General features: G+C 41.7%; 58 protein-coding genes and 2 pseudogenes (1 of these 60 running past the window's edge). 37 read left to right on the forward strand and 23 right to left on the reverse strand.

Annotation, left to right across the window (positions count from 1 at the left end):
* Positions 1 to 176: 176 nt before the first annotated feature.
* The 3 genes from ACTNDS_RS07105 to ACTNDS_RS07115 all read left to right on the forward strand — a co-directional run bounded on the left by ACTNDS_RS07105 (position 177) and on the right by ACTNDS_RS07115 (position 1,678).
* Positions 177 to 1,055: an Rpn family recombination-promoting nuclease/putative transposase gene (locus tag ACTNDS_RS07105; protein ID WP_441034667.1), complete on the forward strand. Its 879-nt coding sequence runs from the start codon at positions 177 to 179 to the stop codon at positions 1,053 to 1,055.
* A gap of 51 nt (positions 1,056 to 1,106) precedes the next feature.
* A complete protein-coding gene (locus ACTNDS_RS07110) occupies positions 1,107 to 1,274 on the forward strand; it encodes a hypothetical protein (protein WP_441034669.1) in 168 nt (55 codons plus the stop codon).
* A 212-nt stretch (positions 1,275 to 1,486) separates the two neighbouring features.
* A complete protein-coding gene (locus ACTNDS_RS07115) occupies positions 1,487 to 1,678 on the forward strand; it encodes a hypothetical protein (protein WP_441034670.1) in 192 nt (63 codons plus the stop codon).
* A 795-nt stretch (positions 1,679 to 2,473) separates the two neighbouring features.
* On the opposite strand, the gene ACTNDS_RS07120 is transcribed toward ACTNDS_RS07115, so the two are convergent.
* Entirely contained in the window at positions 2,474 to 2,884 is a 411-nt protein-coding gene (locus ACTNDS_RS07120; protein ID WP_441034672.1) for a hypothetical protein, read from the reverse strand.
* Between the two features lie 276 nt (positions 2,885 to 3,160).
* Between ACTNDS_RS07120 and ACTNDS_RS07125 the strand changes: the two genes are divergently transcribed.
* The 21 genes from ACTNDS_RS07125 to rsfS all read left to right on the forward strand — a co-directional run bounded on the left by ACTNDS_RS07125 (position 3,161) and on the right by rsfS (position 28,391).
* Positions 3,161 to 3,781 (forward strand): GDSL-type esterase/lipase family protein, encoded by a 621-nt coding sequence (locus tag ACTNDS_RS07125; RefSeq protein ID WP_441034674.1) that lies wholly within the window; start codon positions 3,161 to 3,163, stop codon positions 3,779 to 3,781.
* A gap of 194 nt (positions 3,782 to 3,975) precedes the next feature.
* Positions 3,976 to 4,635, forward strand: coding sequence for an amino acid ABC transporter permease (locus ACTNDS_RS07130; protein ID WP_173743922.1), 660 nt, complete (start codon positions 3,976 to 3,978; stop codon positions 4,633 to 4,635).
* Positions 4,616 to 5,293 (forward strand): amino acid ABC transporter permease, encoded by a 678-nt coding sequence (locus tag ACTNDS_RS07135; RefSeq protein ID WP_173743923.1) that lies wholly within the window; start codon positions 4,616 to 4,618, stop codon positions 5,291 to 5,293. Before ACTNDS_RS07130 ends, ACTNDS_RS07135 begins: the two co-directional genes overlap by 20 nt.
* A gap of 19 nt (positions 5,294 to 5,312) precedes the next feature.
* Positions 5,313 to 6,068: an amino acid ABC transporter ATP-binding protein gene (locus ACTNDS_RS07140; protein ID WP_441034677.1), complete on the forward strand. Its 756-nt coding sequence runs from the start codon at positions 5,313 to 5,315 to the stop codon at positions 6,066 to 6,068.
* A 154-nt stretch (positions 6,069 to 6,222) separates the two neighbouring features.
* Complete coding sequence (locus ACTNDS_RS07145) at positions 6,223 to 7,191, forward strand: cysteine ABC transporter substrate-binding protein (protein ID WP_441034679.1); 969 nt, start codon at positions 6,223 to 6,225, stop codon at positions 7,189 to 7,191.
* Between the two features lie 572 nt (positions 7,192 to 7,763).
* Positions 7,764 to 9,509 carry an MATE family efflux transporter gene (locus ACTNDS_RS07150; RefSeq protein ID WP_441034681.1) on the forward strand — a complete coding sequence of 582 codons (1,746 nt, stop codon included), beginning with the start codon at positions 7,764 to 7,766 and terminating at the stop codon, positions 9,507 to 9,509.
* Positions 9,510 to 9,522: 13 nt separating this feature from the next.
* Complete coding sequence (locus ACTNDS_RS07155; RefSeq protein WP_441034683.1) at positions 9,523 to 18,507, forward strand: amino acid adenylation domain-containing protein; 8,985 nt, start codon at positions 9,523 to 9,525, stop codon at positions 18,505 to 18,507.
* A gap of 21 nt (positions 18,508 to 18,528) precedes the next feature.
* Positions 18,529 to 18,831: an STAS domain-containing protein gene (locus tag ACTNDS_RS07160; protein ID WP_173743927.1), complete on the forward strand. Its 303-nt coding sequence runs from the start codon at positions 18,529 to 18,531 to the stop codon at positions 18,829 to 18,831.
* Positions 18,832 to 18,918: 87 nt separating this feature from the next.
* A complete protein-coding gene (locus ACTNDS_RS07165) occupies positions 18,919 to 19,326 on the forward strand; it encodes an ATP-binding protein (RefSeq protein WP_441034685.1) in 408 nt (135 codons plus the stop codon).
* 1 nt (position 19,327) lies between these two features.
* Complete coding sequence (locus tag ACTNDS_RS07170; RefSeq protein ID WP_441034687.1) at positions 19,328 to 19,966, forward strand: 4'-phosphopantetheinyl transferase family protein; 639 nt, start codon at positions 19,328 to 19,330, stop codon at positions 19,964 to 19,966.
* Between the two features lie 196 nt (positions 19,967 to 20,162).
* Complete coding sequence (locus ACTNDS_RS07175; RefSeq protein WP_441034689.1) at positions 20,163 to 22,034, forward strand: TIGR03960 family B12-binding radical SAM protein; 1,872 nt, start codon at positions 20,163 to 20,165, stop codon at positions 22,032 to 22,034.
* Complete coding sequence (locus ACTNDS_RS07180; protein WP_441034690.1) at positions 22,018 to 22,725, forward strand: TIGR03936 family radical SAM-associated protein; 708 nt, start codon at positions 22,018 to 22,020, stop codon at positions 22,723 to 22,725. Before ACTNDS_RS07175 ends, ACTNDS_RS07180 begins: the two co-directional genes overlap by 17 nt.
* Complete coding sequence (locus tag ACTNDS_RS07185) at positions 22,718 to 23,926, forward strand: ribonuclease E/G (RefSeq protein ID WP_441034692.1); 1,209 nt, start codon at positions 22,718 to 22,720, stop codon at positions 23,924 to 23,926. Before ACTNDS_RS07180 ends, ACTNDS_RS07185 begins: the two co-directional genes overlap by 8 nt.
* A 208-nt stretch (positions 23,927 to 24,134) precedes the next feature.
* Entirely contained in the window at positions 24,135 to 24,440 is a 306-nt protein-coding gene (gene rplU, locus ACTNDS_RS07190; RefSeq protein WP_019161701.1) for a 50S ribosomal protein L21, read from the forward strand.
* Between the two features lie 12 nt (positions 24,441 to 24,452).
* Positions 24,453 to 24,773: a ribosomal-processing cysteine protease Prp gene (locus tag ACTNDS_RS07195; protein WP_441034694.1), complete on the forward strand. Its 321-nt coding sequence runs from the start codon at positions 24,453 to 24,455 to the stop codon at positions 24,771 to 24,773.
* A 4-nt stretch (positions 24,774 to 24,777) separates the two neighbouring features.
* On the forward strand, positions 24,778 to 25,065 hold the full coding sequence (gene rpmA / locus ACTNDS_RS07200; RefSeq protein ID WP_008703124.1) for a 50S ribosomal protein L27: 288 nt from the start codon (positions 24,778 to 24,780) through the stop codon (positions 25,063 to 25,065).
* A gap of 75 nt (positions 25,066 to 25,140) precedes the next feature.
* Positions 25,141 to 26,436, forward strand: coding sequence for a GTPase ObgE (obgE, locus tag ACTNDS_RS07205; protein WP_441034697.1), 1,296 nt, complete (start codon positions 25,141 to 25,143; stop codon positions 26,434 to 26,436).
* Between the two features lie 29 nt (positions 26,437 to 26,465).
* Positions 26,466 to 26,762, forward strand: a complete 297-nt coding sequence (yhbY, locus tag ACTNDS_RS07210; protein WP_026076968.1) for a ribosome assembly RNA-binding protein YhbY — start codon at positions 26,466 to 26,468, stop codon at positions 26,760 to 26,762.
* Positions 26,763 to 26,777: 15 nt separating this feature from the next.
* Complete coding sequence (gene nadD, locus ACTNDS_RS07215; protein WP_441034699.1) at positions 26,778 to 27,413, forward strand: nicotinate-nucleotide adenylyltransferase; 636 nt, start codon at positions 26,778 to 26,780, stop codon at positions 27,411 to 27,413.
* Positions 27,414 to 27,420: 7 nt separating this feature from the next.
* Positions 27,421 to 28,032 carry a bis(5'-nucleosyl)-tetraphosphatase (symmetrical) YqeK gene (gene yqeK, locus ACTNDS_RS07220; RefSeq protein WP_173743933.1) on the forward strand — a complete coding sequence of 204 codons (612 nt, stop codon included), beginning with the start codon at positions 27,421 to 27,423 and terminating at the stop codon, positions 28,030 to 28,032.
* Positions 28,032 to 28,391, forward strand: coding sequence for a ribosome silencing factor (gene rsfS, locus ACTNDS_RS07225; protein WP_173743934.1), 360 nt, complete (start codon positions 28,032 to 28,034; stop codon positions 28,389 to 28,391). Before yqeK ends, rsfS begins: the two co-directional genes overlap by 1 nt.
* Before the next feature lie 66 nt (positions 28,392 to 28,457).
* Here rsfS and lexA read toward each other — a convergent pair whose 3' ends face one another.
* Positions 28,458 to 29,078, reverse strand: a complete 621-nt coding sequence (lexA, locus tag ACTNDS_RS07230) for a transcriptional repressor LexA (protein ID WP_019161694.1) — start codon at positions 29,076 to 29,078, stop codon at positions 28,458 to 28,460.
* A gap of 272 nt (positions 29,079 to 29,350) precedes the next feature.
* On the opposite strand from lexA, the gene ACTNDS_RS07235 reads away from it, so the two are divergent.
* From ACTNDS_RS07235 to ACTNDS_RS07290, 12 genes are all read left to right on the forward strand, one after another.
* On the forward strand, positions 29,351 to 30,832 hold the full coding sequence (locus tag ACTNDS_RS07235) for an HlyD family efflux transporter periplasmic adaptor subunit (protein ID WP_441034702.1): 1,482 nt from the start codon (positions 29,351 to 29,353) through the stop codon (positions 30,830 to 30,832).
* A 34-nt stretch (positions 30,833 to 30,866) separates the two neighbouring features.
* On the forward strand, positions 30,867 to 31,568 hold the full coding sequence (locus tag ACTNDS_RS07240) for a YggS family pyridoxal phosphate-dependent enzyme (RefSeq protein ID WP_441034704.1): 702 nt from the start codon (positions 30,867 to 30,869) through the stop codon (positions 31,566 to 31,568).
* Between the two features lie 18 nt (positions 31,569 to 31,586).
* Entirely contained in the window at positions 31,587 to 32,249 is a 663-nt protein-coding gene (locus ACTNDS_RS07245; protein WP_186993886.1) for a cell division protein SepF, read from the forward strand.
* 6 nt (positions 32,250 to 32,255) lie between these two features.
* Positions 32,256 to 33,008 (forward strand): RNA-binding protein, encoded by a 753-nt coding sequence (locus ACTNDS_RS07250; protein WP_441034706.1) that lies wholly within the window; start codon positions 32,256 to 32,258, stop codon positions 33,006 to 33,008.
* A gap of 19 nt (positions 33,009 to 33,027) precedes the next feature.
* The gene (gene aroB / locus ACTNDS_RS07255; protein WP_441034708.1) at positions 33,028 to 34,119 is read left to right on the forward strand and encodes a 3-dehydroquinate synthase; all 1,092 of its coding nucleotides are present in this window, start codon (positions 33,028 to 33,030) and stop codon (positions 34,117 to 34,119) included.
* Positions 34,116 to 34,637, forward strand: coding sequence for a signal peptidase II (gene lspA, locus ACTNDS_RS07260; protein ID WP_441034710.1), 522 nt, complete (start codon positions 34,116 to 34,118; stop codon positions 34,635 to 34,637). The genes aroB and lspA overlap by 4 nt, the downstream gene beginning before the upstream one ends.
* 8 nt (positions 34,638 to 34,645) lie before the next feature.
* Entirely contained in the window at positions 34,646 to 35,560 is a 915-nt protein-coding gene (locus tag ACTNDS_RS07265; protein WP_441034712.1) for an RluA family pseudouridine synthase, read from the forward strand.
* A gap of 70 nt (positions 35,561 to 35,630) precedes the next feature.
* Positions 35,631 to 36,263, forward strand: coding sequence for an AAA family ATPase (locus ACTNDS_RS07270; protein ID WP_433844356.1), 633 nt, complete (start codon positions 35,631 to 35,633; stop codon positions 36,261 to 36,263).
* A 130-nt stretch (positions 36,264 to 36,393) separates the two neighbouring features.
* On the forward strand, positions 36,394 to 37,845 hold the full coding sequence (locus tag ACTNDS_RS07275) for an AI-2E family transporter (protein ID WP_441034714.1): 1,452 nt from the start codon (positions 36,394 to 36,396) through the stop codon (positions 37,843 to 37,845).
* A 50-nt stretch (positions 37,846 to 37,895) separates the two neighbouring features.
* Positions 37,896 to 38,342 carry a D-aminoacyl-tRNA deacylase gene (gene dtd / locus ACTNDS_RS07280; protein ID WP_173743944.1) on the forward strand — a complete coding sequence of 149 codons (447 nt, stop codon included), beginning with the start codon at positions 37,896 to 37,898 and terminating at the stop codon, positions 38,340 to 38,342.
* A gap of 64 nt (positions 38,343 to 38,406) precedes the next feature.
* A complete protein-coding gene (locus ACTNDS_RS07285; protein ID WP_441034717.1) occupies positions 38,407 to 39,957 on the forward strand; it encodes a peptidoglycan DD-metalloendopeptidase family protein in 1,551 nt (516 codons plus the stop codon).
* Between the two features lie 126 nt (positions 39,958 to 40,083).
* Positions 40,084 to 41,163: a tyrosine-type recombinase/integrase gene (locus ACTNDS_RS07290; RefSeq protein ID WP_441034719.1), complete on the forward strand. Its 1,080-nt coding sequence runs from the start codon at positions 40,084 to 40,086 to the stop codon at positions 41,161 to 41,163.
* 51 nt (positions 41,164 to 41,214) lie between these two features.
* On the opposite strand, the gene ACTNDS_RS07295 is transcribed toward ACTNDS_RS07290, so the two are convergent.
* From ACTNDS_RS07295 to ACTNDS_RS07355, 13 genes and pseudogenes are all read right to left on the reverse strand, one after another.
* Entirely contained in the window at positions 41,215 to 41,472 is a 258-nt protein-coding gene (locus tag ACTNDS_RS07295; RefSeq protein WP_173743947.1) for a hypothetical protein, read from the reverse strand.
* Positions 41,473 to 41,592: 120 nt separating this feature from the next.
* Positions 41,593 to 42,012 (reverse strand): twitching motility protein PilT, encoded by a 420-nt coding sequence (locus ACTNDS_RS07300; RefSeq protein ID WP_173743948.1) that lies wholly within the window; start codon positions 42,010 to 42,012, stop codon positions 41,593 to 41,595.
* Between the two features lie 727 nt (positions 42,013 to 42,739).
* Positions 42,740 to 42,898 (reverse strand): rubredoxin, encoded by a 159-nt coding sequence (locus tag ACTNDS_RS07305; protein ID WP_441034722.1) that lies wholly within the window; start codon positions 42,896 to 42,898, stop codon positions 42,740 to 42,742.
* A 93-nt stretch (positions 42,899 to 42,991) separates the two neighbouring features.
* Positions 42,992 to 43,369, reverse strand: a pseudogene (locus tag ACTNDS_RS07310) (desulfoferrodoxin family protein).
* 12 nt (positions 43,370 to 43,381) lie between these two features.
* Positions 43,382 to 43,924, reverse strand: a complete 543-nt coding sequence (gene rbr, locus ACTNDS_RS07315) for a rubrerythrin (RefSeq protein WP_226851432.1) — start codon at positions 43,922 to 43,924, stop codon at positions 43,382 to 43,384.
* Between the two features lie 18 nt (positions 43,925 to 43,942).
* Positions 43,943 to 44,563, reverse strand: a pseudogene (locus ACTNDS_RS07320) (flavin reductase); the annotation flags it as partial.
* Positions 44,556 to 44,963 (reverse strand): Fur family transcriptional regulator, encoded by a 408-nt coding sequence (locus ACTNDS_RS07325; protein WP_441034724.1) that lies wholly within the window; start codon positions 44,961 to 44,963, stop codon positions 44,556 to 44,558. The gene ACTNDS_RS07325 and the pseudogene ACTNDS_RS07320, both read right to left, overlap by 8 nt.
* A gap of 127 nt (positions 44,964 to 45,090) precedes the next feature.
* Positions 45,091 to 45,840 (reverse strand): peroxide stress protein YaaA, encoded by a 750-nt coding sequence (yaaA, locus tag ACTNDS_RS07330; protein ID WP_024854728.1) that lies wholly within the window; start codon positions 45,838 to 45,840, stop codon positions 45,091 to 45,093.
* On the reverse strand, positions 45,840 to 46,295 hold the full coding sequence (gene bcp / locus ACTNDS_RS07335) for a thioredoxin-dependent thiol peroxidase (protein WP_024854727.1): 456 nt from the start codon (positions 46,293 to 46,295) through the stop codon (positions 45,840 to 45,842). Before bcp ends, yaaA begins: the two co-directional genes overlap by 1 nt.
* Positions 46,296 to 46,298: 3 nt before the next feature.
* Entirely contained in the window at positions 46,299 to 46,508 is a 210-nt protein-coding gene (locus ACTNDS_RS07340; RefSeq protein ID WP_441034727.1) for a DUF6219 family protein, read from the reverse strand.
* Positions 46,509 to 46,687: 179 nt separating this feature from the next.
* Positions 46,688 to 46,837 (reverse strand): hypothetical protein, encoded by a 150-nt coding sequence (locus ACTNDS_RS07345; protein ID WP_015524977.1) that lies wholly within the window; start codon positions 46,835 to 46,837, stop codon positions 46,688 to 46,690.
* Position 46,838: 1 nt separating this feature from the next.
* Positions 46,839 to 47,000 (reverse strand): hypothetical protein, encoded by a 162-nt coding sequence (locus ACTNDS_RS07350; RefSeq protein ID WP_441034729.1) that lies wholly within the window; start codon positions 46,998 to 47,000, stop codon positions 46,839 to 46,841.
* A 4-nt stretch (positions 47,001 to 47,004) separates the two neighbouring features.
* Positions 47,005 to 47,217, reverse strand: coding sequence for a sporulation initiation factor Spo0A C-terminal domain-containing protein (locus ACTNDS_RS07355; RefSeq protein WP_029732086.1), 213 nt, complete (start codon positions 47,215 to 47,217; stop codon positions 47,005 to 47,007).
* Positions 47,218 to 47,388: 171 nt separating this feature from the next.
* On the opposite strand from ACTNDS_RS07355, the gene ACTNDS_RS07360 reads away from it, so the two are divergent.
* Positions 47,389 to 48,753 (forward strand): transposase, encoded by a 1,365-nt coding sequence (locus ACTNDS_RS07360; RefSeq protein WP_441034731.1) that lies wholly within the window; start codon positions 47,389 to 47,391, stop codon positions 48,751 to 48,753.
* A 455-nt stretch (positions 48,754 to 49,208) separates the two neighbouring features.
* Here the strand turns inward: ACTNDS_RS07360 and ACTNDS_RS07365 are convergent, their stop codons facing one another.
* The 8 genes in view from ACTNDS_RS07365 to ACTNDS_RS07400 are tightly spaced (at most 58 nt apart) and all read right to left on the reverse strand, a layout consistent with a single transcriptional unit that may run on beyond the window.
* A complete protein-coding gene (locus ACTNDS_RS07365; protein WP_441034733.1) occupies positions 49,209 to 50,375 on the reverse strand; it encodes a D-alanyl-D-alanine carboxypeptidase family protein in 1,167 nt (388 codons plus the stop codon).
* Complete coding sequence (locus ACTNDS_RS07370) at positions 50,372 to 51,532, reverse strand: FtsW/RodA/SpoVE family cell cycle protein (protein WP_441034735.1); 1,161 nt, start codon at positions 51,530 to 51,532, stop codon at positions 50,372 to 50,374. Before ACTNDS_RS07370 ends, ACTNDS_RS07365 begins: the two co-directional genes overlap by 4 nt.
* A 1-nt stretch (position 51,533) precedes the next feature.
* Positions 51,534 to 51,776 carry a cell division topological specificity factor MinE gene (minE, locus tag ACTNDS_RS07375; RefSeq protein ID WP_019161677.1) on the reverse strand — a complete coding sequence of 81 codons (243 nt, stop codon included), beginning with the start codon at positions 51,774 to 51,776 and terminating at the stop codon, positions 51,534 to 51,536.
* Positions 51,777 to 51,800: 24 nt separating this feature from the next.
* On the reverse strand, positions 51,801 to 52,589 hold the full coding sequence (minD, locus tag ACTNDS_RS07380) for a septum site-determining protein MinD (RefSeq protein WP_019161676.1): 789 nt from the start codon (positions 52,587 to 52,589) through the stop codon (positions 51,801 to 51,803).
* A gap of 58 nt (positions 52,590 to 52,647) precedes the next feature.
* A complete protein-coding gene (locus ACTNDS_RS07385) occupies positions 52,648 to 55,545 on the reverse strand; it encodes a penicillin-binding transpeptidase domain-containing protein (protein WP_441034737.1) in 2,898 nt (965 codons plus the stop codon).
* Complete coding sequence (gene mreD / locus ACTNDS_RS07390) at positions 55,530 to 56,057, reverse strand: rod shape-determining protein MreD (RefSeq protein WP_019161674.1); 528 nt, start codon at positions 56,055 to 56,057, stop codon at positions 55,530 to 55,532. Before mreD ends, ACTNDS_RS07385 begins: the two co-directional genes overlap by 16 nt.
* Positions 56,047 to 56,922 carry a rod shape-determining protein MreC gene (mreC, locus tag ACTNDS_RS07395; RefSeq protein WP_173742879.1) on the reverse strand — a complete coding sequence of 292 codons (876 nt, stop codon included), beginning with the start codon at positions 56,920 to 56,922 and terminating at the stop codon, positions 56,047 to 56,049. The genes mreD and mreC overlap by 11 nt, the downstream gene beginning before the upstream one ends.
* Positions 56,923 to 56,939: 17 nt before the next feature.
* Positions 56,940 to 57,671, reverse strand: the 3' portion of a protein-coding gene (locus ACTNDS_RS07400) for a rod shape-determining protein (protein ID WP_441034740.1). Its footprint extends 282 nt past the window's final position; only the last 732 of its 1,014 coding nucleotides appear in the window; the start codon falls outside the window, past its right edge — the gene reads right to left on this strand; its stop codon occupies positions 56,940 to 56,942.

Genomic DNA, 57,671 nt, shown 5'->3' on the forward strand with positions numbered 1-57,671 from the left:
TCTCAGCCCGGAGTAAAGTCCGGCAGCCCAGATGTATATGTAACCAATAAAAAATCAAGATTTTACTGACAACTATCTTGACAATTACCGGATGGTTGAATAAAAAAGCGGAATGTGGTAAAATTAAGACATAATAGGAGTAGTATACACTCCTGTTTGGAATGGGGTGATGGACATTGGGCCAGAAAGATATTGCAGAAAAAATACTTGAGGCTTACAACGACGTTTTCTCTGATATTGTTAATGTACTGCTGTTTAATGGGGATCAAATTCTAAAAGAAAACGAACTTGAAGACCAAGCTCCCAGATCAGCATACAAGGCTGATGGGAAGTACAGAGAGATTGAAAGAGACGTAGCAAAACGTTGGAAAAACAAAAATATACGATTGGCGTGCATTGGACTGGAAAATCAGACAGAGCCAGACGCAGATATGCCGTTACGGATAATGGGATATGATGGTGCTGAGTACCGGGCACAGCTGAATAATGAGAACCAAAGAGAACGGTATCCCGTTATCACATTGGTTTTATATTATGGGTATGATAAACACTGGGATAAGCCACTTTCTTTACTTGAAAGGTTAGATGTCCCGGAAAAGTTTAGGCCGTATGTGAATGACTACAAGGTAAATCTGTTTGAAATTGCATATCTTAGTAGGGAACAGTCTAAGCTGTTTAAGAGTGACTTTCGAGTTGTGGCGGACTACTTCGTACAGATGCAAACAACCGGGACTTATATTGGAAACCCGGAAGAGTTAGTCCATGTTCAGGAAACATTAAGTCTCATGTCAATCATGACAGGGGATCATCGATTTGAAGCTGTACTGTCTGATGATGACGGATCGAAAGGAGTAGTGATTAAAACTATGTGTGATGTTCTTGACAGAATTGAGGAAAAAGGCCGCATGGAAGGCCGTATGGAAGGCCGTATGGAAGAAAAGAAAGAGATTGCAATAAATCTGCATTCTATGAATATGAAGGATACCGATATTGCTAATGTGGTAAAGGTTTCACTTGATGTTGTGAGGAAGTGGCTGGGGATCGCACCGGCTTAAAATCGATTCTCAAACCTGTTTCGCATAGAGACGGAAGGAGGTCGAACCATCGTGTGTAGAGCAATTGAAACCTATGGAGAACAGATGGCATTAAGAAGAGCGATTGAAAATGCGTTAAGTATGATAGCGGATGGCCAGCTGTCATTGGAAAAAATAGCACAGTATTCTGGCCTTCCCCTTGAGAAGGTGAAGGAACTGGCGGATAAGAGAACCGCGTAAACACAGAGCCTGCCAGGTTGCTGAAGACGAGTGGCTTGGTGGGCTTTCTTGTTATATATGGCTTGTGCTTTCTTATCACGCCCTTATCTTGCTCTGTTGCTCTATTTTTTCTCAATGGAGAATATTTCTCTTGCTATGTGCAAAGAATTCATTTATCCTCTGTGGTAAGGCCGCATAAAGCGGTAATAACACATTACGCAAGGAGAATCAAAATGGAAAGACTAAAAAACATACATATTGAAAATTACCCATTTTCAACTCAGGAGTTACCTGTCCTCGCTTTGATCAAGCTGTACCTTAGCCAAACCAATGAACCCATCAAAGCGATTGATACGGCATTAAATTCGAGAGCAGGTTTGGAGTTCTTGATAGAAAAGGCGAAAGCCTCTGTGTTCCGTTATTAGTGGAGTAGGCGGGGAATCATCCCTACTGCTCTTGTGATAACGCGACACAGGGGCTTTTCTTTTTTTTCTGTGCTGCCGGATGCAGCAAAACCCAAACGGTGAATATGGAAGGAGTTTCTTCCTGTTATAACAGGGAGAATTGAAGATACTGCTTTTTCGTTCAGATACAGCCTGTCTTAAACGCAAAACAGAATAACGAGAAGAATTCAAGTCCAGTAGCCTACAGCTCAGATGTAGACTGCTGGGCTTTTTTGCGTTGTGGATGACTATTTTCCGATTTGTTCGCTGATTTCTGGGAATATTCTTGATGCAACATCTTGGACAAATTGCATAAAAAAGGACATGTTTTTAGAATCGGAATTTAGTGGCCTTGTATGGTTAGTCCCTAATCATCTATCAACCGTAAGAAACTACCAATCCACACTCTCCATATCACACCCGTATTCGTCGCTATTCACAACTCCACACCCTCCCAACCTCAAAACTACCACTCTACACAAGAAAAACCACACCAGAAATGGCGGGGAAGTGAAAAAGAGAGTGGCAGCGAGAAGGAAAAAGATGAAAAGGGGTGCGGAACGGCACGGGAGAAGGAGAAAATGAGGTTTAGAGAAGGTTAGAGAGGTGCATCTCGACACCAATCCCTAGGCGCACATAAAAACTACTGTATAAAGCTGAAAAAAATCAGGCTTATATACAGTAGTTTTCTTGTTTTTGATTAAAAGTCTAACTGAACTGCGAAGCAGTATTCGGTTATGCGCAAGTAGGGAAGCGGATGATTTTATCCGCTTGACTTCAGAAGCAGTTTACGGTTACCACGCATTTCGCGATTACTCCGGAGCCATCCAGCGCATGTGCAGTTAAAACTGCAGTTCCGTTGCTGACAGGTGTCAGATGGGATTCACTGAATATAGTGGGCCATCCGATATTTACCAGAACTACAGAATTATCATTACATGTCCATCGGCACGCTTTTGTTGTGGCATTTTCCGGGCTGAATGTAGTCTTGATACAATAATCCTTATTTTTATCATTTATTGTAATAGATGTTTTGCTTAATTTAATGGATTTTAGTTTAACAAATGGTGTGTTTTTATCTTCCGGGATTTCAGGCAGCTCGGAAGTGCCATTGTCATCCTTATAATTTACGGTTACTTTACATTGGGCAGTTACTCCTGAACCATCTAAGGCATAGGCAGTGATCACAGCTGTTCCATTTCCAACGGCTGTGACCTGAGTGCAGTAGGAAGCCAGATTATCATAGCCACTCCCCCCTTTGTATGAAATGAAGGTTTACTGTTATTTTAATCATATTCCCGTGTGCCTGTTTTCGTCAAGTTGTTTCCTGTTTTCTGTTTTGCCGGATGTATTGTAAAAAAATATAAAAAAGGGATTGACAAATAAAAATAAAGATTGTATAGTATCCCTATCAAATAAATATGAAAGCAAGGAAATAGTAATTAGATAAGAAGGTGACAAGACATGAAACAAATCCTATGTTTCGGTGCTTCTAATACATACGGTTTAATCCCGGGAACATCCAATCAGAGATATGGATGGGGCACCCGCTGGACCAGCATTCTGGATGACAGAGTAAGAGAGAAAGGTTACCGTGTAATCGAAGAAGGTCTCTGCGGAAGAACCACAGTATTTGATGATCCATTCCGCACAGAAAGAAGAGGAACAGAAATGCTCCCGGCAATCCTTGAAAGCCACAGACCAGTAGACACCATTGTTCTTATGCTTGGTACCAATGACTGTAAGAGCGTATACAGCGCAACCCCGGAGGTGATCGGACAGGGCATTGAACAGCTTCTTGATCAGATCAAGGCTGTAAATCCGGATACTAAAATATTGCTGGTATCTCCCATCTACCTTGGAGAGAGAATCTGGGAAGAGGATTTTGATCCGGAATTCGATAAGAATTCTATTGAAGTGTCACGGAATCTGCCCCGGGTGTATGAGAAAATTGCCAGAAGAAGAAATGTTTCATACCTTCCGGCTTCGGAATTTGCCCGGCCCGGTGAAGCAGATCAGGAGCATCTGGATGAGTTGGGACATAGCAGACTTGCAAATGCAATTTATGAAAAGCTTGCAGGATGACGCCTGAAATGTTATGATAGTTCACAGATGCGCAGATGTAACGCTTTACCTAAGTCAAGTAATTACCTGTTTCAACCACAAAAAGCAGTAAATTTTAATATTTATCTGACTTATAAAAAGGAATAAGCGGCACCAGCGTTCAAGCCGTTAATTAGGACGGTAAATCATAATAATAGAAGGAGAAGAAAGTAACCATGGATTTTGAGTTTATCCGCGAGCAGACACCTCTTTATGTTGAGGCTGCAAAGCTTACCCTTCACATGGCAGTGATTGGTGTGTTGCTTGCTATTGTGGTTGGACTTATCTGCAGCATGATTAAGTATTTCAGGATTCCTGTACTTCGTCAGATCGTGGAATGTTACATTGAACTGTCCAGAAATACCCCATTGCTGATCCAGCTGTTTTTTCTGTATTTCGGTCTTCCTAAAATAGGGATCGTACTCAGTTCAGAGCAGTGTGCCATCTCCGGACTGGCATTTCTGGGAGGCAGCTACATGGCAGAGGCCTTCAGGAGTGGTCTGGACAATGTTCCACCCATTCAAGTGGAATCTGCATTAAGTCTTGGAATGAGTAAAAGTCAGGTATTTACAAACATTATCCTGCCTCAGGCAGTATCCAATTCCATTCCTGCATTCTGTGCAAATGCAATCTTTCTTATTAAAGAAACTTCTGTATTCAGTGCAGTTGCACTTGCAGACCTGATGTTTGTGACAAAAGACCTGATCGGAATTTATTACAAAACAGATGAAGCTCTGTTTATGTTGGTAATTGCATATCTGATCATACTTTTACCAATTTCACTGATCTGTTCATTTGTAGAAAGGAGAGTCCGCTATGCAGAATATGGGGATTGAGGTTCTTTTTAAAGGAATCAACTCATTAAGACTCTGGCAGGGCTTGTGGGTAACAATAAGGATCGCACTGATTTCTATGGTGCTGTCTGTTATCCTTGGCTTTCTGCTTGGCATGGTAATGAATATTCCAAATAAGATCATTAAATTTATCTGTCGTATTTACCTTGAGATCGTAAGGATCATGCCCCAGCTGGTGCTTTTGTTCCTGGTATATTTCGGAGCAGCCAAGCATCTGGGAATGAATCTTTCCGGGGAAACGGCAGCAGTCATTGTATTTACTTTCTGGGGAACTGCAGAGATGGGCGATCTGGTGCGAAGCGCACTGATCTCCATTCCAAAACATCAGTATGACAGCGGATATGGTCTTGGCCTGAATAAATGGCAGGTGTACCTTTATATTATCCTTCCCCAGACCATCCGGAGACTTCTTCCATCCGCAGTCAATCTTCTTACCAGAATGATTAAGACTACTTCACTGGTAGCTTTGATCGGTGTGGTAGAAGTATTAAAAGTAGGAAAACAGATTATTGATGCATCCAGATATACAAACCCAACAGCAGCCCTCTGGGTATACGGTGCAGTATTCTTTATGTATTTCATCATATGTTTTCCCTTCTCCAGACTCTCCAGAGTTCTGGAAAAGAAGTTTGCAGACTAATAGAAATGAGGATAAATGAATGGGACAGCCGATTTTAGAAGTAGAGCATTTAAAGAAATCATATGTAAATAATGTTCCTATTCTGGATGATGTTTCTTTCTCCATGCAAAAAGGAGAAGTAGTAGTAATTGTAGGACCTTCCGGATGTGGAAAAAGCACCTTCCTGCGATGTATCAACCGCCTGGAAGAGACAGACAGCGGTGTGTTGAAGCTTAATGGTGTAAGCTATGAAAACGAAAAAAAGAATATCAGCAAAGTCAGGGAAAAAATCGGAATGGTTTTTCAGAGCTATGATCTTTTTCCAAATATGACAATCTTAAATAATCTTCTTCTGGCACCTTTGAAAGTGCAGAAAAGAAATAAAGAAGAAATAAAAAAAGAAGCAGAACAGCTTCTGGACAGAGTTGGACTTCTGGATAAGAAAGACAGTTATCCAAGACAGCTGTCCGGTGGTCAGAAGCAGAGAGTTGCTATTGTACGTGCCATGCTGATGCATCCGGAAATTATGCTTCTGGATGAGATTACAGCAGCTCTTGACCCGGAGATGGTAAGGGAAGTACTTCAGGTAGTTCTGGAACTTGCAAAAGCAGGAATGACTATGCTGATCGTAACTCACGAGATGGAATTTGCCAGGTCTGTGGCAGACAGAGTGATCTTTATGGATAAAGGAAATATTGTAGAAGAAAATACTCCGAAACAGTTTTTTGACAATCCACAGACAGACAGAGCAAAGCAGTTCCTGAACAGTTTCCATTATGAAACTGTTAAAAAGTAACAGGTAAAGAACATTGCTCAAATGAGAGCGTGTTTGAAAGGCTGGATCACAACAGGTAATTATAAAAATTATGATATAATTCAAGCGGATATTCGCAATCCGCTTCGCTACTTGCTTGATCCGGTTAAAATTTTAAGACATGGAGGAAAAGGACATGAAGAAAAAATTATTAGCAGTTTTATTAGCAACAGGTGTAGCAGCAACAACACTGCTTGGAGGAAGTATTCTTGTAAGTGCGGCAGATGACGGCGGAAATACTGCGCAGGCCCGTACTCTTGATGAAATCAAAAAAGACGGAAAGATTAAGATCGGTGTATTCAGTGACAAGAACCCATTTGGATATGTAGATGAAAACGGCGAGGTTCAGGGCTACGATGTTTACTTTGGTAAGAGACTTGCAAAAGATCTTCTGGGAAGCGAAGATGATGTAGAATTTACATATGTAGAAGCAGCAAGCCGTGTTGAATATCTGCAGTCTGCAAAGGTTGATGTGATCCTTGCAAACTTCACAGTAACAGATGAAAGAGCAGAAAAGGTAGATTTTGCACTTCCATATATGAAAGTGGCTCTCGGCGTTGTTTCTCCTGATGATGCACTGATCACAGATGTAAAAGATCTGGAAGGTAAGAAGCTGATTGTTGTAAAGGGAACAACAGCAGAAACATACTTCACAGAAAACTATCCGGATATTGAGCTTGTAAAATTTGATGAATATCAGGAAGCATATGATGCCCTTCTTGACGGAAGAGGAGATGCCTTCTCCACAGATAACACAGAGGTACTGGCATGGGCACAGCAGAACAAAGGCTTCTCTGTAGGAATCGAATCCCTGGGTGATATTGATACAATCGCTCCTGCAGTACAGAAAGGAAATACAGACCTTCTGAACGCGATCAATGATGAAATCAAAGCTCTGGCAGACGAACAGTTCTTCCACAAAGACTTTGAAGAAACTCTGAAACCGGTATATGGCGATAACATTAATCCTGAAGACCTTGTTGTGGAAGGTGGCGTTGTAGACAGTGAAGATTCTGCAGCAGAAGATGCAGAAGAAGCGGATACAACAGATACAGATGCAGCATCCGATGATACAAAAGATGCAGAAACTGCAGATGCTGAATAATAGGGATAAGTATAAAATACAATAAAATGGATCATAGTTCCTATTCTCACAAGTATTGAGTTATAAATAAAATGAGACGCACTTTACAGGAGTTTATTCCTGTGGAGTGCGTCTTGTTTTATTATCCTTGAAATAGTCAAGCAGATAAAATTATCTGCTTCGCTACTTACTCATAACCGAATAACTGCTCCGCAGTTTATCAGAAGAAGCTTGCACTCCTCCTGATACAAGCAAGTCTCCTGCTTATTGCTTTTCGCAATTCTTTGCCTATTACACCTACGGCCCCATTGGTTCCATCAAGGAGTTTACCTATGTAGACACAACTCACGTTTACCGTTCCTACGATGGCGGTTCAACCTGGTACGACATTACCCCGTCTCCGTCTTCGTCATCGTCATCAAAACCTTAAATCCATTCCACACCATATCCATCCCCGGGAATCTCCCGGAGATGGATATTTTTTCATCTTAGCCTTCATTAACTTGCTATTTGCCCTGTGAAATGGTAAAATCTAAATATCTTACAGTTTGTGACAAAAATTCAAAAAAACTGAAAACAAAGGGGAGGAAGCGATGGAAGAGAGAAATAACAGACTGTTGAATGCAAAGCTGAATAAGTATATTATTCCGGGGATTATGATGTCTCTGGCACTTCAGCTGGGAAATATCGTAGATACCATATTTGTAAGTAATCTGATCGGGGTGGAAGCAATGTCTGCAGTTACCCTGAGTCTGCCAGTGGAGACAATTGTTCAGCTGACCGGCTACTGCCTGGGTATCGGCGGTTCCATAGCCGTGGGAAACATGCTTGGCAAACGAGACAAGGAGGGCGCGTCAAAGCTATTTTCCGCCACCTTTATCGTAACACTTGTAGTGGGAATCATAATTGCAATCTGTGCCATTCCTGCTGCCGGTCCCATTGCCAGACTTCTGGTATCCGGTGACGGTGTGCTGACCCATTATACCAGAGATTACATTCGTGTAAGCATGCTGGGTGCACCGGTAATCGGTATCGGCCTGATGATGGTCAACTACCTTGGGGTAGAGAATCACCCGGAGCTGGCATCTGCTTATCTGATTGCCGCCAATGTGATCAACCTTGTACTGGACTATATTTTCCTTAGGTACACTCCTATGGGGATCACAGGTGCGTCCTTATCAACTGTACTTGGTTTCCTGTTTGCCATGGGAATTTTCCTGATCTATATCCGTTCTGACAAACGAAATCTCCGTCTGATGAGGCTGAAATTCAGTGAGTTTGGAATCACAAAGGAAGCTATTATTACAGGCGTTCCCATGCTGATTTTTATGGCAGCCAATTTTGTGAAAGCACTTGGTCTGAATACCATTATCATGAATCAGCTGGGCGAGGAAGGTATGGCAGTATTTACTGTCTGCGACAATGTACTGCTGATCGTTGAGATGCTTACAGGGGGAATCATCGGTGTGATCCCAAATGTGGCAGGAATCCTTTTCGGAGAGAAGGACTACGTGGGAATCCGGGTTCTTTGCAAAAAAATGCTGAAATACAGCTACATCCTGCTGGCTGTGATCTTTGTCCTTATTATGCTATTTACCGAAGAGATCACCATTCTGTTCGGAAGCGGTGGTGGAGAGCTGGGCAGCCATATGGTCCAGGCGCTGCGCATCTTTGCTTTATGTGTGATTCCTTACCTGTGGAATAAGTTTATTATCAGCTATTACGAATCCATTGAGGAGACAGCCATTGCAAGCTTTGCCACATTCCTGGAGAATGCAGTGGTAGTTCTGCCTGCAACCCTGGTGGGAATCCTTGTATGGAAACAGATTGACGGCATCGGAATCGACGGAATTGCAGTTGGATTTGTTGCCACTGAGATCATAACTGTAATTGCAACCTATATTTTCAGAAAAATCAAACATAAGAACACAAGCTTTTATATTGTTCCTGACAAAAATCCGGGAATTAATCTGGATTTTTCCATTAAGAGTACCATGGAGGAAGCAGAAACAGTTCATAAGAAGATCATAGAGTTCTGCCAGGAACAGGGAGCTTCCAAAAGCAAGGCAAATCTTGCCGCAGTGTGCGCGGAAGAAATGACTGTAAATATTATCCGATTCGGGGGAAAAACCTCCAACTGGATCGACATTAACCTTTGTCTGGAGGATGATCTCTGCAGACTAAGGATCAGAGATAACGGTGTGAATTTCAATCCTCTGGAATATCAGTATGACAGTGAAGATTTTGACATACATGGGATTGAACTTGTCAAGAAAGTATCAAAATCCATGGACTATATCCGTGCAATTGATATGAATAATACCATAATATCTTTTTAGGAGGTACATGAAAATGAAAAATATGAATGAAAGGAGCAATTTTGTTTTTGAGTTTCGACCGGTAACAGAATTGTTCGAAAAACAGGTGAAGCTTCATCCTGAAAAATGTGCGGTTGTCTCCGGCAAGGAGAGCTTTACCTATGCACAGCTCAATGAACGGGCCAACAGAATTGCCAATTCCCTTGTGGAAAAAGGTGTCAGTCGAGAGATCATCGTAGGTGTGGTCCTTGAGAGATGCTGTGATTTCTATGCAGTGCGACAGGGTATCCTGAAATCCGGAGGAGCCTTTGCAGTTGCTACGCCGGATTATCCGGATGACAGAATCCAGTACATTTTTGAAGACTCAGGAGCTCCTTTTATTATCACAACCAAGGAAATCGCAGAGGAACGAAAGGAACTGTTTGCAAAGCTTCCCTGCACAATACTGCTTCTGGAGGAACTGCTTGAAAATGAGAATACGGACAATCCCCAGGTAAAAATCGGAGAGCATGACCTCTGTTATTGTATCTATACTTCCGGTTCCACAGGCAAACCAAAGGGTGTTCTGATCGAGCATATCAACCTTTCTAACTTTGTAAATCCGGATCCGAAAAATGCAGAAACCTATGGCTATGTAAGCAGAGGAAGTGTGTCTCTTTCTATGGCAGCCATGACCTTTGACGTATCTGTGCTGGAGGAATTTCTGCCTCTGACGAACGGAATGACTGCAGTGATCGCCTCTGATGAAGAAATTCTGAACCCTCTTATGCTGGGCGAACTGATACTCAAAAACAAAGTAGACATTATGACCACAACCCCTACTTATCTGTCCAATATGATCGATCTGCCTCAGCTTGAAAAAGCAGTTTCTCAGATTAAGGTATTTGATGTAGGTGCAGAGGCTTTTCCGCCGGCTCTGTATGACAAGATCCGCAGAGTAAATCCGGATGCCCACATTATGAACGGTTATGGACCTACAGAAACTACTATCAGCTGTACTATGAAGGTGATCACTGACAGTAAAAATATTACCATCGGTGTCCCTAACGGTAATGTTAAGGTCTATATTGTGGACAAGGAGAACCACGTTGTTCCTGACGGCGAGACAGGAGAGCTTGTGATCGCAGGCCTTGGAGTGGGCAGAGGCTATATGAATCTGCCGGAAAAGACAGCTGCTGTCTTTATTGACCTGAACGGAGAGAGAGCCTACAAAACCGGTGACCTTGCAAGGATCAGTCCTGAAGGTGAGATTGAGTTTTTCGGAAGAATGGATAACCAGATCAAGCTTCGCGGACTGAGAATTGAGCTTGGGGAGATTGAAGAGGTAATCAATTCTTATGAGGGAATTATTACCAGCATTACCGTACCTGTGGATAATAAGTATCTCTGCTGTTATTTTATTGCAGACTGTGAGATCAGTCCTGAGGAGCTTTCTGATTATGCTGCAGAATCCCTGGCACATTATATGGTTCCTGAAGTATTTATCCAGCTGGAGAAAATGCCCATAACCCAGAATGGTAAGATTGACAAAAAAGCACTTCCAAAACCGGTTGCCCAGCCAAGGAACCTGAAAGAGCCTGAGACCGTAATGCAGAAGAAGATTTTCCAGATCGTTGCAAAGGTTGTAGAGAATGACTTCTTCGGTATTGACACAAACTTTTATAAGGCAGGCCTGTCTTCCATAAGTGCCATGAAGCTGTGTATTCTCATCTCCGATGAATTCGGAGTTACAGTGAAAACCAGTGACCTCCACGAAAACAATACAGTGGAGAAGCTGGAAAAATATATTATGCTGGCACCTAAGATCAGAACCTATGAAAAAAGAGAGGTTTATCCTCTTACAGGTTCCCAGAAGGGAATTTTTGCAGAGTGTATGAAAAATCCAGAAAGCACTGTATATAATATTCCTTTCCTCTTTGATCTGGAGCCTGCCATTGATGTACAGAAGCTTTCAGATGCCATTACCAGTACAGTAAGTGCACATTCCTATCTGCTCACAAGGGTGTATCTGAATGACAGAGGTGAAATGGTACAGAAGCCTTACAATGAAACCTTTGTACCTGAGGTGATCCAGACCACAAATGAGCAGTTTGAGGAACTGAAGGCTCAGCTTGTGCGCCCCTTTAAGCTTGAAAAGGGATGTCTGCTCAGAGCAGCGATCTATATTACTGAAGACAGGAAATATCTCTTTACAGACTTCCATCATATCCTTGCAGACGGTAACTCCTATGATATTATTTTTGAAGATATCAACCGTGCCTATATGGGTGAGAAGCTGAAAAAGGAATCCTATACTGGCTTTGATGCTGCACTGGATGAAGAGCAGCAAATGAAAGAGGGTAAATATAAGAAGGCTGAGAAATACTATGACAGTATTTTTGAGGGAGTCGAGACAGAATCCCTTCCTCTTCCTGACAGAAACGGTGAGATCCCTGAGAGAGGTTATCTGTCAAAAGAGATGGACACAAGGGAATCTGTGATCCTTTCCGCCTGCGAAAAGCTAGGTGTTACTCCTAATATTTTATTTACAGGTCTGTTCGGCGTTCTCATGACCAGATACTCCAATTCTGATGACAGTCTTTTTGCCACCATCTATAACGGTCGAAATGACTCCAGACTTGAGAATACCGTTTGTATGCTTGTAAAGACCCTGCCTGTTTATTGCTCCTGTGATCCAAAGGCTACCATACAGACCTATATGACAGAGCTTTCCGAACAGCTTCTGTCCTCCATGGCCAATGATATTTTCCCATTCTCTGACATCTGTGCAAAATACGGTTTCAGTTCTGACCTTGTTTTTGCATATCAGGCAGAGCTCAGTGACGATTATCCCATCGGTGATACCATTGCCAGAGGTCATGATCTTTCCCCGGATATGTCTAAAATGCCTTTACTTATCCAGGTGAGAGAGTATGACCACAAATATGTACTGACTGCAGAATACCGCAGCGATAAGTACAGTGAGGAGTTTGTAAAGGGAATTCTGGATGCCTATGAGGCAGCAATGGATTCCATGCTGAAGGCAAAATATATTTCTGAAATTTCCATTTTGTCCGGAAATGCTGCAGATAAAATCGCAGAGTTTAATCACACTGCCCATGAATATGACAGAAGCCAAACCATCTCTGATATGTTTGACGAAATGGTGGAGACCATTCCGGATCATACTGCAGTTGTATTTAAAGACAGAAAATTTACCTATAAAGAACTGGACGAGATCAGCGACAGACTTGGAAAATATATTGTATCCCAGGGCATCGGCACTGAGGATGTTGTATCTATCCTGATCCCACGCTGTGAATATATGGCCATTGCACCTATGGGCGTGATCAAGGCCGGAGCAGCTTATCAGCCTCTGGACCCCACTTACCCCAAGGATCGTCTCATGTACATGCTGGAGGATTCTGCTGCCAAGCTTCTCATCGCAGACAGAGAGCTTTTACATCTGGTGGACGGCTATCAGGGACCTGTGTTATTTACAGATGAGATCCCGGGACTTGCAGACACAGAAGCCAAACTTCAGAAACCGCAGTTACATGACCTGTTTATCCTTCTCTATACCTCAGGTTCCACAGGTGTGCCAAAGGGCTGTATGATTGAATATGGAAATATTACTGCATTCTGCCGCTGGTACAGAAAGTATTATGGTATAGATTCTGATTCCAGGATAGCGGCTTATGCGTCCTTTGGTTTTGATGCTTCTATGATGGATATATACGGAGCCATTACAAACGGTGCACAGCTTCATATTATTCCGGAAGAGATCCGTCTGGATTTCCTTGGACTTCAGAGTTATTTTGATGAGAACGGCATTACCCATTCCTTTATGACCACACAGGTAGGAAGACAATTTGCACTTGAGATGGAATGCAAGAGCCTGAAATACCTTTCCGTAGGAGGAGAGAAGCTTGTTCCCTGTGAACCGCCAAAGGGTTATACCTTTATAAATGCTTATGGCCCTACAGAGACTACCATTTTCATTACTTTGTTTAAGGTAGATAAGTATTATCCTAATGTTCCTATCGGAAAAGCACTGGATAATGCCAAGCTTTATATTGCAGACAAGTTCGGACATATGCTTCCCCCAGGTGCATGCGGAGAGCTGATGATCACCGGATGGCAGGTTTCAAGAGGATACCTTAATAAGCCAGAGAAAACAGCGGAAGTTTACACAAAGAATATTTACGATGATACTCCGGGTTATGAGGTAATGTACCACTCCGGTGATGTGGCCAGATATCTTCCTGACGGAAATATCCAGATCATTGGCAGAAAGGATTCCCAGGTTAAGATCAGAGGTTTCCGAATTGAGCTTTCAGAAGTGGAAGAAGTGATCAGAAGATATCCTGGTATCAAGGATGCCACTGTGGTTGCTTTTGATGAGCAGGGTGGCGGCAAATATATTGCTGCATATGTGGTATCTGACAGCGAAGTAGATATTCATGCTTTAAATAACTTTATCAAGGAGACAAAGCCTCCATATATGGTTCCTGCTGTTACCATGCAGATTGACAAGATCCCGCTGAACCAGAACCAGAAGGTAAACAAGAGGGCTCTCCCAATGCCTGAGAGAAAGGCAGCAGAGATCATCAAACCACAGAATGAAGTGCAGCAGAAATTATTTGACTGCATTGCAGAGGTTCTGGGTTATACAGAATTTGGAATCACCACAGATATTTATGAGGCAGGACTGACCTCTATTACAGCCATCCGGCTGAATATCCTGATCTCAAAGGCCTTTGACATTGTTGTGAAAACATCGGATGTAAAGAATCATCCGACCATCCAGATGCTGGAGGACTTTGTAAAAACTGCAGGCAAGGAGACAAAGAGGGAAGTACAGGAAAGTTATCCTCTCACCAACACACAGGAGGGAATTTTCATTGAATGTACTGCAAATATGGGTTCAACCATCTACAATATCCCTTATCTGTTGAAACTTGATAAAAAGGTAGATCTGGATAAACTTGCAGCAGCCATTGACAGTACAGTGGAAGCCCATCCTTATCTGAAAACAAAGCTTTTCATGGACGATAATGGCAATGTGCTTCAGAAACGGAATGATGATCTTGTATACAAAACACAGATCATAAACGGAATGAATAAAGAGACTCTGGTACGTCCGTACATGCTGTTTAATGAGAAGCTTTTCCGGTTTGAGATCTACAGAACCTGCGAAGGTAATTATCTGTTCCTTGACCTTCATCATATTGTTGCTGACGGTACCTCCCTTGCCATTATCATGAATGACATTAACAGGGCCTACAGCGGTGAGAAGCTGGAACCGGAGACCTATACCTCCTATGATCTTGCTCTGGACAACAGGGATGCCCTTGCCGGAGATATTTATAAAAACGCAGAAAGCTATTACAGATCTGTATTTGAGAGCGCAGGAGGAAGCATCAGCTTCTATCCGGATAAGAGCGGAGCAGTTCCCACAGCTGAGCTTTACCGCAGGGAAACAGCAGAAATCTCTGTGCAGGGTGTAAAGGAATTCTGCAAAAAGCATGGAATTACAGAGAACGTATTCTTTATTTCTGCCTTTGGTATTACATTGGGCAAATATAACTTTAAGAAGGATGCTGTATTTACCACCATTTACCACGGAAGAAATGATTCCAGACTTTCGGAAACAGTGGGTATGCTTGTAAAAACTCTTCCTGTTTACTGTAATTTTGCAGGAAGCACAGAGCAGTGTCTCACCGAGGTTCAGAAACAGCTGATCAATTCCATGAACAATGATATTTATCCGTTCTCACAGATCAGTCATGAGTTTAATATTAAGGCAGATGCTATGGTTGTGTACCAGGGTGATAATTTTGAATTTGATAATGTGGGCGGAGAATATGCACAGGAAGAGCCTGTCCGCCTGAATATGGCAAAAGCCCCGGTATCTATCAGTATCTCCATTGAGAAGAATAAATTTGTCTTTGAGATTGAATACAGAGGCGATATGTACCAGGAAGAAACCATAAAATATCTGGCAGATAATCTGGAGCTTATTGCTGAGGGACTCCTGAATGAATGTGACCCTGCAGATATCAGACTGATGTTTGAGGAAGAAACAGAAATGGAGAATATTCCTGAACATGCAGGAAAGACCTTTGTGGATCTGTTCCGGGAGGCAGCAGCAAAATATCCGGACAGACCGGCTGTAAGGGATGAATTTGGTGACTTTACTTACAGAGAACTGGATAAAATGTCTGACTACGTTGCACAGAGGCTTACGGAAAATGGATTTGGTCCGGAGCAGGCAACCGGTATCCTGTGTGGCAGGACAAAGGAATATGCCATCGCTTATGTAGGTGTTATGAAAGCAGGCGGAGCCTATGTTCCTCTGGATCCGGAATACCCCCAGAGCAGAATTGAGTACATGTTAACGGATTCAGGAGCAGAGAATCTTCTTGTGATCGATCAGTACAGAGATCTGGTAGATTTCTATAAGGGAAATGTGATCAGTCTGGATTCTGTGGAAGCAGAAGCAAAGAATTTTGAACTTACTGCCAAGCTTACCGCTCCCAAACCTGAGAATCTTGCGTATATGATCTATACCTCAGGATCCACAGGAAAGCCGAAAGGTGTTATGCTGGAACACAGAAACCTGATGAACCTGATCGAATATATCACACAGGACAGAGGCCTTACACCGGATGACATTACTGCAGAGTTTGCAAGCTTCTGCTTTGATGCGTCAGTGATCGATCTCTTTGCTCCTCTTACTGCAGGTGCGACCTTATACATTTTACCTGAGGGTATCCGAAAGGATGCAATCGCCATAAGCAAATATATAAAAGAAGCAGGAGTCACCACAGCAACCTTCCCTACACAGATGGGTGAACTGGTGGCAGAGCTTCTGGAGGATGCACCGGCTCTTCGATATGTTACACTGGGCGGAGAGAAATTCAAGCATTACAGAAACCGTACCTATCAGATGATTAATGGCTACGGTCCTACAGAAAATACAGTATCTTCCACAGAGTTCAGGGTGGATAAGCAGTATGATAATATTCCGATCGGAAAATCCCAGAGAAATGTCCGCAGTTACATTGTGGATGAGGCTCTGAACAGACTTCCGGTAGGAGCTTCCGGCGAGCTTTGCCACGCAGGACGTCAGATCGCAAGAGGATATCATAATCTTCCGGAAAAGACTGCCTCTGTATTTGTGGAGAATCCATTCTCCGTATGCCAGGAGGACAGAAGACTTTACAGAACCGGTGATATGGTCCGCATGAAGGGTGACGGAAATATTGAATACATAGGCAGAATTGACTCCCAGGTAAAGATAAGGGGATACCGTGTTGAACTTGGTGAGATCGAGGGAGCCCTTCTTAAACATGAGCTGGTACAGAATGCAGCAGTTACAGTGATCGAAAAGAGCGGAAACAAATATATTACTGCTTATTATACAGGGGAAAGCATTCCGGATGAAGAATTAAAAACCTTCCTGGAGCCGCTGCTTCCGGATTACATGATGCCATCCTTCTTTGTTTACCTTGAGGCAATGCCGGTAACACCAGGAGGTAAGATTGACAAAAAAGCATTGCCAATGCCGGAGATAACCACAAATACTGCCAGCTATGTAGAGCCGGTTACTGCAGCTCAGAGAACACTTTGTGAGATTTTTGAGAAAGCGCTGGGAATCGAAAGGGTAGGTATTGAAGACAACTTCTTTGAGCTTGGAGGATCTTCTCTTACTGCATCCAAGGTTGCTGTTATGTGTCTCTCAAAGAATATTTCACTGGTATATGCGGATATTTTCAAATATCCTACTGTACGGGAGCTGGCAGCTCTGATTGATAATGACGGAATTACAGAGACGGCCCAGAGTAAGAACGAATTTTCAGATTATAACTATAACAAGATCCAGAACGTGATCAGTGCAAATACTGACGAAAATGCAGACAGGGTCACAAAGGAAGAGCTGGGAGATATTATGATCACAGGTGCCACAGGTTTCCTGGGAATCCATGTTCTCAAGGCGTTCCTTGACAATTATGACGGCAAGGTTTACTGTCTGGTGCGCAAGGGCAAATATGAATCACCGGAAAAACGAATGATGAATATGCTGATGTACTATTTCGACAATCCATGCAAGGAACTGTTTGAAAATCGTATTATCTGTGTAGATGGGGATATTACTTCCAAAGAACAGGTGGCAGGATTCTCAGCATACAAATTTAGTACCATCGTTAACTGTGCTGCCTGCGTAAAGCATTTCGCAGCAGATGATGTGCTGGAAAGAATTAACGTGCAGGGTGTGGAAAATCTTATTGATTTCTGTAAGAATAACGGCCGCAGGCTGATCCAGATTTCCACAGTTTCTGTTGCAGGAGAAGGTTCTGACGGTGTTCCGCCAATGTCCAGAGTTTTCTGTGAGAATGACCTGTACATCGGACAGAATATTACCAACGAATATATCCGCACCAAATTCCTGGCAGAAAGAGCAGTTCTGGAAGCAGTCTCTGAGGGGCTGGACGGTAAAGTAGTACGTGTAGGTAATTTGATGAGCCGAAACTCTGACGGTGAGTTCCAGATCAATTTCATTACCAACGGATTCCTGCGCAGCCTGAGAGGTTATACAGCTGTAGGCAAATTCCCAATGGGAGGCATGCATGAGGTGGCAGAATTTTCACCTATTGATTCCACTGCACTGGCAGTTCTGAGACTGGCGCAGACAGACCGGAGATTTACTGTATTCCATGCCTGCAACAGCCACCATATTTATATGGCAGACCTGATCTATGCAATGCGTAATTATGGATTTAAGATTGATATTGTAAGAGATGAAGAATTTGAGGCAGCAGTAAAAGAATTTGCAAAGACCGGACAGGACTCCGATGCGGTTTCCGGACTGATTGCCTATACCTCACATAATGAAAATGAGATTTACACCATTGATTACAGCAACCGGTTTACAGCACAGGTTCTATACAGACTGGATTATAAATGGCCGGTTACAGATGACAGATATCTGGAAAATGCAATTGCAGCACTTGACAGACTTACATTTTTTGATTAATACAAAAAGGAGATAATTACAATGGAAATTATTACAAAAACAGAAGGTAACAAAGCAACTATGGAAATCAGCGGATGGCTTGACACCCAGACAGCTCCTCAGTTAGGAGAAGCACTGTCCGGACTTGATGACAGCATTACAAGTCTGGTCTTTGATTTTGCAAAGCTGGAGTATATTTCATCTGCAGGCTTACGTCAGGTGATCGTAGCTTACAAAAAAATGGCCCAAAAGGATGGATTTAAGATCATCAATGTTTCTGATGAAGTTTATGATGTGTTCAGCCTTACCGGATTTGACAGCAAGATCGATATTCAGAAAAAGTAACCGCAAAACCTGTTACAGGCTGCAGATTTTCTGCAGTCTGTAATGAAAAATGGGTTACCCAAAAACGGTAACCGGATAGGAGGGCCTATGGGGATACCTGCTGCCACACAACAGGAACAATATCTGCAACTATCCTGTAATTTAGCGGAACTTAAAAAAATAAAAGAATGTATTTTTCAGATAGCCTGCAAAAGTAACCAGGAAATCAATAAGAAAATTTATCTTGCCTGCGAGGAGATCTTTGTGAATATTGTCAGCTATTCCGGCGCAGATCATGCCCGGTTTTTCTGCAGCAGAAATGCAGATAAGATAACTGTTATTTTCACAGATAACGGAAGGCTTTTTAATCCCCTTGAAAGCAGGCCGGAAAAAGATTTTAATGATTTCGATGAAGGCGGGATGGGGATCATGCTTGTAAAGGAGCTGTGTTCTGCCATCAGCTACAGCAATACTGACGGAAAAAACAATCTCAGGATGGAATTTACAGATCACTGATATGCTAAAATTATACAGAATCAATATTAATCATTTTAAAGATCCTCTGGAGGATAAAAGGCTCCTGCAGCTGGTAGACGACAGCCGCAGGCAAAAAGTCCTCCGGTATCTGATGCCTGATGACAGAAAGAGAAGTCTGGGTGCAGGGATCATTATCCGAAAGATACTCAACGAGAACGGTCTTTGTGAAGATTGTCTGAAGTATTCAGAAAATGGAAAGCCTGTTGCGGATAATGTTTTTTTTAATATTTCCCATGGAGGAGATTATGTTGTGGGAGTGGCCTCAGACTGTGAGGTCGGATGCGATATTGAGAAGAATGGGAATGCTCCTCTTGAGGTTGCAGAGCGCTACTTCTATTTGTCGGAGCTTGAATATATAAGATCTGCAGCTGATAAAAGCAGGGCTTTTTTTACCCTCTGGACTTTAAAGGAAAGCTATATGAAGATGACAGGACGGGGAATGAGCCTTTCCCTGGATTCCTTTGAGGTTGTTCCCCAAGGAGAAGGATTTATCCTGGGAAAATCTGTGGAAAAAGGATGCTTTTTCAAAACAGCAGAGTTTGACAGTCATATTTTTTCCGTCAGCAGAGAATTACCTTTTACTTTCGATCCGATGGATTTTCATGAGATTCTTCTGTAGAAGGGAGTTATCATCTAATTGCCGGCTTCCGATGATTACGTATATGAAAGGGATAACGGTAATCAGAATCTTCTTGAACTTTTCTCTTGAATGTGTATATAATAGGAATACTATGGTGTCTAAGTCTGATCTTGCATATCCAGACACCTGGTATTCCTGTTTTTTTGGATATGTACTTTATTTCGAAAGGAACGCAATGAGAAAATTAGCATTAAGTGATGAAATTTTAATGAAGGTTGACAAAGCTGCCCGTTACATCGGCGGTGAAGTCAACTCTGTAATGAAAGATAAGAATGACGTAGATATCCGCTTTGCCATGTGCTTCCCGGATGTTTATGAGATCGGTATGTCTAATCTGGGCATGATGATCCTCTACAACATGTTCAATGAACGTGAAGATGTCTGGTGTGAGCGTGTCTTTTCTCCGTGGATGGATCTGGATAAGATTATGCGTGAGGAACATATTCCTCTCTTTGCCTTGGAATCCCAGGAGCCTGTAAAGGAGTTTGATTTCCTTGGTATTACCCTTGGATATGAGATGTGCTATACCAATGTGCTTCAGGTACTTGACCTGAGCCATGTTTCACTTCTGGCAAAGGATCGTAAGGAAGATGACCCTATCGTCATCGGCGGCGGTGCCTGTGCATATAATCCGGAACCCATCGCAGAATTTTTTGATATGTTTTATATTGGTGAGGGTGAGACTGTCTATGATGCTCTGTTTGATGCCTATAAGGCAAACAAGGCAGCAGGCGGCTCCAGAGCAGACTTCCTGTTTGCAGCTTCCCAGATTCCCGGAATCTATGTTCCCTCTTTATACAATGTAACCTACAAAGAAGACGGCACTATTGCCTCCTTTGCACCGGAAAAAGAAGGGGTACCGGAAAAAGTCTGTAAGCAGCTGATCACCGATGTCACTAAGGATTACCGCGCAATCAAAGCTCCTGTTGTACCTTTTATCAAAGCAACCCAGGACCGTGTTACCCTGGAGATTCAGCGTGGCTGTATCCGCGGTTGCCGTTTCTGCCAGGCAGGTATGATTTATCGCCCTACCAGAGAGCGTAATGTAGAGGATTTAAAGGCAAGTGCCAGAGAAATGCTTCAGAATACAGGACATGAGGAGATTTCCTTAAGTTCTCTAAGCTCCAGTGATTACTCTGAGCTGAAGGAACTGGTAAACTTCCTGATCGAAGAATTTCATGGCAATGCTGTCAATATCTCTCTGCCATCCCTGCGTATCGATGCTTTTGCCCTGGATGTTATGAGCAAGGTACAGGATGTAAAGAAGAGCAGCCTTACCTTCGCACCGGAAGCAGGCTCCCAGCGTCTGCGTAATGTTATCAACAAAGGTCTGACAGAGGAAGTGATTCTTCACGGTGCAGGAGAAGCATTTAAGGGCGGATGGAACCAGGTAAAGCTTTATTTTATGCTTGGCCTTCCTACAGAAACAGAGGAAGATATGAAGGGAATCGCCCATCTTGCCCAAAAGATCGCTGAAACCTATTATGAGGAAGTTCCAAAAGAACAGAGGAAAGGTAAGGTACAGGTAAATGTAAGTACTTCATTTTTTGTACCAAAGCCATTCACTCCATTCCAGTGGGCAGGCATGTACAGAGAGGAAGATTTCGTAGAGAAAGCAAAGGTCGTAAAAAACGAGATCCGCGCACAGGTAAACCAGAGAAGTATCCGCTACAGCTGGCATGAGCCGGATGTTACGATCCTGGAGGGCTTCCTTGCAAGAGGTGACCGCCGCTGTGCACAGGTGATCCTGAAAGCTTATGAGAAGGGCGCAATCTATGATGCCTGGTCAGAAAGCTTTGATTATCATATATGGAAAGAAGCTTTTGCAGAAACCAATACAGACATTGATTTCTATACACTCCGGGAACGTTCTACAGAGGAGATCCTTCCATGGGATTTCATTGATGCGGGAGTGACCAAAAAATTCCTGATCCATGAATGGGAACAGGCAAAGAAAGAAACTGTAACACCAAACTGCCGTCAGAAATGTTCCGGCTGTGGTGCTATGCGTTATGGCGGAGGTGTATGTTATGAAGGTAAGAATTAAATTCAGCAAAGAGGGTCCTGTTAAATTTGTGGGACATCTGGATACCATGCGTTATTTCCAGAAAGCCATCCGCAGGGCGAATCTTCCTGTTGCTTTTTCCGGAGGTTTCAGTCCTCACATGATCATGTCCTTTGCAGCACCTCTGGGTGTTGGTACTGAGAGTCTGGGAGAGTACTTCGATCTGGAGCTGGCAGAAACTGTTCCTACTTCAGAGATTACCAGACGTCTGGATGCCGTGATGGTGGAAGGTGTCCGTGTGATCAGTACCCGTCAGGTAGAAGATGGCAAAGCAGGTAAGGCCATGTCTCTGGTAGCTGCTGCCGATTATTATGTAGAATTCCGTCCGGGCAAAGAACCGGAGATTTCCTGGAAGGATAAGATTAATGATTTCCTGGTACAGCCGGAGATCAAGGTTATGAAAAAAACCAAACGCAGTGAAAAGGAAATAGATATCCGTCCCTTTATTTATAAAATGGAACTTCAGGGAGACAAGATCTTTATGATGCTTGCTTCTGCAAGTGCCAATTATACAAAGCCGGAACTTGTAACTGATACCTTTTTCGCATGGCTCGGTGCAGAGCTTCCGGACTTTGCCTACACTATTAAACGTCTGGAAGTATATGCAGATAAGGGTACAGAGGATAACCACAAATTCGTTACTCTGGAATCATTAGGAGAAGAAGTTGAATAAGCTTATTATTACGAAAATGAAAATCTGCCAGGTTCCCTGTTATGTATGTGCCCGGGAAGAGGATGGCAGGATCATGGAGCTTCGCTTTGAACCCATAGATCATAAATCTGCCCTGGGAAACATTTATGTAGGACAGGTAGAAAATATTGCGGCCAACATCGGAGCTGCTTTTGTTCAGATTTCTGCAGGGGAACGCTGTTATCTGCAGCTGTCTGATGTTCAGGATGCCATCTATGCCTCTGTCAAAAAGGAAAACAGGCCTATAAAACCGGGAGATGAAATTCTGGTTCAGATCAACAGAGAAGCTATGAAGGGAAAGCTTCCTGCTGTGACTACCAATCTGAATTTTACAGGAAAATATCTGGTTCTCACCACAGGAGATAAGAAATTTGGACTTTCCAATAAGCTTTCCAATGATGACCGAAGCAGACTCAGCAAATGGATGGAAGAAGAGATTCACCGTCCGGATAAGGAATATGGTCTTATTGTGCGTACCAATGCAGCAGATGCATCCAAGGAAGAGCTTCTGCGGGAGCTGGAATATCTTAAATCACTGTACCGAAAAGTAGCTGTAGCCGGAAAATCCCGTACCTGCTTTAGCTGTATTTATAAAACAGAACCCATTTATATTTCTGCAGTCAGGGACATTAACAGCCGAAGCCTGGAAGAGATTCTGACAGATGTACCGGAGATTTTTCAGGAAATTTCCGGTTATCTGAAGGAAAACAGCCCGGAAGAAACAACCAAAATCCGTCTTTATGAGGATAAACTGCTTCCTTTATATAAGCTTCATCGTCTGGAGACTGCTTTGGAAGAGATCAGACACGAAAAGGTCTGGCTGAAAAGCGGGGGATTCCTGGTAATACAACAGACTGAGGCTTTTGTATCTATTGATGTAAACAGCGGAAAATTCACTGGCAGAAAGAAAATGCAGGAGACTTACCGTAAGATCAATCTGGAGGCAGCAGGAGAAATTGCCAGACAGCTGCAGCTTCGCAATCTGTCCGGCCTTATACTGATTGATTTTATTAATATGGAAAATCCGGATCATCAGGATGAACTGTTCCATGTTCTGCAGAAGCATCTGCGGCGGGATCCTGTAAAAGCAAAGGCTGTGGATATCACACCTCTGCATATTCTGGAAATGACCAGAAAAAAGGTGCGCAAACCTGTAATAGAAGAGCTCAGGGAATTACGATAAGCAGAAGTCTTTGTTTCTGGTTTGCAATAATATGATTATGTAAATCTATTTTTGCAAAAAATATTAAAAAAGAAATATTAAAAAAAAGGAAAAAACATATTGACAAATCATTTTTTGTTCGATATTATTAACGAGATGCCGCACAGAGAGGTTTAAGTGCCATAAGGCCACCATATCTGGCGAGTAAAGATTATAGGAGGTGCCACAGATGTACGCAATTATTGCAACAGGTGGTAAACAGTACAAAGTTGCTGAAGGCGACGTAATCAGAGTTGAGAAACTCGGTGTTGAAGCTGGTGAAACCGTTACTTTTGATAATGTTATTGCAGTAAGCAATGACGGATTCAAAGCAGGTGAGGATGTTAAAGGTGCCAGTGTTACCGCTACTGTAGTTGAGAATGGTAAAGCAAAGAAAGTTATCGTTTACAAGTACAAGAGAAAAACTGGATATCACAAGAAAAACGGTCACAGACAGCAGTACACTAAAGTAAAAATCGAAAAGATTAACGGTTAATCTGGTGTCATTATGATTACAATTACAGTTAAGAAGAGAAAAGGTACTTATCTGGAACTGATATCAAAGGGACATGCAGGATATGCAGAGGAAGGACAGGATATTGTCTGTGCCGCTGTATCTGTGCTGATCATCAACACAGTGAATTCTCTGGAGGCTTTTACAGACGATAAGTTTGAAGCCAAAGAGGATGATGGTTATGTTTCTATCCGATTTACAGCTCCGATTACGGAGAAGGGTAAACTTCTCATGGATTCCCTTATCCTCGGATTAACAGAAATTGAGCATAGTTATAACAATCGATATTTGACAGTAAAAGTCAAGGAGGTGTAACAACATGATGAAAATGAACCTTCAGTTATTCGCACATAAAAAGGGAGTTGGTTCTACAAAGAACGGTCGTGACTCCGAATCTAAGAGATTAGGTGCGAAGAGAGCAGACGGACAGTTTGTAAAAGCTGGAAATATTCTTTACAGACAGCGCGGAACTAAGATCCATGCTGGTGAAAACGTAGGATGCGGTAAAGATTATACTTTATTCGCACTCAAAGACGGCGTTGTAAGATTTACCAGAAAAGGACGCGATAAGAAACAGGTTTCTATCGTTCCAGTAGAAGCAGAATAATCTGGTTAGGCGAGAGGCTTCAAATCTGTCAGGGTTTGAAGCCTTTCTTTAAATTTAAAAGATGAGGTGTGTCAAATGTTTGCAGACAGAGCGAAAATTTTTATCCGCTCCGGTAAAGGCGGCGACGGCCATGTAAGTTTCCGCAGAGAATTATATGTTCCCAATGGCGGACCTGACGGCGGTGACGGCGGCCGTGGCGGAGATGTCATATTTGAGGTAGATGAAGGCCAGAACACCCTTGGCGACTACCGACACAAAAGAAAATATAAAGCTCAGGACGGTGAAGAAGGCGGCAAAAAGCGCTGCCACGGTGCCGACGGAGCAGATGTGGTATTAAAGGTTCCGGAAGGAACTGTGATCATGGACGCTGCATCCGGTAAGGTAATTGCAGATATGTCCGGTGAAAATAAAAGGCAGATCGTATTAAAGGGCGGCAAAGGCGGCAAAGGAAACCAGCACTATGCCACAGCGACCATGCAGGTTCCAAAGTATGCACAGCCCGGACAGCCGGCCCAGGAGCTGGAGGTTCTTCTGGAACTGAAGGTAATTGCTGATGTTGGACTGGTAGGATTTCCAAATGTAGGAAAATCCACCTTTCTTTCCAGAGTCACCAATGCACAGCCCAAAATTGCCAATTATCATTTCACCACCCTGAGTCCGAATCTGGGTGTAGTAGATACAGAAAACGGTGGCTTTGTCATCGCAGATATTCCCGGACTGATCGAGGGTGCATCTGAGGGTGTAGGGCTTGGCCATGAATTCCTGCGCCATATTGAGCGTACCCGGGTAATCATCCATATTGTAGATGCAGCTTCCACAGAGGGACGTGATCCTATTGATGATATTTACAAGATCAATAAAGAGCTGGAAGCCTATAATCCTGAAATTGCTTCCAGACCCCAGGTGATCGCAGCGAACAAAATCGACTGTATTTTTACAGAGGATGGGGAAGAAAGCCCCATTGATAAGCTGAAAAAAGAATTTGAACCAAAGGGTATTCAGGTATATGCCATTTCCGCTGTCAGCGGTCAGGGTGTACGTGAGCTCCTCTTCCATGTAAAAGAACTGCTGGATAACTGTAAGCAGGAACCTATCGTATTTGAACAGGAATTTTTCCCGGAAGATATGCTTATGTCCGAGAACCTTCCTTATACAGTGGAGCAGGATGCCGAGGATCCTACCATCTTTATTGTAGAAGGACCAAAGATCGAAAAGATGCTTGGTTATACAAACCTGGATTCCGAAAAAGGCTTTGCTTTCTTCCAGCGTTTTCTTAAGGAAGGCGGTATTCTGGATGAACTTGAAAAGGCAGGCATCCAGGAGGGAGATACCGTCCGTATGTACGGATTTGACTTTGACTATTATAAATAAGTTTTTCAAACAGAGGACATTAAAATATGATAACAAGTAAGCAAAGAGCATATTTAAAGGGTCTGGCAATGACTATGGACCCAATCCTTCAGCTTGGCAAGGGAGGACTTACTCCTGAGAACACTGCTTCTGTAGATGAAGCACTTGCAGCGAGAGAGCTGATCAAGATCAATGTTCTTCAGAATTGCCTGGAAGATTCCAGACAGATGGCTGAGACTCTTGCAGAACGTACCCGTTCTCAGGTGGTACAGGTGATTGGCAGAAAAATCGTACTGTACCGTGAAGGAAAAGACGACAAAAAGAAAATTGTATTGCCAAAGAAATAATAAATGGAGAATTTTATGTCTGACAGCAGAAAAAGAGTAGGAATTATGGGCGGCACCTTTGATCCCATACATCTGGGTCATCTGATCCTTGGGGAAAAAGCCTATGAACAACTCCATCTGGACAAGGTTCTTTTTATGCCAAGCGGAAACCCGCCCCACAAAAGGAACCGACAGGGAAGGGCCACAGATGATCAGCGTGTGGAAATGGTCAGGAAGGCAATCTGTGGGAATCCGCATTTTGAGCTTTCCCTGACAGAAATGCATGAAAATGGTTATACTTATACCTATCATACCCTTGAGATTATGAAAAAGCAGAATCCGGATACAGATTATTATTTCATTATCGGAGCAGATTCTCTCTATGACTTTGACTCCTGGATGAAGCCTGACAGGATCTGTCAGAACTGTATCCTGGTAGTAGCTGTCAGAAACCATACCTCAGTTGCGGAGCTGGACAGAGAAATGGAACGTCTTTCCCTTAAATATAAGGGGACATTTCTGAGACTGGATACTATGAATATTGATATCTCCAGCGAAACTATCCGCGACTGGATCAAAGAGAAAAAAAGCATTCGATATTATGTGGCGGATCAGGTGATTTCTTATATTGAAGAAAATCATATTTACAGTCCGGTCAAAGAGAAAGGATGATTTTCCAATGGCAGAATACGACTTTATAAAAATGGAGAAGAAGCTTGCCAAATATCTGGATGAAGACCGTTACGCCCACACCATGGGAGTGATGTACACCTGCGCAGCACTGGCTATGGTACACGGCTGTGATCTGACCCAGGCACAGACTGCAGGCCTTCTTCATGATTGCGCAAAATGCATTCCAAATAAAAAGAAATTAAAAATGTGCAGTCAGCACAAGATTCCGGTAACTGAATTCGAACAGACCCACCCCTTTCTGCTCCATGCAAAGCTGGGAGCCTATGTGGCAAAAGCAAAGTACGGGGTGACTGACCAGGAGATCCTTTCTTCTATCACTTGGCATACCACAGGAAAACCGGATATGACCTTGCTGGAAAAAATTGTATATATTGCAGATTATATTGAGCCTAAACGTGACAAGGCGCCAAATCTGGACTTTGTCCGTAAACTGGCTTTTCAGGATCTGGATGAATGCATGTATGAAATCCTGAAGGATTCTCTTGCCTACCTGGAGGAGAATCCCAAGGATGTTGACACTACAACCAAGGAAGCCTTCTTGTATTATAAAGATTTGCATATAAAGAGAGCTTCCCAGACAGAAAAGGAGATCAACTGATGAGCAGAGAACTGGAAATGGCAAAGCTTGCCTGCCGCGCTCTTGACGAGAAAAAGGGGAAGGATATTAAGGTGATTGATATCCATGAAGTATCTGTGATCGCAGATTATTTTGTAATTGCCAGCGCTTCCAACCAGAATCAGGTACAGGCAATGGTAGATAATGTAGATGAGACTCTGGGCAGAGCCGGATTTGAGGCAAAACAGATTGAGGGAACCCGCAATTCCAGCTGGGTACTTATGGATTACGGCGATATGATCGTTCATGTATTTGACGAAGAAAACCGTCTTTTCTACGATCTGGAAAGAATCTGGAGAGATGGAAAGGAACTGGATATCAGCCAATTTCTGGAGAAATAAAAAGCAGGAGATATGCCCACAGAACTCTGTGGCTGTATATCTCCTTTTTTCATAAATAAAATAACCTTATTTGTAAAGTCTGAACACTCCAAACACCTTGCCCAGAATCTCCAGTCCCTCATGGATCAGGATAGGATCCATAGTATCATTCTCCGGCTGAAGACGATAGTAGCCTTTTTCCTTGTAAAAAGTCTTCACTGTAGCTCCGTCCTCCATCAGTGCCACCACAATATCCCCGCTTTCTGCAGTAGACTGCTTGCGGACGAGAACCTGGTCTCCGTCAAATATTCCGGCATTTATCATACTTTCGCCTTTTACCTTCAGCATGAAGCTCTGCTCATTTGGCATAAACTCTGCAGGAACAGGAAAATATCCCTCAATATTCTCCACCGCAAGAAGAGGCTGTCCGGCAGCCACAGTACCCACGATCGGTACATTTACCACCTCACGGCGTACCAGATTGAAATTGTCATCAATGATCTCTATAGCACGGGGTTTGGTAGCATCTCTGCGGATGTATCCGTTTTTCTCCAGAGCTTCCAGATGTGAATGCACGGAGGAGGTTGACTTAAGGCCTACTGCCTCACAGATTTCACGTACTGCCGGAGGAAAGCCTCTGTTCAGGATTTCATTTTTGATATAATCAAGAATCTCCTGCTGTTTCTGTGTAATTCTGCCATATGCCATAACGGTTGTACCTCCCGAATCTTTTATAATTTATAATTATAACACATCCTGTACTTAAACGCAAACGGATATTCGGAAAATACGTTCGTTACTGTTCTCTTCGTTCACAGTAACGTAGCCAAAATTCATTCCTGATTGCCTACGGCAATGGAATTTTGGCTTGCATGTCTCGGGATAGTGGTGTGTGAACAGCAACATACGTTCTACTCTTGTTTTTATATAGATATGATGTTACAATATTTTGGAATGAATTTTTTAAAGGAGGCAGCCCTTTGCCTGATAATCATAAAAAACAAAAAAAAGCGCCGGGAATCCTTGCCAGATTCAGCAAAATATTTGGCCTGAATATCGGAACCATTATGTTTGGAGTACTGTTTGTATATATGGCTTTCAGTGGAATTCTGTATCTGACTACTCCCCATATAGAATCCTACCAGGTAACCTCCGGCCCCTTATCAAGAAATGAAACCTATACCGGTCTTGCAGTGAGGGAAGAATCTGTCTGCAAGGCTTCCTCATCCGGATATATCACCTATTATGCCAGAGAAGGAAGTAAGATCAATGCAAACGGAGCTGTATACGGAATCAGCAGCACGAAATCCGCTTCCTCCACCTCCCAGCTTTCCCAGGATGAGCTTTCCAGTATAAGAAATGATATGATGAGCTTTTCCAAAAGCTTTAATTCCAGTAAATTTAACAATACCTACAGTTTCAAATATGATCTGAAGGGAAATATCCTTCAGTATGCAGAAAGCGCAGCTTCTACAGCACCTCTGACCTCTGATGAAAGGGATACAGACCAGGATTCATCCGATAACACCGCAGACACTGCGGAACAGGTCACCAGCTATGTAGGAGATGAATCTATAAACAAGGCAGAATCTGACGGGATCATCCTGTACTCTGTGGATAATTATGAGGGCAAAACTGTAGATACTGTCACTGCAGAGGACTTTGACCAGAATTCCTACCATGAAACAGATTTAAAAACTTCAGATTCTGTTAAGTCAGGAGATGATATTTACACGATCATTACTGATGAACGCTGGAGTCTTTTAATCCCCTTAAGTGACAAACAGGCAGAGAAATTAAAGGATCGGTCTGCCATCCGTGTAAAGTTTCTGAAGGATGATATGACTCAGACCGGTGATTTTTCTATTATTACCATTGATGGCGGCAAATACGGACAGATTGATTTCAGCAAGGGACTGATCCGTTATGCATCTGACCGTTTTCTGGATATTGAGCTTGTAACCAATACAGTGGTAGGATTAAAGATTCCCCTTTCCTCCATTGTGACCAAGGACTTCTATGTGATCCCGGACAAGATGGCAGCTACTGATCCCAAAACCGGCAATACAGGTTTTATAATGGAAGAGAAGACAAAATCAGGAAAAAATGCTTCTGTCTTTAAGGATGTAAGTATTTATGCAAAAATTGAGGATCCGGTCACAGATCAGACAAAGGAATCCTCGGAAACCACCTATACCTATTATGTAGACAAAAGCGCTTTCAAAGAAGGTGATGCCATTGTAAATCAGGAAACAGGTGAACGCTATATCATAGGAGAAACAGATACTCTGGAAGGCGTGTACTGCATTAATAAAGGCTATGCTGTTTTCCGCCGTATTGAGGTACTTGACCAGAATGAGGAATACGCTATTGTTTCCAGAAATACCACCTATGGTCTCTATAGATATGATCATATCGTAAAAAACGCAGATAAAGTAAAAGAAGAAGATATTTTGTATTAAAGCCATTAACTTAAAAATAAGAGGAGGCAGTAAAATGTTAGCAGATAATTTGGCAACTGTGCAGAAAAATATAGAACAGGCCTGCCTGAAAGCAGGACGTGACCCCAAAGAGGTAACCCTTGTAGCAGTAAGTAAAACAAAGCCTGTGGAAATGCTTCAAGAGGCTTATGATGCAGGTGCCCGTGTGTTTGGAGAAAATAAGGTACAGGAGATCATGGATAAATATGACAGACTGCCCTCAGATATCCAGTGGCACATGATCGGTCATCTGCAGCGCAATAAAGTAAAATATATTATTGATAAGGTTGCAATGATCCATTCCGTGGATTCTGTGCGTCTGGCTCAGACCATTGAGCAGGAAGCTGCAAAAAAAGATCTCTGTATGCCGGTACTCATCGAAGTGAATGTAGCGGAAGAGGATAGCAAATTTGGCCTGAAAACCTCTGAAGTCCTTCCTTTTATAGAAGAAATTGCTTCTTACCCCCACCTGAAGGTAATGGGACTTATGACGATTGCTCCTTTTGTCTCAGATCCCGAGGAAAACAGAGAAGTTTTTCGCAAATTAAGGAAATTAAGTGTTGACATCAGGGAAAAAAACATTAATAATATTACTATGAGTGTTCTGAGCATGGGAATGACCAATGACTATCAGATCGCTGCTGAGGAAGGATCAACAATGGTGCGTGTGGGAACAGGTATCTTTGGTGAAAGAGATTACTCAATAAAAGAAGAATAAAGAAGATTGGAGATTAAAATGGGCGTTTTAGATAAATTTTTAGATGCCATCAAATTAAATGATGATTATGATGACGATGGATTTCTGGACGATGATCTGTTAGAAGGAGAGGATGACGAGGATTTCCTGGATGATGATTTTGAGGACAAACCAAAGAAGAAATTCTTTGATAAATTCACTAAAAAGAAGGATTCCTCTGAGGACGAAGACTTTGATGATTTCGATGAGAAGCCACTGAAATCAGAATCCAAACAGACATCTTCCCTTAAACAGCCAACAGCTTCCGCTGCAGCGAAAGCTCCGGCCAGACAGGAACGTGCAGAACGCCAGACACGTCCGGCAGCATCTTCCAAGATCACTCCTATGAGAAGCAGCCGTAAAGCTTCCCAGGGACCAAATATGGAGGTGTGCGTGATCAAACCGTCTTCTATGGAGGATACCCGTGAAATCGCAGATACACTGGTCGACAACTCTACTGTAATTTTAAATCTGGAAGGAATCGATGTGGAACTGGCACAGAGAATCATTGATTTCACATCAGGGGCCTGTTATTCTCTGGGCGGAAGCCTTCAGAAAGTATCCAGCTACATTTTTGTACTTGGACCTTATAATGTAGACATCACCGGTGATCTCCAGAATATACTGGGAGGAGCTGCACCTTCTGTGCGCGCAGGCTATTGATCTCCCATGGAGAAGAATGACTTCTTTTTAAAGAGGATCCGTGAACTGGCTGATCTTTCTTACCAGAGAGATATTGTGACTTTTTCGGATTTTCTTAATCTGAATGAACAGAATATGGTTAATAGTCTCCGGCAGCAATTTCCGCAGATCATTGTGGAATCCTCCGGCGGCTATGCGAATGCGGAGCGTCAGATGGTGGCTTTTCATCCTGATGCTCTTGCTTTTACCTGGGAATATCCTATAGACTGCCTGAAGATTGAACCAAAATCCCTGAAATTTTCAGAAGAACTGACCCACAGAGATTATCTGGGTGCCCTGCTGAATCTGGGCGTGGACAGAGCCATGATTGGGGATATCCTGGTTCAGGAAAAGGCTGCCTGGTTTTTCTGTAATAAAAAAATGACGGATTTTTTTATTAAAAATCTGTGCCGTGTCCGTCATACCAATATTCTGATCACTGTTGTAGATAAGCAGGCGGAACTTCCTGCACCTAAAATGGAAACTATTCATGGCACCTGTGCCTCTGTCCGTCTGGATTCTCTCATTGCACTGGCTTTTAAAGCATCCAGAAGCAGTATGGTGTCTTATATTGAAGGGGGACAGGTTTTTGTAAATGGAAAGCTGATTACCTCCAATGGTTATGAACCCAGAGAGGGAGATATTATCTCAGTCAGAGGGAAGGGACGTTTTATCTATGATGGCATGTCCCATCAAACCAGAAAAGGACGGAGCAGTATACAGTTAAGTTTATATATTTAAATGACAGGAGGGTATTGAAATGGCAGAACAGAAATTACTTGTAAAACGTGAGGGAGATTTTCATTATCCAATCTATTTTGAAAAAGATTTTTCCGGACTGGCACAGGCTGTAAGGGAAGAAGGACTGTCCGGACATAAAATTTGTGTTGTCACTGACAGTCACGTAGAGCCTTTGTATCTGAAGTCTGTAATGGATTCTCTGCAGGAGGTTTCTTCCCAGATATTTTCCTTTGTCTTTGAAGCAGGGGAAAAAAATAAGAATCTGGACACAGTACAGGAACTGTACCGTTCTCTTATTGAACATGAAATGGACCGCAAGGGGCTCCTGGTTGCTTTAGGAGGCGGTGTGGTAGGTGATCTGACCGGATTTGGTGCAGCCACCTATCTGAGAGGAATTGATTTTATCCAGGTTCCAACCACCCTTCTTTCCCAGGTTGACAGCAGTGTGGGCGGAAAAACCGGTGTGGATTTCCAGCAGTATAAAAATATGGTTGGAGCTTTTCATCAGCCCCGTCTTGTCTATATGAATCTGTCTGCTTTAAATACACTTCCCCAAAAAGAATTTGCCTGTGGAATGGGTGAAATCCTGAAAACCGGTCTTATCTGTGACGGAGAATTTTTCCGATTTATCTGTTCAAATCAAAAAACAATCCAGGAGCTGGATTATACCCTTCTGTCCCAAATGATCCGCAGATGCTGTGAGATCAAAGCAGGAGTGGTAGAACGTGATCCCAAAGAGCAGGGTGAGAGAGCTCTTCTGAATCTTGGACATACAGTTGGACATGCTGTGGAGAAATTAAAGAATTTCCAGCTGCTCCATGGTCAGTGTGTAGGGCTCGGTCTGGTCGCAGCTGCATATCTTTCCATGCAGAGAGGACTTCTGACTCAGGAAGAATATAATGAAATCCGTAATGGATGTGAAGCCTTTCATTTGCCCCTTGCTGTAGATTCTCTGAAAGCCGAGGAGATTCTGGCAGCCACAAAGAAGGACAAAAAAATGGAAGCCGGACATATTAAATTTATCCTGATGGATGGAATCGGCAAAAGTTTTATTGACAAAACCGTGACGGATATGGAACTTTTAAGCGCCATCCGGGAGATTCTGTCATGAAAAGGGAAGGAACTTCAAATCTCCCTTTTCCTGCCTGGACAGGTATGGTCCTGACTCTGCTTCTTATCCTGATAGATCAGGTAACAAAGTTTCTGGCACTGTCACAGTTAAAGGGAAATCCGGATATCATTCTGATCCCAGGTGTTTTACAGCTGAAATATCTGGAAAACAGAGGAATGGCCTTTGGAATGCTTCAGGGAAAGATTCCTCTGCTGATAGCTTTATGTCTTCTGTTTTTCTGTGTATTTTTGTATATTTATATTAAAATCCCCAAAACACGGTATTATCTTCCTCTCATCTGTACAGCCCTTGTTCTGGCGGCAGGTGCTGTTGGAAATCTGATCGACAGAGTATTCCGCGGTTATGTGATCGATTTTATTTACTTTTCACTGATTGATTTTCCTGTATTTAATGTGGCAGATATTTATGTGGTATGCAGCGGCATATTTTTGGTTTTTTGCGTATGTTTCAAATATAAAGATGAAAACGATTTTCGCTTTCTGAATAGAAAAAATTAGGAGCAGAAATGAAAATTCTTAATTATGTAGTTTCAGACGGTCAGTCCGGTATCCGGATTGACCGGTATCTTTCCGATTCAAACGAAGACCTTTCCCGTTCTTACATTCAAAAGCTTCTGAAAGAACAAAAGGTTACAGTTCAGGGAACTTTTGTCAAGGCAAACTATAAGGTACAGGCAGGAGATGTGATCACTGTGGAAGTGCCGGATATGACAGAGCCTGACATTCTTCCGGAGGACATTCCTCTGGATATCCTTTATGAAGATGAGGATGTTCTTGTAGTTAACAAGCCAAAGGGAATGGTAGTGCATCCCAGTGCAGGGCATACTACAGGGACACTGGTAAACGCCATCATGGCACACTGTAAGGAGAATCTGTCCGGTATCAATGGTGTCCTGCGTCCGGGAATCGTCCATAGGATCGATAAGGATACCACAGGAGCACTTCTGGTCTGCAAAAATGATAATGCCCACAGAGATCTTGCCCTACAGTTGAAGGAGCACTCTATCAAACGTCGCTACCGCGCAATTGTAGCAGGTGTGATCAAAGAAAATGAGGGAACCATTGAGGGTCCTATCGGACGTCATCCGGTTGACCGAAAAAAAATGGCGATCAATTACAAAAACGGAAAAGAGGCAGTCACTCATTACAGGGTACTGGAGCGTTTTCCCAATGCCACCTATGTGGAATGCCGTCTGGAAACAGGGCGCACCCATCAGATCCGTGTCCACATGACAAGTATAGGGCATCCCCTGCTTGGCGATGAAGTATATGGCTCAGGCAAGAATCCTTACCATCTTCAGGGTCAGACTCTTCATGCCATGATTTTGGGATTTGTGCATCCATCTACAGGAGAATATATGGAGTTTACAGCACCTTTACCAGAATATTTTGAGAAGCTTTTGGAAAAATTGCGAAAATAGTTTGCTTTTTCAACAATATAATGTATAATATATTTACAATAAGCTAGGTGACAGAAGGGAGTGTAGTATTATGAATAGTACAAGTTCAATTATCACAATCGGTCGTGAATATGGAAGCGGCGGAAGACAGATTGGTCAGGAAGTTGCCAAATATTTCGGAATTAAATGCTATGATAAGGAGCTTCTTGAACATGCAGCCAATGAGAGCGGAATCTGCAAGGAGCTTTTTGAAAATCATGATGAAAAACCAACCAACAGCTTTCTGTATTCTCTTGTAATGGATACATATTCCTTTGGTTATTCCTCAGCAGGCTTTACAGATATGCCAATGAATCATAAGGTTTTCCTGGCCCAGTTTGATGCCATCAAGAAACTGGCTTCCGAGGGTCCTTGCGTAATGGTGGGACGATGTGCAGATTATGCTCTGGCTGAATATAAGGATTGTTTCAGTGTATTTGTACATGCAGATATTGACTGGCGAATCAGCCGTTTATCTCAGAAACACAATAAAACAGCCAAAGAAGCCAAGGACATGATCAACAAAACCGATAAGAGCCGTTCCAGCTATTATAATTATTATACTAATAAAAAGTGGAGCGCTGCATCCAGCTATAATCTGTGTGTAGACAGCAGTAAGCTGGGGATCGACGGAGCAGCAAAAACCATTATCCAGACTGTACAAATTTTTGATTCCACAAAATAATAACTGTTAAAAAGTCCTCTGCTAATGCAGAGGATTTTTTTGTCCTGTATTTTTATTAAAATTCTATTAAATGCAGAGACTTTTATTAAAATAAATGTTATAATCGTAACAGTTTATAAAGGAGGACAATATGAAATTTCGTTGGGATAACAAATATCTGCACTGGGGTGTAACCGCTTTTATGGTAATTGCCGCCAGTATGCTGTTTTATTATGGGATTTTCCATATGAAAACGCTGATCACCGGAATCAAAACATTTCTGGGAATCATGGCACCTATTGTATATGGTGTGATCCTTGCCTATGTTCTGAGCCCCCTGATTAATTTAATGGAGAAAAAGCTTATTTATCCACTGCTTGATAAAAGAGAGATCCATTTACAGAAAAAAGGCAGGAAAGCTGTCCGCTGGGCATGTGTTCTGGTTTCCATGCTTGCCTTCTGGATCCTTATCTATACTTTGATCATGATGGTGCTTCCACAGCTGATCCGAAGCTCCATGAATATTATTTACAGCTTTCCTTATTATGTAAAGGTCATTGAGAAATGGCTGAATTCTTTTGTACAGCATGGATGGAAGCTGAATTCTGAAACCATCGATATGATGAATCAGTATTCTGCCAAATTGCAGGAGTATCTCACCACCAATATTCTTCCACAGATGCAGAATATGCTGAAAAATGTTTCTGATGGAATCTTTGATGTACTGATCTTCATGAAAAACTTTCTCATCGGTGCCATTGTGGCTCTCTATGTGCTTGCAGACAAGGAGAAGTTTATTGCTAAGAGCAAAATGTTTGTATATGCCATTTTGCCTTCCAAATGGGCAAACACACTGATCCATGCCATGCGCTTCACAGACAAAACCTTTGGCGGTTTTCTCTATGGTAAACTGGTGGATTCCGCCATCATCGGTATCTTATGCTATATTGGAATGCTTTTATTGGATATGCCTTATCCCATTCTGATCAGTGTGGTCATTGGTGTGACTAATGTGATTCCTTTTTTTGGACCATACATTGGGGCAATCCCCTGTATTCTTCTGATTTTAGTGGTTGATCCCCTGAAGGGTATCTACTTTGCAATTTTCATTCTGCTTCTTCAGCAGTTTGACGGAAATATCCTTGGTCCAAAAATCCTGGGCGAAACCACCGGTCTGTCCAGCTTCATGGTCATTGTAGCCATTCTCATAGGCGGAGGACTGTTCGGAGTTCCGGGTATGATCGCAGGAGTACCGGTATTTGCAGTGCTTTATGCAATGATATGGAGATTGATCAGTCATTCCCTTGGCGATAAAAAAATGCCTCTTGAGGAGGAATCCTATGTAGATATCGATTGCCTGAACACGGAAACCGGCGAAGCGATCCCCCTGAAAAAACAGGAGAGGCACCACATTTCACCGGAAAAGCTGGAGGCCCAGAAAAATAATTTCTTTATGAAAATCTGGAATCCTTTATGCAGAATCGTGTGTATTATCTGGGAGTATATCAAAAAACTTGTAAACTCCCTGTGGCTTTATATAAAGAAATTATTTCTGCAGATAAAAGATAAGATAAAAAATAATAAAAATACATCAGAAAAATAGTTACTGATATATAAGAAAGATATTATAAAAGATATGAGGGGAAATCAAAAATGAAATTACTGATACAGAGGGTAAACTATGCGCAGGTATGCGTAGATGGAGAAATTGTAGGCAAAATTGGAAAGGGCTTCCTGGTTTTTGTAGGGGTCGGTCAGAATGACACCAGAGAAATTGCTGACAAATATTTGAAAAAAATGCTGGGACTTCGAATCTTCGAGGATCAGAATGGAAAGACCAATCTGTCCCTGAAGGATGTTAACGGAGAGCTTTTGATGGTATCCCAATTTACCCTGTATGCTAATTGCAGACACGGTAACAGACCGGGCTTTACAGATGCCGGTGCTCCGGATATGGCCAATGAACTGTATGAATATATGCTGAACGAAGCTGCAAAACAGGTTCCTGTGGTAGAACATGGTATTTTTGGTGCAGATATGAAAATATCTCTTGAGAACGATGGCCCCTTTACCATTATCCTGGATGAATCACTTCTCTGATAAGGTAACAATAATCAATTTTGGCATCTTTTTGTATAGAATATAATGGGGGCTTTATACTAAGATGAAGCGAAAAACAAACAACAGGAAGCAGTGTCTGGCAATATTGGTGCTGACTATGCTCATACTGACATTATCCGGCACCGGATTGATGACAACTGCAGTCCGCACAGAGGCTGCCCAGAAGAAGACCGGATTTATTAAGAAAAACGGTTCCTGGTATTACTATGATCAGAAAGGGAAACTGGCAAAGGGCTGGTATAAAACATCTTCAGGTCATATGTATTATTTTGGAAAAACCGGTGCAGCAAAGGCCGGAATCCTGTCCATTTCCGGAAAGAAATACTGCTTCAATGAGAAGGGTAAAATGCTTACCACCTGGCAGACCGTCAATGGAAAGAATTATTTTTTTGATGAGAAAAAGGGCTATATGTACACTGGCTGGATCACTACAACCGCCGGAAATAAATATTATTTCTGGAAGGATGGTGTGATCCGTTCCGGTTTCCGAAAAGTAGGAAACAAGATATATTGTTTCTCAGATAAGGGAAAAATGCTGAAAAACTGCTTTGCCAAAAAAGGAAAGGCTACTTATTATCTGAAATCCAATGGAACTCTGGCTAAGGGACGTCTTAAGATTCAAAAATACTGGTATTCCTTCCACCGTGAAACCGGACAGCTTGTACGGAAGGGATGGTACAAGGAGACAGATGGTTCCTATTATTATGCCGCATCCAATGGAAGATTGGTGAAGGGTTTTTATAAGCCGGATTCTTATTATCGGTATTTCCGTTCTTCTGACTGTAAATTAATGACAGGATGGCAGGAAATTGACGGTTATAAATACTATTTTAAAGAAAAAAACGGCATCCGTTATGATAATTGCTTCCTGAAGGATAAATCTGGAAACAGATATTATTTTGACTCAAATGGCAAGCTGGTTGTCAAAAAATGGGTCAAAAAATCCAGTTCCTATTACTATTCCCAGGCAGACGGTACACTGGCCTCCGGATGGCTTACACTGGGGGGAAACAAATATTATCTGAATCCTTCTACCTGTGTAAGGGAAATCGGATGGGTCACTGTAGATGGAGAAAAATACTATCTGGATCCCGCCACAGGCATCCTGGCTCAAAATCAATGGGTCGGCACTGATTACGTAGGAGAGAACGGAGCAATGATACCTGAGTATCATAAAGTGTCGTTTCGGTGGCCTTTAAACTCCAGTTACAATTATATCAGCAGCTATTTCGGAAACAGAGAATCTCCGGGAGGTATTGGTTCCACCAATCATAATGGCATCGATATTCCGGCACCTACAGGCACACCGATCTATGCAGCAGACAGCGGTACAGTCATTACAATGCAAAAACCGTCAGAAAGCGGAGGTGCAGGCTATTATACCAAAATTGACCATGGAAAAGGATTTGTCACTGAATATATGCATCAATCTAAATTTCATCCCAAAGTCAAAGTCGGTACCAAAGTAACCAAAGGACAAATTATTGGATATGTTGGCAGTACCGGCAACAGTACCGGACCACATTTACATTTTGGTGTGATCGCAAATGGTACAAATCAGAATCCATTAAATTACGTAAAGCGTCCCTCATAAAAGGGATGCTTTACCACATATAACAGACTCATTTAAGGGTTTATGTGTAATTTATCTTGATCTATTTGAAAAACCGGCGTTTGTCGTATAGATTGAACGCCCACTTCTACAGGAGCAAATGAGCAAATGAATAACCAAAACGATTATAATGACAACAAAAAAATTACCTATCATGAACAAACAGATATTTCTAATATTCTGAAGCTTCGTGAAGTTCTGAAAACTCTTCCTCCTTTCTGCAGGGATTATTTCAGGGCTATGGATCCGGTTACCACAACCAATACCAGAATTTCCTATGCCTATGACATACGGATCTTTTTCCAGTTTTTACTGGATGAAAACCCTGCCTTTAAAAATTACTCTTTAAAGGATTTTACTGTTGATGTCCTGGATCAGTTAAAGGCGGTTGATATTGAGGAATATCTGGAATATCTGAAGGTCTACAAAAATGGTGACAAAACCGAAACCAATGGGGAACGCGGAATGAAACGTAAGCTTTCTGCTTTAAGAAGCTTTTACGCCTATTATTTTAAACATGAATTCATAAAAACAAATCCAACTGTTCTTGTGGATGTACCAAAGATCCATGATAAAAGCATCATTCGGCTGGATTCCGATGAGGTTGCTCTCCTGCTGGATCACATAGAACATTGCGGCGATGAGCTTACCGGACAGAAAAAGGCTTATTATGAAAAAACAAAAGAACGGGATCTGGCTATTGTTACTCTCCTGCTCGGCACAGGAATACGTGTATCTGAATGCGTAGGACTGGATGTGGAGGATATTGATTTTAAAAATAATGGTATCAAGATCACCCGAAAAGGCGGCAACGAAATGGTTGTATACTTCGGTTCGGAAGTGGAACGGGCTCTGCGCCAATACCTGACAGTTCGGGAGGGAGTTACTCCTGTAACCGGACATGAACACGCTCTCTTCTACTCTACTCAGCGAAAACGCATTGGTATCCAGGCTGTAGAAAACCTTGTAAAAAAATATGCACGGGCAATTACTACAACCAAGAAAATCACCCCCCATAAGCTCCGAAGTACTTATGGTACTGCTCTCTATCAGGAAACAGGTGACATATACCTTGTAGCCGACGTATTGGGCCATAGAGACGTTAATACAACCAAGAAGCATTATGCAGCCATGGATGACGCAAGACGGCGTAAAGCGGCTTCTGCAGTGCATTTACGGGAAGATTAAAAAGGAGCAGATCAGAAACTGATCTGCCCTAATTTTTATTCTCTGGACTGATTATTCATCAAAATTTGTCTCAAAAACCCCCTCCGGAGTCCGCATTGTCAGAACTCCCAGATTAAATTCATCATCCATCACTGTAATATGATATTCAAAAATAACATCATCATCAAATTTGGACAATAAAACATAAGAACCATTTTCCTTCCCATCTATCTGATCACAGATATCATTATATACCGCTTCCCCTGAAATGCTTCTGGGATACCCGGCTTCTGTAATTTTTTTCTCAATTGCATGGTATAACTCTTCCATTTTTATTAACCTCTTTCTGTGCCACAAAAAGGATATCTGGCATGTTATATGGAGATATCCTTTTCGCATTTCGTTATGTAATTTTAAAATTTAATAAGAGTCATTTCCTGGTTGTCATTATTATAAAGCCACGATAACTTTCTCATGGAATATTTCAGGAAGTTCTTCTTTGTCTAAAGACATACTGATTATAAAAGTAACGTTAAACTGAGTTCCAATGGATTCTAACTGCTCAAGGGTACTTGTAACATCCTTACCCTCCAGCTTGGCTACCTTCAGAAAACTGTCAAGATAAATCTGCTCGAGATCATGATCCTGTGAAAGAATACCACAAATAAATCCTACAAATTCATCTGCATTCTTAATCGGGAAGCCGGATACATCGATCAGACGAACCTTATTATTCAGTTCATACATGTGCTTGGTGCTTTTGTCCAAATAAACAATGCTACCATTCGCTTCTTTAACCGCTCCATTCACTTTGTCTAAAAGTACTTTTGTTTTGCCTTTACCTTTCTTTCCTACAATCAGTTCAACCATCCTGTTTTCCTCCTTAGACACATATAATATTAATTATTACTAAATTCCTCAATTAATATGTTTCAATTATAGTGCATATTATCATAAAATTCAAGAGGTTATTTGCTTTTTTTGTGAATTTTTATTGAATTTAAAAAAATGCATGTTTTTACTGGAATTTAACTTCTGAATTTCGTTTGTCAAGCGTTCATCTGTAACGTGATTATACAATTCCATTGTCATTTTCATAGAAGCATGACCCATGATATCCTGCAATGTTCTTGGGTCAACTGTTTGTAACCGCTGGTTTACTATGGCTTCTGCTGACTTCTCGTCATTCGTTGTTACTCACGGATTTCATACTCTGTTTCCATCCGCTGACGAGACCTCCCTAGGTACCACACGTCACTTTCTCTCCATATATCTGCCACATTTACTACAGATAATTCCGAGTAGTTATTGGACTTCGACTTGTTATGCAGCCTTATCCTTAACTGTAGCCTGATGTGATTTCTATTCGTCAGACCGGAGATTTGCCTCCACCTTCCTTCAGATTCCCCTCGCGTTAATCATGGTCGTTGCCATGAATAGGACACCCTTGGTCTCGGCTGTATCCTTCCCACTACTAGGGCGGATTAGGAACTTTCATCCATTAGCGACGTGCGCCGCTAGGCGCACATAAAAAACCCTGTTGCTCACGCACCAGGGTTTTGGTTTATCCATCCGTATTTAACAAAAGATTAGGCTTCTATTCAACTTCTGAAAACTCATCTTTTCCAACATTACATAATGGGCATTCAAAATCTTCCGGAACATCTTCCCATTTTGTTCCTGGTGCAATACCACCTTCCGGGTATCCAATCTCCTCGTCATACTCCCATCCGCATACATCACATACATATTTCATTATTGAATCCTCCTTTTAAAATATTGTTCATTCACAGCTATTTTGATTTTGTATCCTTATTACTCTATAGTATTCGTATGTACAAAGTTTATTTTAACATTTCCATAATCCATGTAAATTGCAGTATGCATATACTTCCTCCACCTGCTCTCCGTCACAAAGACAGAAATCTGCAACCGGCTCCTGTCTTGGATTTAACTGTTTTCTATAAACGCCCTGATTGGTATTTAATTTAATGTAATCCATTCAATAAAGTGTTCTTCAAGCATTGGATGTTTGATTTCTCCAACACAACATGAACCAGATTACCGTCTAGTGTATATACCGGTACATGCTTCTCGACAGCAACATCTGTCACTCCGGCTTTCAGTTCCGGCATCAGCTCTCCACAACAAATTACAGGTACACCTTTGTCTTTACCTTTTCAACAATGTTTCCACAATGCTTACATACATAATATTTTACTTCCATGTCTATTCTCTCTTAATAATTCTCTGCACGTACTTCAAAATAACTCTGCGGATGATTGCATACCGGGCATACCTCTGGAGCCTTTGTTCCGACTACAATATGTCCACAGTTACGGCATTCCCATACCTTCACTTCGCTCTTCTCAAACACCTGAGCAGTTTCAATGTTCTTAAGAAGTGCACGATATCTCTCCTCATGGTGCTTTTCAATTTCTCCTACTGCTCTAAATTTTGCTGCAAGCTCAGGGAAACCTTCTTCCTCTGCTGTTTTAGCAAAGCCATCATACATATCTGTCCACTCGTAGTTCTCTCCTTCTGCAGCAGCAGCTAAGTTTTCTTTTGTATCACCAATTCCTGCTAATTCCTTGAACCACATCTTTGCATGTTCTTTCTCATTATCTGCAGTCTTTAAAAACAATGCTGACATCTGCTCGTAACCTTCCTTTTTCGCTACAGAAGCAAAATAGGTATACTTATTTCTTGCCTGTGATTCCCCTGCAAATGCCTCCTGTAAATTCTTCTCTGTCTGTGTTCCTGCATATTTGTTTGCTGCCATCTCTTTTACCTCCGTTTTCTTTACTACTTTTTCAAAATCTGATGCCGGGTGCTTGCACAAAGGACATATAAAGTCATCTGGTAATTCCTCGCCTACATATTCATATCCGCAAATTCTGCATCGCCATATTGTCTGACTGTCCTCTGTTTTTCCAACCTCCTGTGGCTTAGGCTTAATATTATTCTGATAATAATCATATGTTACTGAAGGAACATTGCTTAAAACTTCCATATCGGTTATCTCACCGATAAACATCGTATGTGAACCCAAGTCCTCTGTTTTAGTAACTGTCACAGAAATGTATGCATTTGTACCTTCTGTAATATAATAAATACCATTTGTGCCCCTGGCACACTGCTCAAATGCTTCAAACTTATTGGTATCTCTTCCTGATTGGAAGCCAAAATGTTTGAACAATTCAAATTGTGCCTTCTGACTTAAGACTGATACAGTAAATTTTCCGGTTCTTTGAATCATATCATGCGTATAATTTGCCTTATTTACACAGATACTTAACTGGTTTGGTGCCGAAGCTGCCTGAATGGCTGTATTAATGATGCATCCGTTATCTTTTTCTGCTTCTTTAGCGGTCAATATAAACAGTCCATAACTCAACTTATACATTGCTTTCCTATCCATGCTGTCCCCCCTTTACCTTCTCCCTGCATTTCGGGCAAATGCCTTTAAACGAAATATCATAATCCACAAATTCAATTCCATGAGTGTTATGAATTCTTTCCAGCAAATCCGGTATTTGATCCATATCCACATCAAAAATTTCACCGCACTTTATACATCTTACATGGTAATGATTTTTCAATATAAAATCAAATCGGTTCGGTCCATCCGGAACTTCAACCTTTCTTAATGCACCTTCCTCTACCAATATATCAAGATTTCTATATACAGTTCCTTTTCCAATTGTTGGATATGCTTCTTTTATAAATTCATACACTTCATTTGCCGTAACGTGTCTTCTCATTTCGTATACGGTATTTCTTACAAGATCTTTTTGAATGGTATTTCTCCTACTTGTCATTCGTCTTCCTTATTAGGATTAGTTCTTAATAAGGATTATATACCACTATTATCCTGTTGTCAATAAAAATAGTAATAATTATCATTATTATAAAAACTGCCAAACTGAGCATCTTTTACCTGAATAACTATTTTATTTTGCGTTCAAATACATATTCTGAATCTGAAGATAAATCAGACCTAAACGAATATCCGAGTCTGTCAAATTTCTGAATCTCCACCGGATTTTCAATATTATTTTCCGCTATGAATCTGACCATTTCACCACGAGCCATCTTGGCATAGGTACCTTTTGTTACCAATTTATCTCCGGATAACTCACAAAATACAATCGTAATATATCTGTCCTGTGGTGTCAGATACTTTTCTATACATTTTGAGTATTCTTTTGATGCAAGATTAATGATAATCCTACTGTCATCGATTACTGAGCGGTATAACAATTCTCCCCAGTACTCATACAGATTTTTTGCATCTCCAATTCCAACCTTTGCCTGCATTTCAAGACGATAAGGAGTCACACCATCCATTGGTTTTAAAATGCCATAAAACGCAGACAAGATTCTTAAATGATTTTGCAAATACTCAAACTGCTGGATTTCAAACACAGATGGTGCCATATATTGAAATGCAATCCCTTCATATGCTAAAACAGCCGGAGTAAGCCTGTTATAAAGATCCATATTTTCCAATCTGTTAAAGTTCTGCTCTGCAATCTTGTCATTACATTTCCAGATAGCTTTCAGTTCTTCTTTTGATTTGCTTTTCATCCAGTTTAATACTTCTGCTGTCTTATCAATATAGACAGGCAGTTCAACCGGTGCTAAGTTATCGGTATCTACAATCATCTTTTTTGCAGGTGATAAAATAATCTTCATTATGCCAATTCCTTAAGCATATTTTCAGGATCATCTGCCGCCTTGACTTTATCATTTGCCTTTATAATGATTCCCTGCTCATCAATAAGATATGTAGTTCTTACTACACCCATAGATACTTTTCCATAATTTTTCTTTTCTTTCCAGACATCATATGCTTCAATAACTTTACGCTCCGGATCTGCTAATAGCGTAAATGCCAGTCCGTATTTTTCTTCAAATCTCTTGTGAGACGCTACAGAGTCCTTGCTTACTCCGAGAATAACAGCTCCCTTCTCAGTAAACTGTGGATAACGCTCAGAAAAGCCACATGCCTGCTTCGTACATCCTGGTGTATTATCCTTTGGATAAAAATATAAGATCACTTTTTTTCCTGCATAATCGCTTAATTTATGCACTTCTCCGTTCTGATCCGGCAATTCAAAATCCGGTGCTTTTATTCCTAACTCTAACATTTACTATTCCTCCGCTTTTGTATTTTCCACCTGTTTTCTTGTTCTTTTATTACCTAAAATCATTTTATGACCAGAATAGACTGCCATGATCATGCATATCAGAGAGCCAAATGCAAAGTATTTGTGTGCTGCTTTTAACCCTTTATATCCTGTATAAAAAGTTCCAATCATTGGGATTAAAGCTACTACTGACCAATATTTATGTGCTTTCATGTAATTTCTCCATTTTTCAGTGTATTCAATTCTAATTATACGCTACCACATTCCTATGTCAATTTGATAATAGAGCATTCCTATAAAATTTTTCAGAATATCATGGTTAAAACTATGTATTGTTATCATTTAATTTTTCTTTGAAAAAATCTGACAAAAAGCTTTCTTTCAGGAGATTACTATTTAATCTCTTTTCCATCTATATATAGTTGAAATTTATCAGGATTATTGACTACATCATAGTCCTTTCCGTATTCTACAGGTCTATATTCGGCTGTCATTACCGATTCCCCATCTTCAATATCCTCTTTCCATAAATAGATGTTCATATCAAGGCTCGTCGCATATATTTTCATCTCGATTTACGGAAAATGTTCCAACTACATCCGGTTCGCCTTCCTTATGACCAGATTCAGATTTCCCATAAATACTTCCTGCAGCAATTATCAAGATCACTGCTCCTGAAATCAATGCAATTATCTTTTTCTTCATATTTTTATTTTCCTTTTAGTTTTTTTACTGCGTAATTGATTACTTCTTCCGGTGTGGGCCTGTCTCCTTTAAGTGTCATTTTCTTCCATTCTTCCTGCACAGCCGGATCGGGATTATCAAATCCTGCATCTATGGCTATCTGCATTTCTCTGCGTACCTCTTCTGGTGTTGTGTTGTACTTTTCTGCAATCTTCTCATAAATAGTTTTCTCTCTCATTCATTTTCCTCCAATATATAAGTAGAATAGGCGTTTGCGAAACGCCACAACACCGCATAAATACGGCATTTTTTGTTACCTAAAAACAAATAACTCCTCACTGGACATGGTATAATAGAGTTGACTAAAAACTATAAACCTACATCCAAGAAAGGAGTTATTCTGATACTTATGATACCATATAAACAGCTTTCTTTGGCAGATATTTTTTCAGATTGCCATGAAAAATTTGAAAATGACAAACCTGCTTTTCTTTCTCTATTAGAAACACATATCGATATTGATGAGTTAATTCCGATTTCTTTTAGAAATCATTTCTATGCATCGACAGGCAGAACCCGTAAATACCCTTTGCAAGCTTTTCTGTGGGCTTTGATTATTCAGCGTATTTTTTCTATCCCTACGGATCAGCTTCTCCTGACTTTTCTCGCTTACTCAAAATTACTTCGGGAATTCTGCGGTTTTATTAAAGTCCCTGACGCTTCCAAAATCACCCGATTCAAACAGGATTTTTTAGATGACCTCCAGCTTGTTTTCGACAACCTTGTTGATGTTACCGAGCCTATCTGTCAGGCGATTGACTCTGCAAAAGCGGATATGACCATCTTTGATTCTTCCGGCATCGAAGCATTTGTTACCGAAAATAATCCCAAGTATGCTAACAGGATCATCAAGCAGCTCTATATCAATGGGCATTTTTGCTATGTCTTCAAGTTCAGTATTGTCACCAACGGACTGGGCATCATCCGCCACATATCTTTTTATAACAAAAACTTTATGGCTTCACATCCTGATATCGTTGTCGAAAAGAAATCCGATTCCCCTGACGAAGATAAATGTGTTCATGATTCAAAGCTTTTAATCCCGACACTGAAGGACTTCTTTTCCAAGCATCCTTTGATTAATCCAAAAACCTTCCTGGGTGATGCTGCTTTCGATACCGCACAGCTCTATAAGAGCCTTCTTACCGGTGACACTTTTGGTAATGACAAACATTTCTCGAAAGCTTATATTCCGCTGAATGCAAGATCCGGACTTGAAAATCTGGATTATTCCATCAATGAAGATGGTATTCCGTGTTGTCCCCATGATCCTTCTTTACAAATGAAATACGAAGGCACTTCCAAACTTCGCAGTGGAGTAACAAGATATAAATTTGTCTGTCCAAAAATGAAATGGATTTATGATAAATCAACTCAAAAAGCCCATCGTCATTGTTTCTGTGACAACCCTTGTACCTCTTCTAAATGTGGGCGGATGGTCTACATCTACCCAGAAAAGAATCTTCGTGCTTATCCCGGAACGATCTGCGGCACCGAAGAATGGGATGATACCTATAAAATCAGAACTGTTGTCGAAAGGGATATCAACCACATCAAAGACAATCTCTGTCTTGCAGGACGCCGAACCCAAAATGAGAAGACTCTGCATGCTGATCTGATTCTTGCCGGTATCACCCAACTTATTACTGTTGTTCTCGCAGATAAGATCAATCACCACGAATATATTCGAAGCTTAAAGCCTCTCATAGCATAGGACTTACCAACTTAATAAGCCCTATGGCTTATTTAAGTATGCCTAAAATATTTCGTCATTTAACATTTCTGCATTTATCATCTCCATTTATTGTGGATAACTGCTCTCATATTTCAAATTTGAGTTTCGCAATTACCTATTTCTTCTATAAAATTATCATTTCTTTGACAATATTTTTAAGCACTAAAATAAGCCCACGTACCTGTTGTTATAAAAGTACATGGACTTATTCAGATGTTTAAAATATTCAGTTATTGTTATAGATGTAATGCTATATTCTGTGGTGTAAATTTGGTGTAATTACACCTGTTTAACATCCGTTTTCCCTTGGTTTTACGGGATAAAATCGAAAATGTTTCATTTATAGTGCATATTATTATAAAATTCAAGAGGTAATTTACTTTTTTTGTGAATTTTTATTGAATTTTTTAACATTAGGGAATATTGATTCCATTTTAGCTATTAATGTTCTGGAGTAAGGAATTCATCTGCTGATATAAAAGCTCTTTGCTGGATGCTCCCAGCACAATGGATACAAAAGGTTTTCCAAAAGCATTCTGGGTTATGATCGCCAGACAGTTACCTGCAGAAGCAGTGGTTCCTGTCTTTCCGCCCAGAACCGTTACATCTTTGGGAGGGGTTGCCTCACCGGTCAGATAATGGTCTGTAGCTTCCAGACTGACACTGTGGGATTCTCCGTCAGCGCCTGTATAAGTAACAGTATACGACGGCATCTGGGTGATCTGAGTGAATTCCTTATAATTCATAGCTTCGTTCAGCATCAGATAAATATCATATGGTGTTGTATAATGGTTTTCATCCTGAAGTCCATGAGGATTGGTAAAATGAGTTCCCGTACATCCCAGCTGTCTGGCATAGCTGTTCATCATCTCCACAAAATTCTCTGTGGTACCGCCAACATATTCCGCAATTGCAGAAGCCGCATCATTTCCAGAATAAACCAGAAGACAATGGAGCAGCTGATCCAGGGTAACCTGATCTCCTGCCACAAATCCACATACCTGGGAGCCGGCCTCCAAAGTAACATTTTCCTGTGTGATCGTAACTGTATCATCCAGCTTTCCGCTTTTTAAGGCAAGCATAGCTGTCATGATTTTTGTAATGCTGGCAGGATAGATTTTGTCATAGATTTCATTGGCATACAATACCTTATGATTGCTCAGATTAAACAGAAGTCCCTTCTGTCCTTCCTCCAGAGAGGCATTTTTAATACGGTCTACACTGCCCTTGGAAGAAACACAAAGCTTCTGTGCAAAGGGCCGGGCCTTCATATTTTCTTTTCCTGCCAGACTGCTGGTAAATACTTCAGAAGCCTGAAAAGCTTTCACCGGTTTGCCCAGATAAGTACCATTCAATAAGCGGATAGCAAAAAATGCTCCTGCTGCTATAAATACCATAAGCAAAAGCAGTAATATGGTATGCCCTATAGGCTTACGCCTTCTCTGCTTTTGTCTGGAAGGTCTCTGTGATCTGGGAAGTGCAGTTGTCTGTACCTGGGAAGCTGTCCCGGAATGTGACCCATGGACACTTCTCTCATTTTTATATGGCCTGGCCGATTTTTTTTCATTTTTATTCTCGGCAGATGATTTTCCAAACATCATAAGTAGTCCTCTTTCCTGTCAAGCTCTTTCTTCATAATTTCTTTATTATACGCACTGCTCTGAAGTCCAACGTTAAGTACAAGGCCCATACCAATATACAGACTGACCAGAGAGGTAAGTCCATAGCTTACAAAGGGAAGAGGTGTTCCTGTATTCGGTGCCATTCCAGTTGCAACACATATATTAATAAAACTTTGCAGGGCAATCAGCCCTCCCATTCCACAGCACAGGATTTTGCCGGACAGATCCTTGGCCCTCAAACTCATGCGGATACATTCAAAAGAGATTGCCAGAAGCAGCAGGACAATCGTTGTACATCCGATAAATCCATACTCTTCTCCTGCAACAGCAAAAATAAAGTCTGTCTGGTTTTCGGAAACAAAATTACCTTCATTCACAGATGCTGTACTGTCATCTCCGCTTATTCTCTTTCCAACCAGTTCTCCGGATGCTATGGCTGTCTTGGAGTTCTTCTGCTGTTCAATATTATCAGAATACTCTTCGTTTTCCGGATATAAGAAAGACATAATACGTGACCTCTGATAATCCTTCAGCAGTTTCTGATCCGGCTGTACCACAATAGACAGAAAGATGATCAGAAGAGGAACGGAAATCAACAGTGCTCCTCCGATAACTTTATAACTTAGACCTGCAATATATATCATCATACAGAAGATCACGATAACAGTAAGGGTATTTTTTAAATCCGGCTGTTCCAGGATAAGTATAAGAGGAACAGCCAGTAATCCTGCAGAAGCAACCAGCGTCTTCAGGGTGTTCAGATTTTCCTCATGATCCATGAAAAATTTTGCGAAAAAGACGATCAAAATAATTTTGGACAACTCTGTAGGCTGAAAACGAAAAGAACCGATTCCGATCCATCGTGCAGCTCCATTAGCGCTGGATCCTGCGATTCGCACTACAATCAGCATGATGATATTAAATCCATACATAAGCCACTGGAAATTCATAATCCAGGAATAATCCATCAAAGATAAGATCACCATAATGATCAGTCCGAGAATCACTCCTGCAAACTGTTTGGACTTAAGATTTTCTGCTGCAGTTCCTACCAGTGTAACACCGATAAGGCTGATGGCCAGCAGAAATATAATAAGTCTGAAATTGTAAAATCGTAATTTATACTGCTTTAACATTTTATCTGTCCTTTTTATCCAGAACAGGAACATACACATAGAGCACAGCCGGCTCCTGGGTGATTTTTAACTTTACCTGTTCTTCCTCTATGGTTAAATATTTCTTTACTGTGTGTATCAGATCACTTTTCAGCATCTGCATCATTTGCGGAGAGCAGTCAATCCTCTCAGACAACAGAAGAAGCTTCATTCTGTCCCTGGCATATCCGGCGGAGCGTTTCTTATCTCTGAAAAAAGCTTTCACACGGAATCCCTCCTTACAGATATTTTATTTCCGAAACATGTTACCGATTTTCCTGAAGAAACTCTTTCTCTCAGCAATGTTCATAAACGGTACATTTTCACCTATAATACGCTGACAGATATTTCTATACTCTTCTTCCGCCTGGGAAGATTTTCCTGAAAGAGGTTCCCCCTGGTTGGTGGCTATCACGATCTGTTCATCATCCAGAATGGTTCCGATCAGATCCACAGCAAGGATTTCCGTCACATCCTCCACAGACATCATATCTCCCCTGGCGATCATGTCCGGCCGGAGCCGGTTAATGATCAGCTGTATATCCCTGATATCATTTGCTTCCAGAAGTCCTATGATACGGTCTGCATCTCTGATGGCAGATACTTCCGGTGTAGTTACAACCAATGCCCTGTCCGCCCCTGCTATGGCATTCTTAAAGCCCTGCTCAATTCCCGCAGGACAATCCAGCAGGATATAGTCAAACTCTTCCCGCAGATCATCTGTAAGCTTGATCATCTGTTCCGGAGAAACAGCACTTTTATCCTTGGTCTGTGCAGATGGCAGCAGAAAAAGATTGGGATGACGTTTGTCCTTGATCAAAGCCTGACGCAGGCGGCAGTTTCCGCCAATCACATCTACCAGATTATAAACAATCCGGTTCTCAAGTCCAAGGACAACATCCAGATTGCGCAGACCGATATCCGTATCAACCACTACAACCTTTCTGCCAAGCATGGCAAGACCTGTTCCAATGTTAGCGACAGTGGTGGTTTTTCCCACTCCGCCTTTCCCGGAAGTAATTACAATGGCTTCACTCATAGTTTGTTTTCCTCCTGATCGATAGGCTTCCATACTCCTGGTATTTTTCTTTTGATGCTTAGTCGTTTGAAATATCACTGGTATCACTGGAAGCAACACCTGTAAGGATGCTTCCTTCATCAGTCAGTTCAAAAATGTATTTAAAAATATCAGCTGCTGCCAGACACGCATTTCCTGATGCATAACCATTTTCAATACGCACGGCAATTGCATATTGGGGATCAGTGGAAGGTGCATATCCCACAAACATACCATGGTTGGGATGGTAAACACCATCCACCTCGCCAGTACCTGTTTTTCCGGAAACATCCATTCCCAGACCATCGAACTGTTTATGAGTCTGAACCACACGGTACATTCCGTCATGGATATCCGCCCATACACTGGAATCCACATCCAAAGTATTGATCACATCAGGCTCATATTCTTTCAGGATATTTCCCCTGGAATCTGTCAGTTTACCCAGAAGTGTCAGATCATATACAGTTCCACTGGTGGCAATCGCTGTGGCATATCTTGCCAGCTGACTGGTAGTATAGGCATTGGTACCCTGTCCGATATAAGAGGGTACAGCCAGGGAATCTGACACATGGGGAGAAGATTCTGTGATCTCTATTCCGGTCTTCTTATCCAGGCCGATCAAAGATGCATATTTCTGAAGAACTGCAAGACTCCGGTTCTCAGAGAAATTACCTTCCCCATCCTGTCCCAGCTTAAAACCAACCATATTGAAATAAGAGTTACAGGACTGTTCAATGGCCTCCCTGATCTCGATGGGGCCATGTCCGTTAATATTCCAACAGTTGATCGGTGGAGTTACCAGGTCAAAGGAACCTGTACATTCAATATAAGTACTGTCATCGATCACACCCTCTGACATACCTGCAATTGTTGACAAAATCTTAAAGGTAGAACCGGGAGCTGTGGTCTGCTGTGTTGCTTTATTGAAAAAGGGACTGGACTGATCTATAGAAAGCTTGGCATAATAATCAGTATCCATATCATTTACCAGCAGATTGTTGTTATAACCCGGATAAGAAACACAGGCCAGCACATCTCCGGTTTTTACATCTGTGATCACTGCAGAAGCAGAACATGGCTCCAGCGCCAGCTGCGCCGGCTCGATTTCCAGATTATATATCTTATTGACCATGAAATCATAGGCGGTCATTGCACCTGATGCCAGAGAATCATACATTCCGTCATCCTTTGAGAGAATTTCCTGGTCATAGAGTACCAGACAGATTTCTCTGCCGGAAATAGTATCCTCCTGGAGCATATACTTATACAGCAGTTTGGAAAAGCTGTTATCTGTCTTCAAGTAGGTAATGATATAATCTGTAAGAGCCTTATATGCCTCCTCAGAATCCAGATATTCTCCCTCAGAGGAAATCTTGGAAATATCAATCCAGTTCTGTCCTGTTGCATAGGTCAGGTAATCCTTCAGACTGATGCTTTCATCCTGACTCCATGCCTTATAAGTAGCGTCAGCAGTATCAATAGCATTTTTTGAGATCACACCCAAAGTATCCCGCAGCAGATCATTACAGATATAAGTGAGATATTCCTGAACCTGATCATTCTCATCCTTTAGAGCAGGAGGATTCTCCTCTGTCAGTCTGTTTGTTATTATATCAAATACCTGCTGCCGTTTTTGCTGAAATTTGGCATATAAATTTTTTTCTGTATCAGAGGCTGTATCCTCACTGAATTTCCGGATATCGATCACACTGTTGGAAATCAGTGCATTGTATACATCATAGATGGGAATTTTAATCTGTGCCGCATCATTAACGCTATAGTCATAGGTTTTTGTGGCTTCTATCTTGGAAAGAAGAATACCAGCAACCCTTTGCTTTAGGATCTGATAGATAGCTGACTGCCATTTACTGTCCACCGTCAGGTATACATCATTTCCTGCCACAGGCTCCACACGTGTGGAATCATCAATTTTCAGGACCTTACCAAGATTGTCTACTGTGACAGTCTCCTCACCATCTGTACCCTGCAAAGTCGTTTCCATATATTTTTCAATACCAACCTTACCTACAATGGCATCATTGGTATATTCCGGATTCTTCTTACGCAGTTCCGTCAATTCCTCTGAAGAAGCACGTCCTGTATATCCCAGGATCGGTCCCAGACTTGGATCATCAATATACTTGCGGACAGAATCCTCTACAATATCAATTCCCTGAAGCTCTGTCTGATTTTCCTTAATCGCTGCCACAGACTGCTCACTTACATTGGTGGCAATGGTTACAGCCATATATTTCTTGAAACTGTTGGTACTCAGCTCATAGCGCATGATCGCCAGATCCAGGATCTCCTGTTTGGAAAGCTCCTCAGGAAGATCATAAGCTTCCAGCTCCTCCTTGGTATAGGCATCTTCTCCGTACAGGGCAATGGAAAACCCACTTTTTCCGGTAAGATATTCCATCATTTCATCTGCAGTTGCAGATTTTTGTTTCTCAGTCAGGTTATCGATCAGAGCCTGTCCATAAATATCAGCCCTGAAACGGTCCAGGGTAAAGCCCTCATCCACATCAAAAACATAATTACCGCTGTGATCCAGCACAATATGGAAATCACGGCTAATGGAATCTCCGTTATGTTCCAGGATCTTGAGAACCCGGTAGGCAACACCGTTCAGGGTAAGGTTCTTCTGTCTGGTGGTATCATAAGTTCCATTATCCTCAAAAGTCACAGAATAAGCCAGAACATTGGAAGCCAGTTCCTCTCCGTTTCTGTCAAAAATATTTCCGCGGGTGCTGTTGATGGCACGTTTTTTTGTAATACGGGATTCAAATTTGCTGATGTAATCCTGCCCCTGAATAATCTGCAGTTCAAAAAGCTGCTTCACCAGGATACCGGACATGAGAACAAACACCACAACAAGTATGGTTGTCCTTTTTATTCGTATTTTCTTTATAAATCTTTTTATTTTAGTACCCAAATAGACTCACTTTCTTTCTTTAACGGACTCATCAGGTGATAATTGATATAGTAAAAAACCCGATAAACAATCAGTGTCAGAATAATCGTATAAAATGTTTCCGGTAAAATGATCCTGCTGAGATAGGTTCCAAGTCCAAGTCTGCCGCGAAGCAGAAACTGCAATGCATACACAGCCAGTCCATACAGAATATCACCTGCACCGGCCAGAAATATAGGAACCTTTACATCATCATCATAACAGATCCTATGTGCATATCCGCTTAAAAAACCAATATACATATAAATCAGTGCATAGAACCCAAAAACAGATCCATAAAACATATCCACCAGAAAGCCGCAGAAAAATCCCGTCCACATTCCGCTTTTTCTGCCTCTCATCAGACCCATGGAAATGCACAGGATCAGGATCAGATTAGGAGTGATCGATCCAATGGCAATCCTGGATATAACTGTACTCTGGAGAAGGAAACATATGAGAATGGTAAAAAACAGAGTAATCTTACTCTTCATTAACAGAATCCCCCTTATTCACTGTGATTACCAGCACATCCTTCAGATGAGCGAAATCTACCGGTGTAACGATGGTTCCATTCTTTGTCAGGTTATTGCTGTCCTGGGAAATCTCACTGATATATCCGATAAACAGTCCCTCCACATATTTCTCGCTGATATTGGAGGTGACAATACGTTCTCCCACAGTAACCTTATTATCCTGGTCATACAGCTGGCTGAAGCTTAGCTTTCCCTCGTCGATCAGTTCAAGATCTCCCTCAACCACACAATTATCCTGTGTACTCACAGTCATTGCACTGACATTACTGCTGTCGTCAATAATGGAGCGTACAGTTGCCCAGTGAGCACCCACCTCTGTGACGATCCCCACCAGTCCTTTTCCGGCAATAACATTATTATCTATCCGGATTCCGTCTGAAGTTCCCTTATTAATCATAAAAGTATCATACCAGTTACCAGGATCCTTGGAAATGATTCTGGCAGCAACCTTGGGATATTCTGTATACTGCTGATCCAGGTCATACAGCTGTTCCAGTCTTACCAGCTCTGTCTGATCCTGGATCAGTTTATTATTCTGTTCTGTCAGGCTATCCACCTGGGACTGAAGCTTCTTATTTTCCGCAAGGATCTCCTCTTTATCCTTCATTCGGTCTGAAATCCCGCTGAAAACAGAACTGATATGATTAATACTGTTTTCGAAAGGAACAATGATTATCCCTGCTGCTTCCTGAAGCGGTACTGTCGTTACTCCTGATGCAAAGGTGGCCACAATACAGCTGGCACAGAAAATAGTCATAATCACTAACAGATGTTTGCTTTTTAAATGAATTCTGATTCGTACTTTCTTTTTCAGGTTTTTCATGATATACCCCTAAAAATTTATAATTTTCTCTGCTTTACAGGCATTGCCCATTTACGCAGTTCTTTGTTCTTAATGATCTTTTCCAGACCGAAAACTGCTGATTTCTCATAGAGATCCGACATATTAAAGGTAAAACCAGTATAGCTTGCCAGATATTTGTCCAAATAAGGAAGCCTGGTGCTGCCTCCGGTAATATAAATTCCCTGTTTCGCAATATGATAGGAAATCTGAGGAGGAATACGCTCCAGAAAGGTCTTCATTTCGGAAGCGATCTCATTTACACAGTTCATGATCCCGTCATTTACCACATAAGAAGAAATCACCTCTTCTCTGGGAAGTCCGGAAATACAGTCAATACCAACTACCTTACGCACGCCCTTTCTCTGGTCGCTGAGCCGTCCCATAACCATTTTCAGTCTTTTGGCTGTACGTGTTCCCAGCTGAAGATTGTACCGCTTACGGATCTCTGTGCATATGGATTCATTCATCTGTCTGCCCCCGATAGGTATCTTTTTGCTGATAATAATCCTTCCTCCGGTGATGATGGACATCTCTGTACTCTGTGCGCCCATATTTACAACCATATTTCCGGTGGGATCATCCAGATCCACTCCCATGGCCAACGCATCTGCAATGGGAGATTCTACCATATAGACACGGTTTTTACGCAGCCAGTATCCATTTGCCACATTAAAATATGCCCGTTTCTCAACAGCTGTCATATCCAGAGGAACTGTAAAAAACATTAC

Origin of the sequence: Blautia sp. HCP3S3_C12, from assembly GCF_052064155.1 — a bacterium.
In the GTDB taxonomy this organism is placed as follows: domain Bacteria; phylum Bacillota; class Clostridia; order Lachnospirales; family Lachnospiraceae; genus Blautia_A.

Coding starts and splice junctions, on each gene's coding strand:
- ACTNDS_RS07115 (WP_441034670.1), top strand. CDS start 1,487: ATGGAAAGACTAAAAAACATACATATTGAAAATTACCCATTTTCAACT.
- ACTNDS_RS07125 (WP_441034674.1), top strand. CDS start 3,161: ATGAAACAAATCCTATGTTTCGGTGCTTCTAATACATACGGTTTAATC.
- ACTNDS_RS07130 (WP_173743922.1), top strand. CDS start 3,976: ATGGATTTTGAGTTTATCCGCGAGCAGACACCTCTTTATGTTGAGGCT.
- ACTNDS_RS07135 (WP_173743923.1), top strand. CDS start 4,616: ATGCAGAATATGGGGATTGAGGTTCTTTTTAAAGGAATCAACTCATTA.
- ACTNDS_RS07140 (WP_441034677.1), top strand. CDS start 5,313: ATGGGACAGCCGATTTTAGAAGTAGAGCATTTAAAGAAATCATATGTA.
- ACTNDS_RS07145 (WP_441034679.1), top strand. CDS start 6,223: ATGAAGAAAAAATTATTAGCAGTTTTATTAGCAACAGGTGTAGCAGCA.
- ACTNDS_RS07150 (WP_441034681.1), top strand. CDS start 7,764: ATGGAAGAGAGAAATAACAGACTGTTGAATGCAAAGCTGAATAAGTAT.
- ACTNDS_RS07155 (WP_441034683.1), top strand. CDS start 9,523: ATGAAAAATATGAATGAAAGGAGCAATTTTGTTTTTGAGTTTCGACCG.
- ACTNDS_RS07160 (WP_173743927.1), top strand. CDS start 18,529: ATGGAAATTATTACAAAAACAGAAGGTAACAAAGCAACTATGGAAATC.
- ACTNDS_RS07165 (WP_441034685.1), top strand. CDS start 18,919: ATGGGGATACCTGCTGCCACACAACAGGAACAATATCTGCAACTATCC.
- ACTNDS_RS07170 (WP_441034687.1), top strand. CDS start 19,328: ATGCTAAAATTATACAGAATCAATATTAATCATTTTAAAGATCCTCTG.
- ACTNDS_RS07175 (WP_441034689.1), top strand. CDS start 20,163: ATGAGAAAATTAGCATTAAGTGATGAAATTTTAATGAAGGTTGACAAA.
- ACTNDS_RS07180 (WP_441034690.1), top strand. CDS start 22,018: ATGAAGGTAAGAATTAAATTCAGCAAAGAGGGTCCTGTTAAATTTGTG.
- rplU (WP_019161701.1), top strand. CDS start 24,135: ATGTACGCAATTATTGCAACAGGTGGTAAACAGTACAAAGTTGCTGAA.
- ACTNDS_RS07195 (WP_441034694.1), top strand. CDS start 24,453: ATGATTACAATTACAGTTAAGAAGAGAAAAGGTACTTATCTGGAACTG.
- rpmA (WP_008703124.1), top strand. CDS start 24,778: ATGATGAAAATGAACCTTCAGTTATTCGCACATAAAAAGGGAGTTGGT.
- obgE (WP_441034697.1), top strand. CDS start 25,141: ATGTTTGCAGACAGAGCGAAAATTTTTATCCGCTCCGGTAAAGGCGGC.
- nadD (WP_441034699.1), top strand. CDS start 26,778: ATGTCTGACAGCAGAAAAAGAGTAGGAATTATGGGCGGCACCTTTGAT.
- yqeK (WP_173743933.1), top strand. CDS start 27,421: ATGGCAGAATACGACTTTATAAAAATGGAGAAGAAGCTTGCCAAATAT.
- rsfS (WP_173743934.1), top strand. CDS start 28,032: ATGAGCAGAGAACTGGAAATGGCAAAGCTTGCCTGCCGCGCTCTTGAC.
- lexA (WP_019161694.1), bottom strand. CDS start 29,078: ATGGCATATGGCAGAATTACACAGAAACAGCAGGAGATTCTTGATTAT.
- ACTNDS_RS07240 (WP_441034704.1), top strand. CDS start 30,867: ATGTTAGCAGATAATTTGGCAACTGTGCAGAAAAATATAGAACAGGCC.
- ACTNDS_RS07245 (WP_186993886.1), top strand. CDS start 31,587: ATGGGCGTTTTAGATAAATTTTTAGATGCCATCAAATTAAATGATGAT.
- ACTNDS_RS07250 (WP_441034706.1), top strand. CDS start 32,256: ATGGAGAAGAATGACTTCTTTTTAAAGAGGATCCGTGAACTGGCTGAT.
- aroB (WP_441034708.1), top strand. CDS start 33,028: ATGGCAGAACAGAAATTACTTGTAAAACGTGAGGGAGATTTTCATTAT.
- lspA (WP_441034710.1), top strand. CDS start 34,116: ATGAAAAGGGAAGGAACTTCAAATCTCCCTTTTCCTGCCTGGACAGGT.
- ACTNDS_RS07265 (WP_441034712.1), top strand. CDS start 34,646: ATGAAAATTCTTAATTATGTAGTTTCAGACGGTCAGTCCGGTATCCGG.
- ACTNDS_RS07270 (WP_433844356.1), top strand. CDS start 35,631: ATGAATAGTACAAGTTCAATTATCACAATCGGTCGTGAATATGGAAGC.
- ACTNDS_RS07275 (WP_441034714.1), top strand. CDS start 36,394: ATGAAATTTCGTTGGGATAACAAATATCTGCACTGGGGTGTAACCGCT.
- dtd (WP_173743944.1), top strand. CDS start 37,896: ATGAAATTACTGATACAGAGGGTAAACTATGCGCAGGTATGCGTAGAT.
- ACTNDS_RS07285 (WP_441034717.1), top strand. CDS start 38,407: ATGAAGCGAAAAACAAACAACAGGAAGCAGTGTCTGGCAATATTGGTG.
- ACTNDS_RS07290 (WP_441034719.1), top strand. CDS start 40,084: ATGAATAACCAAAACGATTATAATGACAACAAAAAAATTACCTATCAT.
- ACTNDS_RS07295 (WP_173743947.1), bottom strand. CDS start 41,472: ATGGAAGAGTTATACCATGCAATTGAGAAAAAAATTACAGAAGCCGGG.
- ACTNDS_RS07300 (WP_173743948.1), bottom strand. CDS start 42,012: ATGGTTGAACTGATTGTAGGAAAGAAAGGTAAAGGCAAAACAAAAGTA.
- ACTNDS_RS07305 (WP_441034722.1), bottom strand. CDS start 42,898: ATGAAATATGTATGTGATGTATGCGGATGGGAGTATGACGAGGAGATT.
- rbr (WP_226851432.1), bottom strand. CDS start 43,924: ATGGCAGCAAACAAATATGCAGGAACACAGACAGAGAAGAATTTACAG.
- ACTNDS_RS07325 (WP_441034724.1), bottom strand. CDS start 44,963: ATGACAAGTAGGAGAAATACCATTCAAAAAGATCTTGTAAGAAATACC.
- yaaA (WP_024854728.1), bottom strand. CDS start 45,840: ATGAAGATTATTTTATCACCTGCAAAAAAGATGATTGTAGATACCGAT.
- bcp (WP_024854727.1), bottom strand. CDS start 46,295: ATGTTAGAGTTAGGAATAAAAGCACCGGATTTTGAATTGCCGGATCAG.
- ACTNDS_RS07340 (WP_441034727.1), bottom strand. CDS start 46,508: ATGAAAGCACATAAATATTGGTCAGTAGTAGCTTTAATCCCAATGATT.
- ACTNDS_RS07345 (WP_015524977.1), bottom strand. CDS start 46,837: ATGAACATCTATTTATGGAAAGAGGATATTGAAGATGGGGAATCGGTA.
- ACTNDS_RS07350 (WP_441034729.1), bottom strand. CDS start 47,000: ATGAAGAAAAAGATAATTGCATTGATTTCAGGAGCAGTGATCTTGATA.
- ACTNDS_RS07355 (WP_029732086.1), bottom strand. CDS start 47,217: ATGAGAGAGAAAACTATTTATGAGAAGATTGCAGAAAAGTACAACACA.
- ACTNDS_RS07360 (WP_441034731.1), top strand. CDS start 47,389: ATGATACCATATAAACAGCTTTCTTTGGCAGATATTTTTTCAGATTGC.
- ACTNDS_RS07365 (WP_441034733.1), bottom strand. CDS start 50,375: ATGATGTTTGGAAAATCATCTGCCGAGAATAAAAATGAAAAAAAATCG.
- ACTNDS_RS07370 (WP_441034735.1), bottom strand. CDS start 51,532: ATGTTAAAGCAGTATAAATTACGATTTTACAATTTCAGACTTATTATA.
- minD (WP_019161676.1), bottom strand. CDS start 52,589: ATGAGTGAAGCCATTGTAATTACTTCCGGGAAAGGCGGAGTGGGAAAA.
- mreD (WP_019161674.1), bottom strand. CDS start 56,057: ATGAAGAGTAAGATTACTCTGTTTTTTACCATTCTCATATGTTTCCTT.
- mreC (WP_173742879.1), bottom strand. CDS start 56,922: ATGAAAAACCTGAAAAAGAAAGTACGAATCAGAATTCATTTAAAAAGC.